This window comes from Clostridium sp. AF34-13, from assembly GCF_003477845.1.
GTDB classification, from domain to species: Bacteria; Bacillota; Clostridia; order Lachnospirales; family Lachnospiraceae; genus Butyribacter; species Butyribacter intestini.
On the sequence record NZ_QUEB01000020.1, the window covers coordinates 1 to 47832 of the forward strand.

The window sequence follows — 47832 nt, forward strand, 5'->3', positions numbered from 1 at the left end:
ATTGAAGGTGTTGAAGATAAAGTATATAATATAGAAATACAGAGATCAGATAATTGCAATCATGTAAAACGCGTGCGTTATAATGCATCAACAATAACAATTAATAAATCTGAACCGGGTGATGAATTTGAGGATGTTAAGGATGTAATAGTAATTTATATATCCGAGTTCGATATGTTTGGAGCAGGAAAAACAGTGTATCATGTAGAAAATGTTATAAGGGAAACAGGCAATCTGGTAAATGATGGTCTTATGTCAGTATATGTCAATACTGAAGTGGCAGATGATAGTCTGATAAGTGACCTCATGCAATGTTTTCTAAAAACAGATTTCAGGGATGATAAATTTCCAAATATATCAAGAAGAATGAAAGAATTAAAACATGGTGAGGAGGACGAGAAGATGTGTAAAAGTGTAGAGGAATATGCCGAGAGAAAAGCGAAAGAAGCAGCAAAAGAGGCAGCAAAAGAGGCAGCAAAAAAAGCTACAGAGGAGGCTGTAAAAAAAGCTATGGCTGAGAAGAAAAAAACGGTAGAAAAATTAAATGATATGGGAATGGATATTTCTTTAATAGCAAGTGCTGTAGATATGGATGAAGAAACTATAAAACAGTGGTTAGAGAAATAATGTTTTCACAAAACGAGCATTTCCTAACGACTTGCCCTTACTATGTCTTTCGTGGTAATATAAACAACTGTACGACAAAGCAAAAAGTACAGATTCAAAAGAAAAAATGTCTAAAACTATTAAGAAGCAGAGTGGATTGTAAATATCTGCCTGACTGGTAAAATGTTTTTGTTACACGAAAGGAGTAAAAAATGAGTAATCAACAATCTTCAGCCCCTATTCAGGAAAATAAGATGGGGATTATGCCAATAGGAAAACTGGTTTTCAATATGTCACTGCCGATGATGGTTTCGATGATGGTGCAGGCATTATACAATATTGTTGACAGTATATTTGTCGCAAAATTATCGGAGAATGCTTTGACGGCGGTTTCACTTGCATTCCCTTTGCAAACGCTTCTTATTGCGGTAGCTACGGGAACCGGTGTAGGTATGAATGCACTTTTGTCTAAGTCTCTCGGGGAGAAAGATTTTAAGAAAGCTAATAAAACGGCGACAAATGCAGCATTTATATATGCGGTAAGTTATATTATTTTTCTAATACTTGGATTTACCGTAGTGAAGCCTTTTTACAGAAGTCAGGTGGGAAGTGCCGATGCTGAGATTATGACTATGGGAGTTGATTATCTTAGCACGGTCATGATTTTTTCGTTTGGTATTTTCACGCAGGTGTTTTTTGAGAGACTTCTCACATCGACAGGACGCACGATTTTTAGTATGACTTCCCAGCTCAGCGGTGCGGTTACAAATATTATATTAGATCCGATTTTAATCTTCGGTATGTTTGGTGCTCCTAAAATGGGAGTGACAGGAGCTGCTGTTGCAACCGTTATCGGTCAGTGTGTTGCAGGGCTTGTTGCAGGAACCTGTAATCACAAATTTAATCATGAAGTTAGATTTCAATTTAAGGGATTTAAGCCTGATTTTAAGATTATCGGAACGATTTATGCAGTTGGAATACCTTCTATTATAATGCAGTCTATCGGCTCTGTTATGACATATTGCATGAACCGTATTCTTATTGAGTTTTCATCAACGGCTACGGCTGTTTTTGGTGTTTATTTTAAGCTGCAAAGCTTTTTCTTTATGCCTGTATTTGGTCTGAACAACGGAATTACACCCATTATTGCCTACAATTATGGTGCGAGACAGCGTAAGCGTATGGTAAAGACGATAAAAGTAAGTCTTGTGACGGCTTTTTGTCTTACATTTATTGGATTTGTTCTTTTTGAGAGTATTCCACAGGCATTGCTCGGATTGTTTAATGCCTCTGATGATATGCTTAAGATAGGTGTGCCTGCACTTAGAACGATAGGTGTACATTATCTGATTGCATGGTTCTGTATTATTGCAGGAACCGTATTTCAGGCACTTGGAAAAGCAGTGTTTAGTATGGTCGTATCAATCATGCGTCAGCTTGTAGTTCTCGTGCCGGCTGCGTATCTTCTTGCAAAATTTGGCGGACTTCATATGGTATGGTGGTCGTTTCCAATTGCAGAGGTTATGTCATTTATTGTGTCACTTACATTTCTTATAAAAATCTGGAATGACATTATAAAAGATATTCCTGAGGGACGGGAATAAGGCGGATAGCAGACATAAAAATAGGTGACCGGATAGGGTTGATACATGAAAAAGCTGTTTTGCTTCTTCCGAACCGTCAAGAAGCTGCTTGTTTACATCAAACATACTTTTTAGAAAGAGTGGAAAATCTACATTGTGATTCCATATATACTTTCTGACAGCAATAACAAAAGCACCATTGTCCGGATGGACATGGTGCATAAGGTAACGGTATCTTTTCTTAATCAGCGTATTTTGCTGACGGGTCAATGTTTTTTATTGACATATGTACTGCTGCGAGCGACGATGTAGAGAGTGCGTGCCAGTGGCATTATTTGTTATACATCCTCGATTGACACAGATGTATATTACAGTTTTATTCCTTTGAGCAGCTTCGCAAAAGGATTTTCATCAGCTTTTTCTTCCTTATCTGCACGAAATTCGTCAGGAATTTCGTATGTATCTTCTTCTTCGTCAGGAATATCATTCTCAAGTGCTTTCATGCTGAGTGATATCCTGTCACCATCAAGAGCGATTATTTTTGCAGATACAGTATCACCGAGTTTAACAACTTCCTTTGGAGATTTGATAAATTTATTTGTAATCTGTGATATATGACAAAGTCCTATAAGGTCTTCACCTATTTCAATAAAGACTCCATATGATTCCATGCGCACAATCTTTCCAGAAACGGTTTCGCCAACTGCGAGTTTTGAAACTTTCTGCGAATGTTCAAGCACAGCGTTTTCTCTTGCGATTTCTTTTGCTGAGAGGACAAGTCTTTTTTCGTTTGCGTCAGCGGTAATGATAATCGCATTTAAAGTCATGCCGACATAGCTTTCAGTGTCCTCAACATAGTCAAGACCGATTTTTGAAGCGGGAATAAATGCTTTAACTCCCTTGACAAAACCTGTCACACCACCTGGATTTGCTTCGGTAATCTTGACGGAAAAAACAGTGCGGTTTGCCATATCATTTTTGAGTTCATCCCATACAAGAAGATTGTGGGCAGCTTTTTTTGATAAGATGACGGCTCCGTTGTCACCCTCAGCGTCAATAACCATTGCACGGATAGTATCACCGATATTGCAGTCGTTTTTGATGGAAAAAGCAGGGTCATCACTACATTCTTCAAGAGGAACGATACCCTCTGTATAATAATTCAAATCGACAGTGAGTTCTGTTTCAGAAATTCCTATAACGGTAACATCTAAAATGTCACCCTCTTTTATTACTTTAAAAGAACTTTCAAGTTCCTTTTCAAAGTCTTTCATGCTTTCAGTATTGTTATCAGCCATATATTTGTACCCCTTTCGTTTTTGTTTTATAATTAGGTATTTATTTGTTATATCTGTGCAATTAACACAACATATAATTAGTTTCGCATTTACCTATGGTTTTATAATTTGTTAGTTGTCCGCATTAAAAAAGCGAACAATAACTGTTTTTAGTGTATAGGAAAACGCTTGTAATGTAGTGTGGATGTCAGGGCAAAACGCTGGTTTTGCCCTTTTTTAGTATAGTGTGAACAGAGAATATATGCAAGTATGTAGACTAATGTTTGCCGCGAATTTATTGGCTATTCTTTACATAAATATCATGGGATGATATTATATAAGAAAAAATCGGATAAAAATATAGAATGTTTTTGCTGGAGTGGAAGATAAATTTGATGGTAACTTATGATTATGATTTCTGGGAGGTAAAAATTGAACATACTGATTTCAATAGATTCTTTTAAGGGAAGTATGACTTCAATGCAGGCAGGCGAAGCAGCGAAAAAAGGGATTTTAAAGGCTGTTCCTGATGCGGATGTGTTGGTATGTCCTCTTGCTGATGGTGGAGAGGGGACAACAGACGCACTGACCGATGGGATGGATGGCGAAAAGATAAGCCTTACGGTGACCGGTCCTCTTGGTGAAAAAACAGATTGCTATTATGGATGGCTTGACGGGAGCAAAAAGGCAGTTATGGAGATGGCTTCGGCAGCAGGAATTACACTTGTGCATGAAAAAAATCCGTTAGCCGCCACGACTTTTGGTGTCGGTGAAATGATTTTTGATGCGATTAAAAGAGGTGCAGAAAATATCATTATCGGAATAGGCGGTAGTGCGACAAATGATGGCGGTATTGGTATGCTTAAGGCACTTGGATATGAATTTCTTGATAAAAACGGGAAAGATGTGGGACTTGGTGCATCATCACTTGGAAAAGTAGAAAAGATTGTTGATGATAAAGTGAATCCTCTGATTTCAAAAGTTAAATTTCAGGTTGCGTGTGATGTTGATAATCCGCTGTGCGGTGAAAACGGTGCGACCTATATATTTGGTACGCAGAAAGGTGTGACCGATGAGATGAAGCCTGTTATTGATAGGGCAATGAAACATTTTGCAGAAAAAACAGCGGAAAAACTTGGTGTATCATGTGAAGATATTGCGGGAGCAGGTGCGGCTGGCGGTCTTGGTTTTGCATTTCTTTCATATCTAAATGCGGAACTTAAACCGGGAGTTGAACTTATTATGCAGGCAACCGATATGGAAGAAAAGATAAAAATGGCTGATATTGTAGTGACGGGAGAGGGACGGCTCGACAGCCAGACCGTGATGGGGAAAGCACCGATAGGTGTGGCAGGACTGGCAAAGAAATACAATAAAAAAGTGATAGCGTTTGCGGGGAGTGTATCTGACGATGCGGTTTTGTGCAATGCAAACGGAATAGATGCATTTTTCCCGATAGTGCGTGGAGCGACAACATTGGAAAAAGCAATGCGAACGGAAAATGCCGTAAAAAATATGGAACTTACGGCGGAGCAGGTGTTCAGATTGGCAGCAGACTTTATGGTACATTAGAGTTGTATTTAGCGTGTGTAAGGGGCGTGGTTGTAAAGTGAAAGGCATTATTATATAATGATATTGGGGTCAAAAGGTATTTTGACCCTTGCATCATATAATAAAACCAGTAATATTGTTTTGGGCGAAGGATGGAGGAGAGTTGCTTATGATAAAAGAAAATGAACCAGATAATCCGGTTTTGGCGATATGCTATGATTTTGACAAGACACTGTCGCCTGATGATATGCAGGCACAGGGCTATATCCAGTCGATTGATTATGAGGTTGACGATTTTTGGAGAGAGTCAAACGAACTTTCAGAAAAAAATGAGATGGACAGAAATCTTGCTTATATGTATCTGATGGCAGAGAAATCGAGGGGGAAAGTTCTTTTTACAAAAGAAACTTTACATAATGACGGGGCAAAAGTTAAACTTTATCCGGGTGTGGCAACATGGTTTGATAGGATAAATGATTACGGTGAAAAAAAGGGCGTAAAGGTTGAACACTATATTATTTCATCGGGATTAAAAGAGATGATAGAAGGCACGGAAGTTGCAGACAAATTTAAAAAGATTTATGCGAGTTCGTTTTATTTTGATGAGAGCGGGGTCGCCGTGTGGCCTGCACAGGTGGTAAATTACACCAATAAAACGCAGTTTTTGTTCAGGATAGAAAAGGGAATACTTGATGTAAATGATTCAAGGGTGAATGATTACTTTAAGCCAAATGAATACAGAGTTCCGTTCCGCAATATGGTCTATATCGGCGACAGCGAGACGGATATTCCATGCATGAAGCTCGTAAATATAAACGGCGGACATTCAATAGGTGTCTATGATTCAAAAACGAAAGACAAGACAAAAGTTTTTAATATGCTCGAAGAAAACAGGATAAAATATTTTGTTCCGGCGGATTATACTAAAAAATCTAAACTTGAAACTCTGGTAAAGCAGATAATTGACAGGACAGCTTCAAATGAAATTCTCGAAAGTTTCCATTTTGATTGTGTAAAAGAAAAAAATAATGTGCATAATACACTTGATTATTACAACTTAAATGCGGATAAATTTGTCGCAAGTACATTACAGGTGGATTTTGAGGAAACTCAGAAAAAATTTATTGAGAAGCTGGATAAAGGGGCATTTATTCTTGATTTTGGATGCGGTTCAGGCAGAGACACAAAATATTTTCTCGATAACGGCTATAAGGTGGATGCGGTTGACGGTTCAAAAGAGATGTGCAGGCGGGCGAGTGAATACACGGGGATTTCCGTCAAAAATATGATGTTTACTGAACTTAATGTAAAAGAAAAATATGACGGTATATGGGCGTGCTCGTCGATACTTCATCTGACAAAGGATGAACTTGAAAATGTTATGAATAAAATGACGACAGCATTGAAACCGAACGGGATTATATATGCGTCATTTAAGTATGGAAATTTTTCGGGGGAGCGTAACGGCAGATATTTTACCGATATGACCGAAGAAACATTCAAAGAATTGATAAAAAAAACAGATGGAGCAGCTCTTGAAGAACAGTGGATAACATCGGATGTGAGAGTAGGCAGAGGAGAGGAAAAGTGGCTGAATGTGTTGGTGCGGAGAGGATAAGAACAGAGTGGAAGCGATGGATGCTGTTTGGTTGAAAAATCAGGAAGAGAAATAAAAAGGATATTCTGACATAAAAATATATAATAAAATAGTGAGCAGACTTGGATATTGCCATATATTTTTTGCGGTTAGATTGTTTTAAAAAGAAAAATAGATAATAGGTATAAATTGTAATCATATAAGTATGATGCTATAATAGCATATAGATAAATATTGTCCAATTTTAATATTTGAGGTGGTAAAATTTGGATATACAGCATTTAAAATATAAAAATGACTTGAATATAGACAGCTTCATACATATGCTTGACGATACGACAGAATGTTATAAATTCTATTGGCTTGATGCATTGTTAAAATTATTTTCGCTTGGAAAGACAGAAATTGTCTTTGATGACCTTATAAATCAGATGATAGCAGATGCGTGGTATTCTGTTGTTGAATATCATCTGCATCTCGGTCCTAAAAATGCTTCGGGAAAAATAATGAATAGTTTGGAAAGAGCGGTTATCAAATTGTCGCAGTTGACAAATATTCCAAATGATGCGGACAGAGATACGATTATATTGGCTGTTAAAGAAAATGACAGGGAGCTGCATGGTGAAAAAGACCAGTTGACGAAGAATGTGCCTTATCGTATGCTGTCTCCGTTTATGCACGAAGTTAAAGGAAATGACAGGATATGGGATCAAAAAAAGAGATTGATAGCTTATATTGAGCAGTTAAATAAGAAAGAATGTATTCCATATCAGATAACGAATGGAGCAGGCTTGAAAAAGCGTGTCGTTATCAATGAGGAATGGCAGAATTTTTTCATGGACAATTTTGTCACGATTTCAGGCTGGATAGAAGTGAAAAAAGTACGGTATTTGCAAGGGAGAAATCCTGGTGTACCGGGGATAATCTATAAACTTGTTCCTGAAAATAATAAACAGAGAAAATTAAGATATGTAAGAAATTTGTGGAATACTATAATCGAGACAAAACCCGTATATGATATATATTCTGAAAAATTGCTTGGATTAGATGATTTTGATATAGATCATTTTGTGCCGTGGTCGTTTGTGGCAAATGATGAACTGTGGAATTTACTTCCTATGGATAGTTCGCTTAATTCAAGCAAGAGTAATAATCTGCCACAGTGGAAATATTTTGAACTGTTTGCAAAAAATCAATATATGATGTATGAAAGTGCAAAAAGCAGCGAAAAGATAATGGACAAATTTAAGAAATGTCAGAGAGATAATCTTGTGATGCCGTGGTCGATGGAAGAATTATACATTGCCGAAAATGACAGAGAAGCGTTTATTAAGGTTTTGGAGGAAAAATTGCATCCGGTGTATGACTCGGCAAGAATACAGGGGTATGAGATTTGGAGAATGTGAAATGTTATGGTTGATAAAAATGGAGATGATAATATTCTGCCAAAAGAATATTGCAAAAATATGACATAAAATGGATATGAGAATTTGCTTATACAAGGTATAATAAATACATGGAGTTTAACAAATCGTAATTTGTAGATTTGCTAAAATGGTTGATGCTGTATTGGAATACAGTGGTTTAATTGTTATGAAATTTGATTTGAGATAAAAGTTATTGTATGGCAATAAAAAAGATTTTATTGCATATGGATGGAATTGTATAAAAGGAGAAGTTATGGATAAGAAAATTAAAACAGGTTCGGAAGATGAAAAAGTTAAAAGTCCTAATGAAATAAATGATGAGGAAAGACAAAGTAATTCAATGGTTGCAATAAAGGAACTTCTTCAGAATAAAAATTATATTGTTGTATTGGACGCGAATATCCTTTTGAAAATATATCGTTCATCGCCAGATTATGCTGAGTTTGCTTTAGAGTGTCTAGACAGTATAAAGGATTATGTTTGTATTCCATTTAATGTGTATTGGGAATATGAAAAACATAGAAAAGAAGAATATGGTAAAAAAGTAAAATCCATAGAGAAGTCGGCTGAAACGTGTAATCAACTTATTTCAATTATAGAAAATAAAATAAAGGGTCAATGTGACGAACTATCAAAAAATGGTTATCCAGATATAGATGGACTTGTTGATAATTTAATAGAAAAGGTTGGTGAACTTCAAGATGAATTTGATTCATATTTTGTGGAACACCAAAATCTGGATTTCTTGAATAACTGGAATGAAGATAAAGTGCTTGATTTAATGAATTCATTTCGCAAAATGCCTGAACCTTCTGCATTATTTATATATAAACTATGCAAGGAGGGCGAGCATAGATATAAGTCACAAACACCTCCGGGGTATAAAGATTCAAAAAAAGATGGCGTTAGTAAGTATGGGGATTTAATTGTTTGGGCGGAGACGTATGAATACGCAGCATCAAATAATAAAAACATTATTTTTGTTACAGATGATGTAAAAGAAGATTGGTGGGAAAAATTAGATGATGGGAGAATTCTATTTAGAAAAGAATTAGTTAAAGAATTTTCGCGTAAGACCAAGATTAGAAAAGACTTAAGTAAAAATTTAAAATTGATTCCGTTGGTTGGATATGATCTATACCAAGCAATTGCTAGGGAATTTATGATTGAGGCACCAGATGCAATATCATTGATTTTGAATGCTACAGATGAATCTTTTGTAGATGAAGTACAAATGCAAGTATTTGAATCTGTTTGGAGTGAAATTGCCTACTCTGGAACAAGTTTTCTTGATGAGAATAATTCCCATGTTGGGTCAGAGGGAGTAGATGAGTGGGAGCTGGATGATGTCGGATTTTATGGTTTTGAAAGAATAGACGTAGATTCTGGTATGGCAACATATATTATTTCCTATCATATAGTAATATCAGGTGTGTCATATGAATACTGGGGAAGAGATGACGATACAAAAGAAATAATTACTTCTCCAGGAAGAAGGCATGAGTGTTCTGGTAAAGTTGATGTGTTAGTCACAAGAGCATTGGATACAGTAATTAATTGGAATGATGATTTTGAATACCAAGATGCAGAGATCGAGACTGCATCTATTACAGAGGATTCGTATGAGGATAACGATTCTGATTTCGATATATATTGTGCGGAATGTGGAGAAAAAATAGGGTATGAATGGGAATCGTTTTATAGAGACTATAAAGGGAACCCTATATGCGATGATTGTATGACTACGAATGAAAATGGATTTGTGTGTCCAGGATGTGGGGCCAAGTATCCTGAAGAAATGAGAGGTGGTTCAGGGACATTTTGCATTAACTGTGAAGATGAATATGATGTCTGATTGAACTATTAGGGAATAGAGTATAAAAGCGACCAAACGACTGATTTCTGGCATGTCTTTGCATGGTTTGTTATCCAGTCAAATTGATATTTTATGAATGTAAAGAACTCAACAAATTCCAATTTGTCGGGCTGACGAAACATAGAAAACTATATAATAATAATCAACAGGCAGTCTTATAACGAGACTGCCTGCCATCTGATATCCCTTTACTTTATATTTGATGAATGTTATTATATCATCATCACAACAAATAAAAAAGGTGGGACGAACAATGAAGAAACTTTTAAAAACAACAATGAAGATTGTTATATCATTTATACTCCTTATTGCAATATCTATCACAGGTTCATATGTTGTAAATACATATGCTGCTGAGCGTACGGTGGTAGACGGTCATTCCATGGATGATAATTTTTATGATGGAGAGAATGTTATTGCAAACAAGATAATTTATAAATTTCAGAAGCCAAAGCGTTTTGATGTTGTCACGATATATCCGTATGGACATAAACATAAGGAAGATATTGTTGAGTTTACACAGAGACTTGCGACACAGTTATCAGAGATGGTAAAAAAAGATAATGGCGAGGACGATGTGGCGAAAGCAGCGGCGGAGGGAAAAAAAGATGAGTATTATATCAAGAGGATAATAGGGATGCCGGGTGAAACTATCCAGGTGAAAGGTGAGGATATCTATATAAACGGAGATATATTAAAGGAAAACTATCGTAAAGACAAGATGGGATATGCAGGAGTCGCTTCAAAACCGGTTAAATTGGGCAAAGATGAATACTTTGTTATGGGAGATAACAGAGTAAAAAGCAGTGACAGCCGTGAATTTGGACCCGTGAAGCTTAAGAATATTGCATCGAAGATATATAAATGATGTATATCTGCCATAAAAAGAGATAAAAAAAGTGTTGTCAAATGACAACACATCTGATAAAATACATATTTTAACAAAATTTCAAAATAATTCTTGACAAGTCAGCCCTTTAATGCTAACATGAAAAATGCACTATTGTGGCTGACTATACTTTTATGCTTTTCTTAATTATTATATCACAGTTCGTTAAAAAAGAAAAGTCCTTAATGAAAAAAATAGTCAGACTGCAAAATACTCTAAAAAATTAAGGAGTGAACATCGATGGAGAAAAACAGGATACGCCCAGTAAAAGTAGGTAACGGTGTTAGAATGAGTTATGCCAAACAGCAGGAAGTGCTGGAGATGCCAAATCTCATTGAGCTGCAGACTAATTCTTATCAGTGGTTCTTGGACGAAGGACTAAAAGAAGTTTTCCGAGATATTTCGCCTATCTCTGATTTTGGTGGTCATCTCAGTCTCGAATTTGTAGATTTTGTTTTATGCAGGGATGAGACAAAGTATGACATCGATCAGTGTAAGGAAAGGGATGCAACATACGCAGCACCTTTAAAGGTGAAAGTAAGGTTACACAATAAGGAAACAGAAGAAATTAAAGAGCATGAGATCTTTATGGGAGATCTTCCTTTGATGACTGCGACAGGTACCTTTGTAATCAATGGTGCTGAACGAGTTATAGTTAGCCAGTTAGTTCGTTCACCTGGTATTTATTATGCGATCGGACATGATAAATTCGGTAAGGAACTTTATTCATCAACTGTAATTCCAAATCGTGGTGCATGGCTGGAATACGAGACTGACTCCAATGATGTATTTTATGTTCGTGTAGATAGAAACAGAAAGGTTCCTATTACTGTATTCCTTAGAGCTATGGGTCTTGGAAGCAATGAACAGATTAAGGACCTTTTCGGTGATGAGCAAAAGATTCTTGCAAGTATTGAGAAAGATACTACCGAGAATTATCAGGACGGTCTTCTTGAATTATACAAGAAACTTCGTCCGGGCGAGCCATTGTCAGTAGACAGTGCTGAAAACTTATTAAACGGTATGTTCTTTGATCCTAAGAGATATGATCTTGCAAAGGTCGGAAGATATAAGTTTAATAAGAAACTTCATTTCAAAAACCGTATTACAGGCTGCAAGCTTGCAGAGGATGCTGTGAGCCCTGCAACTGGTGAAGTATATGAAGCAGGAACAACTATTACTGAAGAACTTGCAACTGAGCTTCAGAACGCAGCAGTTCCTTATGTAATGGTTGAAAAAGAAGAAAAAGTTACAAAGGTACTTTCTAACCTTATGGTTGACCTTAAGGCATATCTGCCTGATGTTGACCCGGCTGAGGTTGAGGTACATGAGAGTGTTTATTATCCTCTCTTAAAGCAGATTCTTGACGAGAATGACGATATTGAAGAGATTAAGGAACTTATCAGATATAATATTTCTGAACTTGTTCCTAAGCATATCACGAAGGAAGATATTTTTGCATCTATCAACTACAATATGCATCTTGAATATGGTGTTGGAACGGATGATGATATTGACCACTTAGGAAATCGTCGTATCCGTGCGGTCGGAGAGCTTTTACAGAACCAGTATCGTATTGGACTTTCAAGAATGGAGAGAGTTGTGCGTGAGAGAATGTCTACACAGGACATCAACAGCATCACTGCACAGTCACTTATAAATATCAAACCTGTAACTGCGGCAGTTAAGGAGTTCTTCGGAAGTTCACAGTTGTCACAGTTCATGGATCAGAACAATCCTCTTAGTGAGCTTACTCACAAGAGAAGATTATCGGCATTAGGACCTGGTGGTCTTTCACGAGACAGAGCCGGATTCGAGGTTCGAGATGTTCATTATACACATTATGGCCGTATGTGTCCTGTAGAAACACCTGAAGGACCAAACATCGGTCTTATCAACTCGCTTGCATCTTATGCGAGAATAAATGAGTATGGATTTATCGAGGCACCTTATCGTAAACTAGATAAAACTGACCCGGCAAATCCTGTCGTTACTGACGAGGTTGTATATCTCTCAGCAGACGAAGAAGATAAATATATCGTTGCACAGGCTAACGAGGAGCTTGATACTGACGGACATTTCGTGAGAAACAATGTTTCAGGTCGTTTCCGTGAAGAGACATCAGAGTTTGCAAAGAGCAAGATAGACCTCATGGATGTATCTCCTAAGATGGTATTCTCAGTAGCTACGGCAATGATTCCGTTCCTCCAGAACGATGATGCCAACAGAGCATTGATGGGTTCAAACATGCAGCGTCAGGCAGTTCCGCTTCTTATTACTGAGGCACCTGCTGTTGGTACGGGTATGGAGATGAAAGCAGCAGTCGATTCAGGAAACTGTGTAGTTGCAGAGGAAGACGGTATTGTTGAGCGTTCAGCATCAAATGAGATTATCATCAAGCCTGCAACAGGAAATGTTCACAGATATAAGCTTTCTAAGTTCCAGCGAAGCAACCAGGGAACAAGTATGAACCAGAAGCCTATCGTAAGAAAAGGTGATGAAATTAAGAAAGGACAGGTTATCGCAGACGGACCTTCTACCTGCGGCGGTGAGATCGCACTTGGTAAGAACCCGCTTATCGGTTTCATGACATGGGAAGGTTACAACTACGAGGATGCCGTACTTCTTAGTGAAAGACTTGTAAAAGAAGATGTTTATACATCAGTTCATATAAATGAGTATGAGGCAGAGGCAAGAGATACAAAACTTGGTGCTGAGGAAATCACACGTGATGTACCGGGCGTAGGTGATGATGCCCTTAAGAATCTTGATGAGCGTGGAATCATCCGTATCGGTGCTGAGGTTCGTGCCGGAGATATCCTTGTAGGTAAAGTTACTCCTAAGGGAGAGACAGAGCTTACAGCCGAGGAAAGACTTCTTCGTGCAATCTTCGGAGAAAAAGCACGTGAGGTAAGAGATACATCTCTTAAAGTTCCTCATGGAGAGTTTGGTATTATCGTTGATGCCAAAGTATTTACAAGAGAAAACGGTGATGAGCTTCCACCGGGAGTAAATCAGTCAGTTCGTATATATATTGCACAGAAGCGTAAGATTCAGGTCGGAGATAAAATGGCCGGTCGTCATGGTAACAAGGGTGTCGTTTCAAGAGTTCTCCCTGTTGAAGATATGCCATTCCTTCCAAACGGTCGTCCGCTTGACATCGTGCTTAACCCGTTGGGTGTGCCTTCTCGAATGAACATCGGTCAGGTCCTTGAAATTCATTTAAGTCTTGCAGCGAAAGTTCTTGGCTTTAATGTATCAACTCCTGTATTTGACGGCGCGAACGAGAAAGATATTATGGATACTCTTGAACTTGCAAATGATTATGCAAATACACCGCTCAATCAGGAAGAACTCGCCGAGCAGCTTGCAAAGGCAGAGGAAGATGGTGACGAGCAGGAAATCGCACGCTTAAAGGAAGTTGTTCCTTTTGAAGATAAATATAAAGATATTCTTGCACCTGATGTTATGGAATATCTTGTTGAAAATGAAGCTTATCGTGCTCAGTGGAAAGGCGTTCCAATCAACAGAGACGGAAAAGTTCGTCTTCGTGATGGTCGTACGGGTGAGTATTTTGACGGTGCTGTTACAATCGGTTTCATGCACTACCTCAAACTCCATCATCTTGTTGATGATAAGATCCATGCACGTTCAACAGGTCCTTACTCATTAGTAACACAGCAGCCACTCGGTGGTAAGGCTCAGTTCGGTGGACAGCGTTTCGGTGAGATGGAGGTTTGGGCACTTGAGGCATATGGTGCTGCACACACACTTCAGGAAATTCTTACCGTTAAATCCGATGATGTTATCGGTCGTGTTAAGACTTACGAAGCTATTATCAAGGGTGACAATATTTCAGAGCCTGGTATTCCTGAGTCATTTAAGGTCCTTCTTAAAGAATTACAGGCACTTGCACTTGATGTTACTGTTCTTGATGAGAATGGCAATGAAGTAAAACTTGGTGAGGATGTTGACGAATCTGAAAACGATTCAATCAAATCACTTACTGATGATGATGAGACATATGACGCATTTGACAACGGTGAGTCATATGCATCAGCAGGCTATATCGAGGGAACACCTGATGAGCTTGAAGATGCATTTGGTGCAACTATGATTGATACAGAATCAGTATTTGATGACTAAGGAGGTTACTATGTCAGAGACTAATAAAGCGGAAAAGCACATCACTTATGATGCTATTAAGATTGGTCTTGCTTCGCCTGAAAAGATCAGAGAATGGTCTAGGGGCGAGGTTAAGAAGCCTGAGACAATAAATTATAGAACCTTAAAACCGGAAAAAGATGGTCTTTTCTGTGAAAAGATTTTCGGACCAAGCAAGGACTGGGAGTGTCATTGTGGTAAGTATAAGAAAATCCGTTATAAGGGTGTAGTTTGTGATAAGTGTGGTGTAGAAGTTACAAAGTCAAGCGTTCGTCGTGAGCGTATGGGACACATTGAACTTGCAGCACCGGTATCACATATTTGGTATTTCAAGGGTATTCCAAGCCGTATGGGACTCATCCTTGATGTATCACCTAAAAACCTTGAGAGAGTATTATACTTTGCTTCTTACATCGTATTAGAGACAGCACCTGATATAGGAATCCAGCAGAAACAGATTTTATCTGAAGCTGAGTATCAGGAAGCAAAGGCAAAATATGGCAATTCATTCCGTGCAGGAATGGGTGCTGAGTCTATCATGGAACTTCTTATGAACATCGATCTTGAGGAAGAATCCGTGACACTCAAAACTGAACTTGAAAATGCATCAGGTCAGAAGCGTGCACGAATTATTAAAAGACTCGAAGTTATAGAGTCATTTAGGGAGTCAGGAAATAAGCCTGAATGGATGATACTTACAGTTATCCCTGTAATCCCTCCTGATCTTCGTCCTATGGTGCAGCTTGACGGTGGACGTTTTGCAACATCAGATATGAACGACTTATATCGTCGTATTATAAATAGAAACAACCGTCTTAAGAGACTTCTTGAACTTGGAGCACCCGACATTATCGTCAGAAACGAAAAGAGAATGCTTCAGGAAGCAGTAGATGCTCTTATTGACAACGGTCGTCGTGGCCGTCCTGTTACAGGTCCGGGAAACAGACCTCTCAAATCACTTTCAGATATGCTTAAAGGTAAGCAGGGTCGTTTCCGTCAGAACCTTCTCGGTAAGCGTGTTGACTATTCAGGACGTTCAGTTATCGTAGTAGGACCTGAACTTAAGATTTACCAGTGTGGTCTTCCAAAAGAAATGGCTATCGAGCTTTTCAAACCGTTCGTTATGAAAGAACTTGTTGCCAATGAGACAGCACACAACATCAAACAGGCTAAGAAGATGGTAGAAAAACTTCAGACAGAGGTTTGGGATGTACTTGAAGAAGTTATCCGCGAGCATCCGGTTATGCTTAACCGTGCCCCTACGCTTCATAGACTTGGTATTCAGGCATTCGAGCCTATCCTTGTAGAAGGTAAGGCTATCAAGCTTCATCCACTTGTATGTACAGCGTTCAATGCCGATTTCGATGGTGACCAGATGGCTGTCCATCTTCCGCTTTCCGTTGAAGCACAGGCAGAGTGCCGTTTCCTTTTGTTATCACCAAACAACCTGCTGAAGCCGTCAGACGGTGGAGTGGTTGCTGTTCCTTCACAGGATATGGTACTTGGTATTTACTATCTCACACAGGAGCGTCCGGAGCTTTCAAGAACAAAGCCTGACTATATTGATGACCCTGATGCAGATAAGCATCCGGAGAGATATTATAGATTTTACAAATCAATGGAGGAAGCTATCACGGCGTATGAAAACCATGAGATATGCCTCCATGAGAGAATAAATGTCCGCAGAACAGGCATCAATGCTGACGGTGAGACAGAGTCAAGGATTATCTGCTCAACACTCGGAAGATTTATTTTTAATGAAATTCTTCCACAGGATATGGGATTTGTAGACAGAACAAACCCTGACAATTTCCTTAAACTTGAGGTTGATTTCCATGTAGGAAAGAAACAGCTTAAGCAGATTCTTGAAAAATGTATCAATGCACATGGTGCAACAGGTACAGCAGAGACAATGGATGCCATTAAGGCAATCGGTTATAAATATTCAACCCGTGCAGCCATGACGGTTTCTATTTCCGACATGACAGTGCCGGCAGAGAAAAAGACAATTCTTGCAGAAGCTGAAAAGACTGTAGAGCAGATAGCAAGAAAGTATCGCCGTGGATTCCTTACAGAAGAGGAGAGATACAAGGGTGTTATCAAGGTTTGGCAGCAGGCGGATGATGAAATCACAACTGCACTTCTTACAGGACTTGATGCATACAACAACATCTTCATGATGGCGGATTCCGGAGCCCGTGGTTCTGACAAACAGATTAAACAGCTTGCCGGTATGCGTGGACTTATGGCAGATACATCAGGACGTACTATCGAGCTTCCTATCAAGTCAAACTTCCGTGAGGGACTTGATGTATTGGAATACTTCATTTCTGCACATGGTGCCAGAAAGGGTATGTCAGATACAGCTCTCCGTACAGCCGATTCAGGATACCTTACGCGTCGTCTTGTCGATGTATCACAGGATCTTATCATTCGTGAGATTGACTGCTGTGCAAACAGAAAAGAGATTTCAGGTATGGAGATTTCAGCGGTTACTGACGGAAAGGATGTAATCGAGGAACTTCAGGAGAGAATTACAGGACGTTTTGCCTGCGAAGATATATACAGTGATGATGGAGAGCTTATCGTAAAAGCAAACCACATGATTACGCCAAAGCGTGCCGCACTTGTATGCCAGCGTAAAGAGATTGCTGAAAACAGAGCAAAAGCAAAGGTTAAGATTCGTACAATACTTACCTGTAAATCCCATGTCGGTGTTTGTGCTAAGTGTTACGGTGCCAACCTTGCAACAGGTGAGCCGGTTCAGGTCGGTGAAGCAGTTGGTATCATAGCAGCACAGTCTATCGGTGAGCCTGGTACACAGCTTACTATGCGTACATTCCATAGTGGTGGTGTTGCCGGAGATGATATTACACAGGGTCTTCCTCGTGTCGAGGAGCTTTTTGAGGCTCGTAAGCCAAAAGGACTTGCAATTATCGCAGAGATTGGTGGTAGAGTTTCTATCCGTGATACAAAGAAGAAGCGTGAAGTTGTTATAACAAATGACGAACTTAAAGATGAGAGAGCATATCTTATCCCTTATGGTTCGCGTATAAAAGTAACAGAGGGCGAAGTCCTCGAAGCAGGTGACGAGCTTACAGAAGGTAGTGTAAATCCACATGACATTCTTGCAATCAAGGGTGTTCGTGCCGTTCAGGATTACATGATCCGTGAAGTTCAGAGAGTTTACCGTTTACAGGGTGTTGAGATAAACGATAAGCATATCGAAGTCATTGTTCGTCAGATGCTTAAGAAAATCCGCATCGAGACAGCAGGAGATTCAGAGTTCTTACCTGGTGTAATGGTTGATGCACTTGAATTTGAAGATGAAGTCGAGAGACTTACAGAGGAAGGAAAAGAAGCTCCTACAGGACAGCAGTGTATGCTCGGTATCACAAAGGCTTCACTTGCAACGAACTCATTCCTTTCAGCAGCATCATTCCAGGAGACAACAAAAGTTCTTACTGATGCAGCAATCAAAGGCAAGATTGACCCACTCGTTGGTCTTAAGGAAAATGTTATCCTCGGTAAACTTATACCGGCAGGTACAGGTATGAAGTGCTACCGTGAAGTTAAGCTTGACTGTGACGAGGCAGCAGAAAAGATGATTGAGGAGCGCAGAAGAGCTAAGATAGAAGCAGCAGAGAAAGAAGCTAAGGAAAAAGCAAAAGAAAAGAATGGCAAATCAGCAGAAAAAGAAGCTGAAAATTCAGCAGCAGAGCAGGAGACTCCGGCAGACGACACAGTAAAGTCTGAAGATGGAGAGCTTGTATTCTCAACAACAACTGAATTAGACGACTAATTTTTCATAAGCATATATCTGCATGGCAAAAGTTGTTATGCAGATATAATGGCTGATTGACATAATACTTTAAATATAGTAAAGTAGAAATGCACAAGGATTAAAAAACGAGCGTAAACAATCCTTGGCAGGGGCGCCGAAATGGTATATAACCGCTTTCGGTAAATCAAAAGGTGTCGCATTGGCGGCATCTTTTTGATTTTATATGGTTTTATAGGATATTATATTGAATAAAAATTAAGAGTTAAGGATTTATTATACTGAATTAAAAATTATGGAACATCAGATATTATATTGAATAGAAAATATAAGTTAAAAGTTTTATAGAGAACTAAATTCATTGTTTTATGGAGGAAAAAGAAAATGATAGTAGAACCAAAAGTAAGAGGATTTATGTGCACAACTGCACACCCTGAGGGATGTAAGGCTGCAGTTAGGGAGCAGATTGATTATATAAACAGTATGCCAAAGACTGACGGACCAAAGAAAGTTCTTGTCATCGGTGCTTCAATGGGGTATGGACTTGCGAGCAGAATAGCACTTACATATTCATGTGATGCAGATACTATCGGTGTCATATTTGACAAAGCAGGAAAAGAGAAAAGAACGGGAACAGCCGGATGGTACAATACCGTTGCATTTGAGGAGTTTGCCACAAAAGACGGTCATTATGCAAAGACGATAAACGGTGATGCGTTCTCAGATGATATAAAGAAAGAGACAATAGACCTTATAAAAAAAGATTTTGGCAAAGTTGACATGGTTATCTATAGTGTGGCTGCACCTAGAAGAAAAGCTCCTGACGGGGTGACATACCGTTCAGTGTTAAAGACAACTGACGGAGCATACACGAACAAGACGATAGACCTTTCTACAAATGAGATTTCAGAGGTAACTATTGAGCCTGCGACAGAGGACGAAATAAACGCTACCGTTAAGGTAATGGGCGGTGAGGACTGGCGTTTATGGATAGATGCCATGAAAGAAGCGGATGTGCTCTCAGACAATGCAGTGACGGTTGCATATTCATATATTGGACCTGTACTTACACATCCTATCTATTTTGATGGTTCTATCGGAAAGGCGAAAGCAGATTTATATAAGACTGCCGATGAGATAGACGAGCAGGTTGACGGAGTAAGTGCGTATGTTTCAGTAAACAAGGCTGTTGTAACACAGTCAAGTGCAGCTATTCCTATCGTGCCATTATATCTGTCAATACTTTTAAAAGTAATGAAAGAAAAAAATGTGCATGAAGAATGTATTCAGCAGATGTATAGACTTGTGCATGATAGACTTTGCAATCCTTCAGGTGTTCCGGTTGATGATAAGAGACTTATCCGTATGGATGATTATGAGATGGAATCTGAGGTTCAGCAGGAAGTTGAGAAAATCTGGAACGAGATAACTCCTGAAAATCTTACGGAAGTTGCAGATATAGACGAATATTGGAAAGAATTTTATGAGATTTTTGGATTTAAGATAGACGGTGTTGACTATGGAATGGACTGTGATATACAGGTGCAGATTCCAAGTCTTGATAGTGCAGAATAATATTTATTATTTGCTGACCACATAGTACATGAATAGATAAGTATCTGTTAAAAAATATATGTGAAACCGTTATTCAGATCAGATTATACTTTGTGTTTTTGGGAGGCTGATGGAGTGCATGAAATATTAAAAGGAATGTTGACATATACAAAAACGGATATTATATGTGTGGCAACATTGTTGCTGATTATTACAAGAATATATGGCTGGAAGAAAAAAGATATTTTCATGAAATTGTATTTCTGGATTACATTTTCAAGTTTTTGCATGGTTGCTGCATTTGCAGCAGGTAATCTTGCAGATTATGGAATAATCAGTATGTGCAGAGGACTAAGAAGTCTGGTTTGGGCTTGTGCCTTTATAGCATTTAATTATACGATATTTTTGTGGTTTATATACTCAGGAATATTTAGGGAGTCATCAATCATATCAAATCAGATGAGCTGTCTGCATTGTGCGATACCGGCTGTCATAAATATGGTTATTATAATCATCGCCTGTTTTGTTGATGGATTTTACAGTATAAATGATGCGGGTAAATTTTTGAGAGGAAAATATTATGGATTTCTTTTTATAGTACCTGCGGTTTATATTACGATTTCGACAGCCGCATTGTTAAAAGATGCATATCTTGAAAAAAAGTCCGGCAGAGGCAAAAGATATGTTGTGCTAATATCATTTATTGTGCCTGTTATGCTAGGTGCACTTATTCAAAATATGGAGCCTCAGACAAATATGCTTGTGATAGGTATCTGTATAGGTGTTATAAGTGCGTATTGCAATCTTAGTGTTGATGAGGTGGCACAGGAAGTCATTATGAAAAATATCGAGCTTGAATATTCCCAGGCAGAATTAAAGATAGCTCTTGATCATGAAAAACGCCAGTACAATACTGTCAGTTCGTTGGCAAATATTTACATATTCATGTATTACATTTATATGGATGATGACAGTTATGAGAGAATAAAAGATTATACATTGGCTAATCAAGCTGTTGGAGACATAAAGTGTGCCTCAACTGCATTGAGAAAAATATATTCAGAGCGTGCCGTGCAAAAGCATATAAACATGATGCTTGAATTTACCGACTTATCAACTCTTGATGAGCGAATGGGAAAAAATGAATATATATCTACCGAGTATAAGGGGAAAAAGGTAGGCTGGTGTCGTGCAAGATTTATAGAAGTTGACAGGGATGAAAATGGAAAGCTAAAGCATGTTATATTTGCTGTTCAGGACATCTCAAACGAAAAACAGCAGATATTAGAACTTCAGGATGCATTAAACTATGCAAATCAAAAAGCTTATGTTGATGGGCTTACGGGAGTTAAAAATGTTACTGCATATAAAGAATACATAGAGATTATTGATGATGTTATAAAAAACAGTGAGGTTGATTTTGCGGTTGCGATTTTTGATATAAACGGTCTGAAATATGTAAATGACAATTATGGTCATGAAAAAGGAAACATACTTATTATAGATTCATGCAGATGTATATGCCGTGCATTTAAGCATAGCCCGGTATTCAGGATAGGCGGTGATGAGTTTGTTGCAATAATAGAAAATGCAGACGTGGAACAGCTAAACAACTGCCGCAGAAATCTTGAACAGCAGTTTGAACAGATAAATGAAATGTACCCTGATTATTATTTTGCTTCAGTAGCTATGGGAATCGTGCATTATGACAGTAAAAAACATAGTTGTTATGACGATGTTTTCAAGAAAGCAGATGCTGCAATGTATGAAAATAAACAGGAAATAAAAAGAAAACCTGAAAATTCATGGATGCTTAGATATTAGGTCACAAGCAGTTCAGCCATAAAAAGAGAATAAAATCATTGTGCAAATAGCAAAAAAAGTGTATAATGAATATATAATAATTTATGGAAAATAGCCAATTATATTGGAAATCAGAACAGGGGGGCATGACCTATGAATAAGATTATTACGATAAGCAGACAGTATGGAAGCGGCGGACGCGAGATAGGACAAAAGCTTGCTAAACATTACGATATTCCTTTTTATGATAATGAAATCATTACGAGAGCGGCAAAGGAGAGCGGATTTGCTGAGGAAACATTTGCAAGAGCTGAGGATAAGGCTACAAACAGTTTGCTTTATTCACTTGCTATGGGTATAAATGTCTATGGAAACCAGGATTTTGGTTTCAGTGGTTTGTCGCTTGATGACAGGATTTTCCTTGCACAGTCTGATGTTATCAGAAAGGTTGCGGAGGAGGGACCGTGCATTATAGTGGGAAGATGTGCTGATTATGTATTAAAAGAGAGAGAGGATGTAGTAAATCTTTTCATAAAGGCAGCAATGTCATTTAGGATTGAGCGTGCCGTGAGTGAGTATGATATCGAGGAAAATAAGGCGGCAGATGTCATCTTGAAAAATGATAAGAGAAGAGGCAATTATTACAATTATCATGTAGGTGAAAAGTGGACAGATTTAAACAACTATGACCTTGTTGTCAGAAGTGATCTTTCAGGCATTGATAACGCTGTAAAGTGTATATGCACATATCTTGGAGAGTGATTTTAGGTATCATGAAAGGAGAAAGTGTGAAGATAGGTTTTTCGCACCGAAGATTTGTGTCTGTGCACACTTGACACAGATTTTGTATTTCACACTATGCACAAAAATGTGTGCAGAAATGAGGGTTCTATGGAGCAGGTTCTTGAAAAAATGAGAGACATTATACGCGAGGGCGGAAATATCGTAGTGCTTGCGGGTATGAACATTACATATGACATGGGACTTAACGGTGTAAATGCTGAGCATCTCGCATATGATGTTGAGCAAAAATATGGTTACCCAAACGATGAGATAGTATCTTCATCATTTTACACGAGACGTGCGGCTCTGTTTTACAAGTATTATAAGGAAGTTATTTTAAATATTGATGATCCGCAGCCTTCGCCCATTCATTATGGTATATATAAATTGCAGCAGTGCAGTAAGCTCAGTGCAGTGGTTACGCGTTCGGTTTATTCTATATATGATAAAGTAGGATGCAGCAATGTCATAAAGCTTCACGGTTCTGTAGATGAGAATGTATGTCCAAGGTGTAAAAGATTATATGACTCACATTATATAAAGCACGCAAAAGGCATACCGGTATGTGAAAAGTGCGGTATCCCACTCAGACCGGGATTTACACTTGTTGGAGAGATGCTTGACAATGGAAAAATAAGTAAGGCGAGCACCATAGTTGAGAATGCGGATATACTATTAGTATTAGGTGCAGGGATAAACTCAACACTCTGTCGTTATATGGTGAAGTATTATCAGGGGGATAAGCTTCTTCTTTTAAATGACATTGAAAAAGTTGGTGATGATCGTGCAGACTACAGGGCATATGGAAATCTAAGGGATATGTTTGCACAGGTTATGGATTTTTAGATACAGATGAGTTTAAATCTATCAGGCAGATTAGGAATATCTGTCTGGTACAGGTTTATGGAAAAGATATGGAAAAGCAAAATAAAAAGGCAGGGTTTCGTATGTTTTGAAATCCTGCCTAAATCATTTAGTTAGGAGTAGCAGTTTTGAATTTGAATGAACAGCAGAAAAAAGCAATAGAACATTTTAAGGGACCATGTCTTGTTATAGGGACACCGGGCTCAGGAAAGACGAGGGTTATAACAGAACGAGTCAGGTATCTTGTTGAGGAAAAAGGAGTAAAAAATACCAACATACTTGTTATCACATTCACAAAAGCGGCGGCAGTCCAGATGAAAAAAAGATATGAGAGCATGATGGGTGATGCTTCTAAAAGAGTATATTTTGGAACATTTCATGCTATATTTTTTACAATATTAAAATATGCGTATCATTATACTGCAGATAATATTATCCGTGATGATACTAAAAGACAGATATTAAAAGAACTTATAAATAAAGAAGATATAGAGATACAGGATGAAAATGACTTTTTAAATGATATTGAGGGGGAGATAAGCAGAGTCAAGGGCGAGATGATAGAATTACAACACTATTATTCGCCAAACTGTCCGGGAGAGTCTTTCAGAAGAATATTTACAGGCTATCAGAAAGCTTTACAGGGCAGGAAACTTATAGATTTTGACGATATGCTGGTCTATTGTTATGAACTTCTTAAGGCGAGAGAGGACATAAGGCAGATGTGGCATAAACAGTATCCTTATATTCTCATAGATGAGTTTCAGGACATAAATAAGGTTCAATATGATATAGTAAAAATGCTTGCCGCACCTGAAAACAATCTTTTTATCGTAGGTGATGATGACCAGTCAATTTATGGTTTCAGAGGTGCAAAGCCTGACATAATGAAACAGTTTTTAAAGGACTATAAAGATTCAAAAAGATATGTACTCGGTATAAATTACAGGTGCAGCGGTGCTATTGTAGAACGGGCCGCAAAACTTATTGAAAAGAATAAAAACAGACTATCCAAAAAACTTACGGCTGAAAATGAGTATGGGGAAGAAATAGAGATAAAAGAATTTAACAAAATATCTGAAGAATGTGAAAATATCAGGGCAAAGATACTTGAATATAAAGACAGCGGGATACCGTACAGTCAGATGGCGGTGCTTTTTAGAACAAATACACAGGCAAGGACTATGAGTTCAAAGCTGATGGAATTTAATATACCGTTTGTTATGAAAGAACGCATACCCAATATGTATGATCACTGGATAGCCAGAGATATTATTACATATATAAAAATTGCACAGGGAAGCAGGGAGAGGGCTGATTTCCTCCGTATTATAAACAGACCAAAAAGATATGTGCACCGGTCAGCATTTACTGAAAGCATTGTCGATATAGAGGAACTCAAAAAATATTATGAAGATAAGGAGTGGATGATTGAGCGTTTTGAGCAGTTTCAGTATGACCTTAAAATGCTATCAAATCTGAAACCGTATCCGGCGATAAATTTTATAAGAAACGGGATAGGATATGACGATTATATAAAAGACTATGCGGAGTACAAAGGTGTCAGAGCTGATGAGATGATGGATTTTTTAGATGAGCTTCAGGAGGAGGCAAAAGGCTATGATAACTTTGAAGAGTGGTTTGAGTATATAAGGTCATACTCGGAAGAACTTAAAGAACAGGCAGTCAAGAGCAGGATGCTTTCTAACGGGCAGGAACAGTCGGATGCCGTACTTCTTATGACAATGCATGGAGTAAAGGGACTTGAATATGAATGTGTATTCATACCTGATGCAAACGAGGGGGTGACACCGCACTCAAAAGCGGTTCTTGATGCCGACATGGAAGAAGAGAGAAGAATGTTTTATGTGGCTATGACAAGGGCGAAAAAACATCTTCATATATATTATGTTAAAGAGAGATTTAACAAAGATGCAGATGTTTCAAGGTTTGTTTATGAGATACAAAATAAAGATTTTGAAAAGGTACAAATGGAGAAAGAGGAGTTGAGGGCAAAGAGGACACTTATAGCAGAGAGAGAAAAGCGTGATTTTAAGTATAGCAAGGCACAAAAACAGGTAAGTTCAAAACAGTATGTATTTGGGCAGACCAATATAAGATATAAAAAGCAAGGATGAATTGTTACTATAAAAAGAGGTAACACAAAGAAATAGCGTGACAATGGGTGGTTGCTGTGATATTATGTTTTCTGAGAGTAAAAATAAATGGGATAGGAAAGAATTATGAATTTTAAATTTACTAAAGAGTGGACAAAAAGTTTTTTTATGATGATAATAGCTGTTATCCTTATGGGAATGTGCGTGGCAATGCTTGTTTTAAGTGATATGGGGACGGACCCGTATTCCGCTATGAATTATGGCATTTCAGCCAGACTCGGCATGACATTTGGAAACTATCAGCTTATATCAAATTTGGTACTTCTTGTACTTGTTGTCATATTTGAGAGAAAACTTATAGGAACAGGAACTCTGGGAAATATGATACTTGTCGGATATTCAGCAGATTTTTTCTCATGGGTGTTTAAGGATATTTTTCATGTACCGTCACATCTTTCACTTGGTATGCGAGTCGGCTTTCTGATACCGGGACTTATAATATTTGTTGTTGCGGCAGCAGTATATATGCAGAGTGGACACGGTACAGCTCCTTATGATGCGGTATCATTTCTTATAAGTGATAAGATAGAAAAATATACGGGAAAAAATACATTCAGGGTTGTAAGGATTATCTATGACCTGGTGGCAACATGTATAGGATTTGCGGCAGGTGGGGAAGTTGGTATTATGACTGTATGTATGGTCATAATGATGGGACCTACCGTGGACTATGTTGGAAAAATCTTTGATAGGAAAAAAAATAAGGTGGAAAATGCAAATGGCTGATACTTTTGAAAATAAAAAAGATAAAGCAACTCTAAAAGCTGAAAAAAGGGCGGCTATAAAGGCTGCAAGGGATGCGGCAAAAAAAGCGGCAGGAAAAGAAGTAAGAGTTCTGTCTGCAGAAGAAAAAATATACAATTCAGCGGTTTCAGTGATGGAAGCTGCAGACTGCGTTGAGAGATTTGAAAGAGTTTATATTTCTATGAACAATGCTGCCGCTAAGTTTGGAAAAATCCCAGGATATCTTGATTCCGATGAGAGAAGGGCAAAGTGTCTTGAGATTGCTGATAAAGCGGTAAAGAACGGAACTGCTGAGGTGTTTGATTTATCGTGCCAAAGACAGAAAAAGTCAAAGACTAAAAGCGATTTTGTAGATGCCATAGAGAATTTTGAAAGATGTAAAAAGTTCAAGTACAAGGTCGAAGAATGTGACAGGCATATAGAAGAATGTCAGAAAGGAATATTAAAACTTGAAACTAAGGCAGCATATAAAAGAAGAGGAATTGTGCTGGCTGTTTTTGCTGCACTGATAGTATTCCTTTGGCAAACTCCGGTGTATCCGATGTGCAAGGGGATATATCACCAGTCACAAAAAAAATACAAACTTGCCATAGCCAACTATAAAGAAGCAAATGGCTTTTTGGTTGCAAATGGTAATATGAAAAAGTGCTATTATTATATAGGATTGAAAAAGGAGAAAAAAGGAAAGGACAAATCGGCTTTGATAAATTTCAAAAAGGCTGAGAAAAAGTTTGACGCACAGGAGAGAGCTGCAAAACTTGAAAAGAAATTTATACAGGCAGCGAATGTCGGTGATGTGGTTATATTTGGAACTGCAAACTGGGTCATTCTTGAAAAAACATCTGATGGCAAAGTGCTTATGATGAAAGAAAAAGCAGGTAAGAAAAAGAGATTTTCGATGGAGGAAACGGAAAGTAACGACTGGTATGAGTCAAAAGCCCGCCGCTGGCTCAACACAAAGCAGTTGAAAAAATATTCCGACAACGAACTTGGACTTGTCGTGGTTCAAAATTATGTGAAATCGGCTGACGACAGTGAATTTCCTGAATACTTCTTTGAACTTTCAAAGGATGATTTTGAAAAATACAAGAATGTGATTCCACAGGCAGATACGGCATATTGGCTTAAAGAAGCAGGCGAAAAGTCAAATGAGATATTGTGCGTACAGACTGACGGAAATATAAAAGGAGAGGATGTATCAAACAGTGAAATAGCCTTAAGGCAGGCTTGCTGGCTTGATATAAATAAAAGTGTTGAGACTGCACCGACAGCAACTCCGGCAGGATAGATAAATGATATTAAATATCAGAAGCAGATAATAGTATTAAAAGAAAGCAGCAGAGCGGATTATGAATATCCGCCTGAAAATGAGGATAATAGAATCGAGGAGAATTTATGAGATTTGCAGCAGATGAGAACAATACTAAGATAACGGGACGAACCATATACAGGGACGGAGTGCGTTATCTCGGTTATACCGGTTCAAGTGTATCGTTCAGATTTAAGGGAAAGACAGCAAAGGTGGAATTGGTATCGGATGCCTCAACCCATGAAAAGAGAGATTACGCATGGGTTGCCGTGTTTGTTAAGGAAGAAAAGGATAATGAAATATCGTATGGTGCGGCTGCCGATGAGGAGCCATATAAAAGATTTTGTCTTGACAAAGACGAAGCTGAGTATGTACTTTATGAGTCAGATGAAGAAAAAACGGTAACAGTCACTCTTATAAAATATTCAGAAGCAGAGTATGCAGCTTGCGGCATCAAATGGATAGAGACGGACAGTGAGGAGATTTTGACACCTCCTGCGGCTAAAAAGCTTAAGATAGAAATGGTAGGTGATTCGATTACCTGCGGATATGGCAATGAGGGTGGAGTTGAAGAGACACAGCATGATACTTCAAAAGAAAATCCGATGGGAGCATATTCACTTCTTACGGCAACACATCTTGATGCGGATGTAAATGTTGTTGCATGGAACGGTAAAGGTGTGATTACGGCATACATAGGAGAAGATGCACCAAAGGTTAAAGATGCGGACTGGCTTGTGCCGATGCTTTACGAATATACGGACGCAGGCTGCGAGAGGGATTATCTTCACACACCTGAGGACAAATGGGAAAAGTGGGATAACAGTAATTTTATTCCGGACATTATCACGGTGTATCTTGGAACAAATGATGCAAGTTACACGGATAATGATGCAGCACGAAACGAAGAATTTGTAAACGGTTATACAAAATTCCTCGGTACGATAAGGAGTAAAAATCCTGAAATACCGATTTTATGTATGCTCGGTACGATGGATAAAAGACTGTGTGGTTCAGTAGAAAGAGCGGTTGAACTTTTTAACAGTAAGAATAATACGGATAATGTATATTATCTTGAACTTCCGTTTCAGGATGAAGCTGACGGACTCAGCATAAACTGGCATCCTACGGTTAAGACTCATAGAAAAACGGCTGAAATTGTTGAGAAAAAGATAATTGAAATATTAAAAAAATAATAAAATACTTACAGCTAAGGTTTTATGGGAAAGGTCTGATTAAAAATGCGGGATATATTGGTTAAATTAAAATATATATGTATGATATGCTTATTGCTGTCAGCAGTCAGCATTTTTGATTCCGATACTGCGTCAGCAGACGAATTGTCGACAGTAAAACTTAAAGTAGGTTTTTGCCGGCTTGACGGATTTTTTGAGTACGATTCAAATGGAGATGAATGTGGATATGGTGTAGATTATCTGAACGAAATATCCAAATTTTCAAGTATTCATTTTGATTATAGTTATATAAAAGTAAAATCGTGGGAAGAATTGCCGGGGCTTCTTAAAAGTGACAGCATTGATATTATGATGCCGGTATCGGAGTCGGTTAAGGCTTTAAGTGAACTGAGTTTTACTACTGAAGATATAATGACTACTTACCATGCCATAATGACGAAGAAAAACCGTGGTGACCTGTATTATGATGACTATAACAGCATAGGCAGGATGAAGATTGCAATAACAAAACAGCTCCTTGATTATGTTGGGATGAAGTCATATTTAAAATCCATAAATGTATATAAAAATTTAGTATATTATGATGATTACAATGAATGTAAACAGGCTTTAGACGATGAGAAAGTGGACGGTGTCATAAGCAATGTTATGGATCTTACTGATGATATGAAGATATTAAATAAATTCAGTGTATCCCATAATTATATTGTTATGAAAAACACTAATCCATATTATAAAAATGTCAATAAAGCACTTACGGAGCTTAAGCTTGCCGAGCCGACATTTGAAAATGCTCTTAATGTAAAATATTATCCGGACAGAATAAACACACCTCTTGGAAAGTACGAAGAAAATTATCTCAGAAAAAACAATACATTAAATGTTGCAGTATATGATGACTATAAGCCTATAAGTTATTATGACAAAAAGAGTCATAAATATAAAGGGATAGCAGTAGACCTTATGGATAAGCTGGGCGAAAAGCTCGGAATAAAGTTTAGGTATTTTGCGATAAATACGAAAGATCCCTATGATATGTTCAATAGTACGAAAACTGATATTGTACTGCCAGTCTATGTTGATGACCTGATGTATTATAAAACAAAGAGTCTGTTTGACTCAGATATAAATTATATAACAAAGAGCAGTTATGGAACACTTAATGATAATGCGCGAATTGCGGTTGTAAAAAAATATAAATATATATCAGATTGTCTGAAAAACAAAACAAAATACAATATTGTTGAGTATGACACGATAGAAGATGCCTGTAATGGGGTAAATGACGGTGAGGTGGATGCATTTGCGACCAGTACATACAATGCGAAGTTTATCATTCAAAATCCGAGATACAGGAAGCTTGATATAAGAGAATTTGATAATATATCATTGCCGTTTGGTCTTGCGATAAACAACAATTCCATATTAGAATCAGCTTTAAACAAGGGAATACAGTACATAACATCAGAAGAAAGAAAAAATATTATAGATAAAGATACAGCATATAAATGGTCTGACCTTTCGTGGTATGATAAGCTGTACTCTTATATAGATATACTTTCATTTGTTTCATTTATACTTGTATTTGCAGTTATCGGAACATTAATCTACATAAACAGCAAAAAGAAGTTTATTGAGCAGATACAGCAAAAGAGTGATGAGGCAATAAAAGCAAGCCGTGCAAAAACCGACTTTTTATCGAGAATGAGTCATGAGATAAGAACACCTATGAATGCTATACTCGGCATGGCGGCTATAGGACGGTCGAGCACGGAGATAAAGAAAAAAGATGAGTGCATAGACCAGATAATTGATTCCGGCAATTTTCTGCTGCAGATAATAAACGACATTCTGGATATGAACAAGATTGAGCAGAATAAGATTGAATTAAAAGAAGAATATGTCGAGAGCATGGATTTTGTTGGTTCAATAAAGAAAATGTTAGAGGCAAATGCAAAAAAATACAATGTTGAACTTAGGGCAGATTTCAGTAAATACAGATCTTTTCTTATCAAGATAGATCCGCTTAGGACAAAGCAGATATATGTAAACATCATAAATAATGCGTTGAAGTTTTCAAACAGCGGTTCCTATGTCGATTGGATAATGGAGGTAGAGGACATAGATGAAAAACTTGTTCATATTCATTGTGTAATAAGAGATTATGGTTGTGGGATGAGCAAAGAATTTCAGAAAAAGATGTTTATGCCGTTTGAACAGGAATATAATGAATTTACAAATAAAGTTGAGGGAACCGGACTTGGACTTACGATTGTAAAAAATCTTGTTGAGATAATGGGTGGAACTATAGAATGTGAGAGTGAACCCATGAAAGGCACAACATTTACGATAGACTTTGACAGGGAAGTTCATAGTATTGATGAAGCAAAAAGAAATTCAGCAGTAAAGCCGGACGAAAGTATTTTAAAGGATAAAAATGTATTATTGGCAGAGGATAATGATATAAATGCTGCCGTTGCAATGGAAATATTGAAAGCACATGGAATGAATGTAGAGCGTGCAAAAGACGGTCAGGAAGTAGTAGATATGTATTTAAAGTCAGCCCAGGGCAGATATGATGTTATACTTATGGATGTCAGAATGCCTAAAATTGATGGGATGCAGGCGACAAAGATAATCAGAAATTCATCGCATGAGAGAGCAAAAAGCATCCCTATAATAGCGATGACGGCAGATGCATTTGATGAGGACATGAAAAGAACAATGCAGGCTGGAATGAATGCACATTTGACAAAGCCGATAGATATAAAGATGCTTATAAAAACGCTTGTGTCACTTATCCATAAAGAAAATTAAAAATATAATCAGCAATACAATGAGCAAGCCTAAATATTACCGATTATATTTTTAGGGTTGAACTGTTACTAAAAGTCAGATAAGAATCAAATCTACACTTGACATTCACACTAGAAATGGGTTAATATATACGGCAGAGTGAGATTTAAGTTGCAATTCACATTAGTGTGGATGGCATTATATTTAAGTCACATGAAGGGGTACACCACCGCGGGTGTATTTCTTTGTGTGGCTTTTTTTATTATATATGACAAAGTCATATATAATAAAAAAAGCTCCGCGGATGTGCACAGATGCGTAAAGTAATTAGTTGCAAAAAACGTGCAACACGCATCTGGCACGCAAAGTGTTGCAAAACCATCAAAGATTTAGAAAAAATGAAATATAAGCAGGTTTGCCCACTTTGTTCTCTAGTTATTAAATTCGCAAGGCAAGATAACTTGTCCTCAGACAATACTAATTTTAAAGGAGAGCGATATATGGTACATATTAATGGAAAAGACGAAAATGCGGCAGGTATGACTATTCAGAAATACCTTGATGACAATGATTATAAGGTTACGCACATTGCGGTTGAGTGTAACGAAAAGATAATTGATAAAAGTGACTATTCAAATTATATTTTAAAAGATAATGATGTTGTAGAAATAGTAAGTTTTGTTGGAGGTGGCAGTGGTATGTCAAAAGATACATTTACATTAGGTGGAAAAGAGTTTTCATCAAGATTTATTTTAGGTTCAGGAAAATATTCAATGGAGCTTATCAAAGCGGCTGTTGAAAATGCAGGTGCACAGATAATCACACTTGCGGTAAGAAGAACAAATACAAAGAAAAGTGAAAATATTCTCGATTATATCCCGGAGGGTGTAACACTTCTTCCTAATACATCAGGTGCAAGGGATGCAAAAGAAGCAGTCAGAATAGCAAGAATGTCAAGAGAACTCGGCTGCGGTGATTTCGTAAAGATTGAGATAATGAAAGACAGCAAATATCTTCTTCCTGACAATGCCGAGACGGTAAAGGCTACGGAAATTCTTGCAAAAGAGGGATTTACGGTGCTTCCTTATATGTACCCTGACCTTTATACAGCGAGAGATCTTGCAAATGCGGGAGCCGCCGCTATCATGCCGCTTGCATCACCAATAGGTTCAAACAAAGGTCTTGCGACAAAAGAATTTATCCAGATAATAATTGACGAGTCAGATCTTCCGGTAATCGTTGATGCAGGTATCGGAAAACCTTCACAGGCTTGTGAAGCTATGGAGATGGGAGCCGCCGCTATCATGGCAAACACGGCTATTGCGACAGCCGGTGATATTCCGGCGATGGCAGGTGCATTTAAGTCAGCTATCGAAGCAGGAAGAAATGCATATCTTGCGGGACTTGGACGAGTGCTTGAGAGAGGTGCACAGGCCTCTGATCCGCTTACGGGATTTTTGAGGGATTGATCGGATGAAATCTTGTAAGATATTGAACGCAGATTGCAAAACGACTGCATTCATGAGCAATCCGCTTTACGGATTTTATCGGCTTATATTATATGTTACGGCATAGTAAAATATAGTTAAGATAGTTTTGTCAATTTAGGTTGAATATGAGAATAAGTTGAATTTACATCATATAGGAAAAGAGGAAGAAAAATGGCTGAAAATCAATTTTTTGTAGATTCTGATAAATTGTCAGAAAAGGCTTTAGAGCATAAGCATAAGTTAGAGACTGACCCATCCTGCCGTACTAATCACATGGAGTATATGGAGGGGATGGAGCAGATAAATTCTGATGTTATGGATAAGGTTCTCTCTCAGATGAATTCATATGATTATGATAAATATACTGCTGTTGATGTGCGAAGGGCACTTAACAGTGAGACTTGCAATATTGAGGATTTCAAGGCTCTTTTGTCACCTGCCGCCGCTCCGTTCCTTGAAGAGATGGCACAGAGAGCAAAGATTGAGACGAGCAAACATTTTGGAAATACGGTCTATTTGTTTACACCGCTCTATATTGCTAATTATTGTGAGAATTATTGTGTTTACTGTGGTTTTAACTGCTACAATGACATTAACAGAAAGAAACTCAATGCTGATGAGATAGAGCATGAGATGAAAGTCATCGCCGACTCAGGCATCGAGGAAATACTTATGCTCACGGGTGAGAGCAGAAGTGCAAGTGATGTTAAATACATAGGTGAAGCGTGTAAACTTGCCGCAAAGTATTTTAGAAATGTAGGTCTTGAGATTTACCCGGTAAACAGTGATGAGTACAAGTATCTTCACGAGTGCGGTGCCGATTATATAACGGTGTTCCAGGAGACATACAATTCAGATAAATACGAGACACTTCATCTTATGGGACATAAAAGAGTATTTCCTTACAGGTTTGAAGCACAGGAGCGTGCCATCATGGGAGGCATGAGAGGTGTAGGTTTCTCAGCACTTTTAGGTCTTTCAGATTTTAGAAAGGATGCACTTGCAAGTGCACTTCATGTTTATTATCTTCAGAGAAAATATCCTCATGTTGAGTATTCACTTTCATGTCCGAGACTTCGTCCTATCATCAATAATGATAAGATAAATCCACTTGATGTGCACGAAAAAGAGCTTTGTCAGGTGCTTTGTGCATACAGGATATTCCTGCCGTATATTGGAATAACGGTTTCATCAAGAGAGCAGAAGCATTTTAGGGACGGAATAGTAAAAATTGCCGCAACAAAGGTTTCGGCGGGAGTATCAACCGGCATAGGCGACCATGAGAGCAAATATGCAGGCGAGGACGATGCAGATGCAGGCGATGAGCAGTTTGAAATTTCTGACGCAAGAAGTTTTGATGAGATGTATGGAGATATGGAGGATGAGGGATTGCAGCCAGTCCTCAATGATTATGTGTATGTTGGATAGAAAGAACATTGTTTATAACACAAACATTGTTTATAACACAAACGTTGTTTATAACACAAACGTTGTTTGTGTGACAAACCGCAGGCTCGTGAAAGCATATGCAGAAACTGCAGGCGAATTAGACACAAATACAAAATTTGCAAAAGCATATGCAGAAACCACAGACAAGATGAACTTCATAAAAAAAAGGGAAGAAATGTCCTCATTTACTCCGTTTCTTGAAAAGATAGAGGAGGCTGCAAAAAAGCAGCCTGCCTTTATCATACTTCGTGAAAAGGATCTTCCACCCGTTACATACAGGGAGCTTGCCGTTAAAGTCCTTGAGATATGCGAAAATGCAGGAGTGTCATGTGTGCTTCATTATTTTTATAAGGAAGCAATCGAACTCGGGGTGAAAAAGATACATCTTCCGCTTCATATTCTTGAGAAAATGACAGAAAGAGAGAAAAACTGTTTTGAGGTGATAGGTGTCTCGACACATTCAGTAGAACAGGCGAAGATGGCTGAGGAACTTGGAGCATCCTACATAACAGCAGGTCATGTATTTGTCACAGACTGCAAGAAAGGGCTTGCACCGAGAGGGCTTGGTTTTCTTAAGGAAGTATGCGAAAGCGTTGACATAGATGTCTATGCCATAGGTGGAATATCTAAGGAAAATATGAGCAGCTGTATAGCTGCCGGGGCAAAAGGTGTCTGTATGATGTCGGGTTTTATGAAGTGAAATGCTTGGCATATACAAAAATGTGTAAAATATTATAATATGCGTATATTATATAGGTAAAAACTCTGTTTAATTAAAAATATAAAATTAAGGTAACAGTTCAGCTCAAAAAAACAAGCCAATAATACATCGAGCAAGCTCGTGTATTATTGACTTATCTTTTTTTGGCTGAACTGTTATTATTTACTGTAAAAATTGTCATATTTTGTTGATATGAGAAAAAAAATAGGGTAAAATACATATATAAGATTTAAGCAAAGAAGGTGGATAGGTGTGAGTTTTATAAATACAAATGAATTATGTACAGGGTGCAACAAATGTATTAGAAATTGCCCGGTTTTTCCATCAAACAGTGCGGTAGAGAATGACAAGGTAAATGTTGTTTTGGATGCCTGCATAGATTGTGGAGAGTGCATAGATGTATGTACTCATAATGCAAGGGAATATACGGATGATACAAAAGAATTTTTTGATGCTGTTAAAAATGGTCAAAAGATAACTGTTGTTATCGCTCCTGCATTTATAGCAAATTATCCGGCACAGTATAAAAGGATACTCGGTTATCTAAAGGAACTCGGTGTGTCACACATTTACAGTGTAAGTTTTGGTGCTGACATTTGCACATGGGGGTATCTTAAATATTTTGAAAAAACAGGAAAGAAAGGTATGATTTCAAGTCCATGTCCGGCAGTTGTAAATTATATAGAAAAGTATAGAAAAGAACTTATAGAATATATGATGCCTGTTTACAGTCCGGTCATGTGCATGGCAAAGTATTTGAAAAAATATGAACACATCACGGAAAAGATAGCATTTTTATCACCTTGTATTGCTAAAAAATCAGAGATAAACGATAAAAATTGTGAGCAGCTCATTTCATACAATGTGACATTTAACAATTTTATGGATTATATAGGTGATGCATACAAAACAGCGAGGGAATACAATGACGAACTTGCATATGGTCTTGGAAGTATGTATCCTATGCCGGGCGGCTTAAAGGAAAATGTAAAATGGTTCCTTGGTGAGGATGTGTCTGTCAGACAGGTTGAAGGTGAACATGAAGCATATAGATTTTTGGATGAGTATAAACCGTCATCGGATAGTCCTATAATGATAGATATACTCAACTGTGCAAACGGCTGTCTGTTTGGAACAGGTACGCAGTCAGGGATTGATGGGCAGAAAGTGTATGCTGAAATGTCAAGACAGAGAAAAATTGCAAAGAAAGAGGCGAAGAAATCTCGATTTAAAGTTCAAAAAATATCGTCATGGACTGAAAATGCGAGCCCACAGGAAAGATACAAGGCATTATGCAGGCAGTTTGAAAATCTTAGCCTCAATGACTTTGTCAGAAATTATACAGACAGAAAGATAGATGTTAATACACCGTCGGCAGCACAGCAGAACGAAATCTTTAGAGATATGAATAAAATTACGAGCGAGCAGCAATGTATTGACTGCGGATGCTGTGGTTATGACAGTTGTAAAGAGATGGTTAAGGCTATTTACAATGGCATCAATCGAAAAGAAAATTGTATTTATTACATAAAGAGTGTTGTAGAGAATGAGAGGGATGAGACTTCAAAGCTTCGTGAAACTGAAAAAGAAAATCAGATAAAAAAGGACGAAATGATAGCAGAAATCGTAAAGCAATTTGAAAGTTTAGGCAGTGGAATTGCTGAATTATCAAAGGCAAACGATACATCTGCGGGCGAAGCGACAGATATTTCAAAGATGGTTTCTGAAATATCTGAAAGATGTAACGAGCTTACTGATTCACTCAGTGTAATATCAGAATTTATCGATGTGTTTAAGTCTACATCTGAGAATATTACGGGAATAGCCGGTCAGACAAATATGTTATCGTTAAATGCTTCAATAGAAGCGGCGAGGGCAGGCGAATCGGGCAGAGGATTTGCGGTTGTTGCGGGGCAGATTGGCAAACTTGCAGATGAGACTAAAACACTTATCATTCAGAATAATAATAAGGCAGATGAGACATTGCCGAAGATGCAGCTTTGTATTGAACTTATTAAAAATCTCGTAAATGACATTGAAAGTATAAACGAGAAAGTAGCGGCTATAGCAGCAACAACAGAAGAAATTTCTGCACAGAGCCAGAGTTTGCAAATGATGTCGGGTGATATTGAGGAAAGTGTCAAGCTTATATAGCAGGCAGAAGTGTGAGTCAAAATTTAGTATGTTTTAGGATAAAATTACTATATAATTAACATTGTGGTCTATATAAGATTGCTTATACGATAGGTGGCATGAATTTTATAAAATAAAAACGGAGAAAATGGAGGAAAAATATGGATATTCAAAGGAATGTGAAAAATAAAAGTGAAACGGCAGATACAGAAAGGATAGGCTTTTTGCACTCTTTAAAAGCAAAGATATTGCTGCTTGTAGCGGCAGCGGTAGTGCTTACCGTGGTACTTAATCTATGGACGGTTATACCTAAATCATCATCAAACATATCAGAACTTACATCAAACTATATGCTAGATGTAGCGATGGTTGCAGGTGAGGGTATTGACAATCAGATAAGAATGTCATCTTATGATTCGGTTATGTCAGGCGGAAATCTTTCAAGGGTTATTGGAAATATAGAAATAAAAGGTGTAAAAGACAGTTATACATATATTGTAGACGGTGACGGAACTATGCTGTATCATCCTACTGCCGACAAAATAGGAAAACCTGTTGAAAATTCAGTTGTAAAAGGGGTTATTTCAAAATTAAAGTCAGAAAACAGACCGCAGCCGGAAGTGGTTCAATATAATTTTAATGGTGAAACAAAATATGCAGGAATTTATGTAGGTAAAAGCAAGGACTTTATTCTTGTTGTAAATGCAAATAAAAAACAGGCATTATCAGGGACAACTTCTATTGCAACATCGACTGTAAAAGGAAGTATTTTTGCAATGGTTTTGTGCCTTATAGCTGCAATATTTGTCACGAGAAAGATAGTTGCACCGATTATAAGTGCAACGGACACCGTTGAGAAACTTGGAAACCTCGATTTCAGTGGAGATGTTTCTTCGGATAAAAAAATGCTTAAAAGAAAAGATGAAGTCGGTGTGATGTTGAGGTCGATTACCGAATTGAAGAATATTATAGTAAAAGTTATGGCGGAAATCCGTGCATATAGTGAAAGTTTAGGTGAGGCTGCCGAGGCATTGAAGAATAGTGCAAATGAGTCATCAACAGCTGCCGGACAGGTGGAGACAGCTATCACCGGTATAGCAGACGGAGCGTCATCACAGGCACAGGAAACCCAGTCCGCTACGGAAAATGTTATTGTTATGGGAAAAATGATAGAGCAGGCGTCAACTGAAGTCGAGCAGCTTGGAGATAATGCGGCAGATATGCATAAGGCAAGCGAAAATGCAATGAGTATTCTTGCTGAACTTGAAAAAATCAATCAAAAGACAATGGAAGCTATTCATATTATAGGGGAGCAGACACAGAAAACAAATGAATCGGCTGCAAAGATTAAAGTTGCGACGGATATGATTTCGGAAATAGCAGAAGAAACTACACTTCTCTCACTTAACGCAAGCATTGAGGCAGCAAGAGCAGGCGAGCAGGGCAGAGGATTTGCAGTTGTCGCAAATCAGATACAAAAACTTGCAGAGCAGTCGGCAGATGCCACAACGCAGATTACGGAAGTTATTAGTGAACTTGTAAATGATGCTCAAGAGAGTGTACAGACTATGGATGAAGTAAAAGAGGTAATGAATCAGCAGAGTGAAAATGTGTCTCAGACTGAGAAAGCATTTAAAAATGTTGAAAAAGGAATTGCAGAGTCTATAGAAAGTGTTGAAAAAATTACAGACAAGACAAGAAAACTTGATGAGGCAAGAGCCGGAGTTGTTGATGTTGTGCAGAGTCTTTCAGCAATAGCAGAAGAAAATGCAGCAAGTGCAGAAGAAACATCTGCTTCAGCAAGCGAGGTAGGTTCAATAATGGAAGATGTATCACAGAATGCAAATATGCTTGATGAGATAGCGGTTAAACTGAATGAAAATGTTAAGAGGTTTAAAATCTAATGAAATATCAAGGAAGTCCCCGGCTTATTGCGTAGAGCAATAAGCCGGGGACTTTTTTGATGTATAGGAAAATGTTTGTACTGCAGCGTGATGCCAGAGCAAAACGCTGTTAGGGATATAAGCTTTTTCTGATATGTTGCAGCAGCAATTAATCGTGTTATGAGCAGTATCGGAGTGGGTTACGATTTTTATTTTAATGTTGATTTTGTATGGTTTACTGTCTGTAATGAGAAAGAAAATCCTTGAGTCCCTCCATAGACTTTTCAAGAACTGAAAGCTGTGGAAGATAAACAACACGGAAGTGGTTAGGACTTTCCCAGTTAAATCCGCTTCCGGGAACGATAAGGACTTTCTTTTCACGGAGAAAATCAATAGCAAATTTCTCATCATTTAAAATATTGAACTTTTTAATGTCGAGTTTAGGGAAAATATAAAATGCTGCTTTAGGTTTCACGGCAGATACTCCCGGAATATCGTTTAAAGCCTTGTAGATAAAATCTCTCTGTTCAAAAATTCTTCCGCCCGGCTGGATATAAGTTTCAACGCTCTGGTATCCGCCAAGTGCAGTCTGAACAATTGACTGTGCAGGAACATTTGAGCAGAGTCGCATATTAGAAAGCATATTCAATCCCTCGATATAGTCTTTTGCAATATCTTTTCGACCGCTTAATATCATCCAGCCGATTCTAAAGCCTGCAATCATATGTGATTTTGAAAGACCGCTGAAAGTTATGCAGAAAAGGTCAGGGGCAAGTGATGCTATTGAAATATGTTTTTCACCGTCCATGACAAGTCTGTCATAGATTTCGTCTGAGAAAATCATAAGCTGATGTTCTCTTGCAAGTTCAACAATCTGTTCAAGAATTTCTTTAGGATATAGGGCACCTGTAGGATTGTTAGGGTTGATGATAACGATAGCTTTTGTCTTATCTGTAATCTTGTTTCGCATATCTTCAATATCAGGATACCATTCAGATTGTTCATCACATATATAGTGAACAGCTTTACCGCCGGCAAGTGTTGCGGTAGCTGTCCAGAGAGGGTAATCAGGTGACGGAATAAGAATTTCATCTCCGTTGTTGAGGAGTGCCTGCATACAGAGATTGATAAGTTCACTTACACCGTTTCCGGTATATATGTCATTTATAGTCACATTAGGAATATTTTTAAGCTGTGCATATTGCATAATCGCTTTTCTTGCCGTATAAATACCCTTTGAATCAGAATATCCCTGTGAATATTCAAGTTCGTGACGCATATCTATAAGAACTTCTTCCGGGGCTTCAAATCCAAAAGGAGCAGGGTTTCCGATATTAAGTTTAAGGATTTTTGAACCCTCGGCTTCCATTCGGTTAGCCTCATCAAGAACGGGACCTCTTACATCATAAAGTACATTATCAAGTTTTGAAGATTTTTTTAAAGTTTTCATTTTTGCATATCCTTTCTCAGAATTGTCTGACGGGTTATCACTGTTAAAATTATTTCGTGAGTTGTTATTTGTATTATTATCTGATGTTTTATTGTTTTTACAAATATCCGCTGAGTTATTATTTTTAAAATCTGTCGCAGATGCCTGAGTGGTATCTGTTTTTTTGCCGGAGTTATCATCTCCGGTACGATTGTAGCGATTTTTTGAAATATCCTCTTTTATGCTGCTTTCTGCACCTGAAAACTCCTGTGGAACATCAAATCCCTGCAGCCATGCCGGATTAACATCAAGGGCAAGACTTAACACATTTAATATATCTTTTCCGGGCTCATTTTTTCCGCTGCAATATTGGCTTAAATAATTTTTGGCAAGCTTGACATTATATTTTTCACAATATGGTCTGGCGAGGTTGAGGACATCAACCTGTTTTAAACCACGCTGATTCATAATATATTTAAGGCGTGCCGCGACGCTTTCTGTTTTATTCATAAAAAACCTCATTTCTGCAAACACTTTTTATCTTATAGTAGGTGTCTGACTTTGAACTTTATATCATAATATCACTGGTTCAAAAAAAGTTCAAGAGAAATAAGACAATAAAAGAAATTAAAGGAGAAAATAATTGCAAATGTTGAAATAAAAGTTCAAAATAATTGAACCTAGTTCTGAGCATATGTAATCGGAGGCTATGTAAATATGTTTTTCGTAACAGTTCAGCCTTCCATTTATTACAATCATAAACCTGCCAGCAAACTGTCAGTCGCTGCTACGCAGCTTATGTTTACTCATTTCAGAAATGAAAGGCTATTTTACCATAAAAATATAATCAGCAATACAATGAGCAAGCTCAGATATTACCGATTATATTTTTATGACCGGACTGTTACTGTTTTTCACATATTGATGTGTTAATGTTTGATTTTAACCTTTGCATCATGATATATACCTGTTATAATGTAAAAAACAATTATTAAGTTTTAAGGAATATAGTGTGAAAAATAAAATTTTTCACATATAAGATTTGTGTCTGCGTACACCTGGCACAAACTTGCTATACAAAAAATGTGTGCAGAAATGAGGATTTTTATGGCAAAAAACAGTAATTATGATTATGAGGAAACGATGGTGACACTTACGGATGAAGATGGAGTTGACAGAGATTTTTATATAGATGAAATTTATGAAGTTGACGGAAAGACATATTGTGCCGCAATCCCAGGGGATGTGGAAAATGTCACGGAATATTATGTGTTTAGACTAAAAGACCTCGGAAATGATGATTTTGAGATGGAAGACATAGATGACGAAGAAGAATATGATGCGGCAGCAGATGCTTACGAGGAAAAACTTGATGCGAGAGCGTGGAGCAGAATGATGGAGCAGAAGTAAAATTATGTCATTCAAACAATCGAATTTTTAGTGCAACAATAATTAAATTTAATGTGGTTTTTTTGACATAACTAAATGTTATAATAGATGAAACTAAAGGCACAGTGCCTAAAAGTAATGTACTCTCGGAATCTTCTGAACGAAGAATTTCGAGATGGATTATTGATATACAATGACATTTTCGCAGTGCGTACACGGTGTGTACGACGAGAAAATGGAAACAGTATATCGGAAATCCAGCCGAAATGACTCGTTTTGAGAAGATACCGAGAGTACATAAGTATAGAAAGGTAGGAAATTATTATGAGAAAACAGATTAAAGGTATTTTAGCGGCAGCTCTATCTGCAGCTATGGTAGTTTCATTTGGCTCAGCAGCAGGTGTAAACAAAGCTTCAGCAGAAGACACAACAACAGACACAACAACAGAAGCAAAGCATACATACAATGCTATACTTGGATTTGAGTCAGCAGGAGACCCGGATTGGGCATATAGAAAATTTGTTGAGAATGAGGATCAGGGAATAAAAAGTAAAGATTATGACTGCCTCACTCAGTATATGGCAACAAATACGGGTAAACATGATGCAAGTATGACAAATGCAAAAATCGACAAAGATGGTACTTATACGGTTACTGTAGACAATCTTGATTTTTCAAAGCAGACAAGTATAAACATGGCTTATGTTATAACAGACATTCCGGCAGCAATGAAAGGTGTAGAGTTTACAAATGTAAAATATTCTGTTGACGGTGAAGTTGTAGCAACTCAGGATAAAGCAGTGCAGAAATATGATCAGAAAGATTATTATATGCTGATGAGCGTATGCACATACAACAATCCATCTAACAAAGTAAATGAAGCTCTCTCTACAAAATTACCTTCAAAGAGCCTTTCAATCACATTTGATGTAAAGGGTGTTGACTTTGATAAGTCTTACAAAGCAGAAACAGTAGGACTTGCAAAAGGCAAGACAATAAAAAAGAGCGGTGTTACATATAAGGTGACAACAGCAGCTACATATACAGAAGGAACAGACAAGAAAACGACAGGAAAAGTTCAGGTAACAGGATTTGACAAAAAAGCAAAAACATTAAAAGTTGCAGATACTATCAAAGTCGGAACAGAGTCATACGCTGTTACAAGCATCAAAGCAGGTGCGTTTAAAGGGGCATCAAAGGTTACGGCAGTAACGCTTGGAAAGAAAGTAAAATCTATCGGAAAGGATACATTTGTAAATTGCAAAAAGCTTAAGACTTTAACAATCGGTGTTAAGCTCAGCTCAGTAACAAAGAACTCTTTCAAGGGATGCAAGACAGTTAAAGTTAAGGGAACTGCTGCAGCAGCAAACAAGAAATTACTTGCAAAACAGAACAAGACAGTTAAATTTAAGTAATACTGAAGGCAGATGACTATTACACCACGCTTCTAGTGTGTAGGGCAATAAGTGGTAGGTAAAGATGTAAGCTTGACCCTAACATCATATTATAAGAATATAATGAAAAGGACATTGTACAATGGAAACACCGTTCTGGAAATATGATTTCAGAGGTGTGCCAAAGTGTGCGTGTCCTTTTTTATTGTATAGGAAAATGTTCGTAAAGTAGTGTGATGCCAGGAGCAAAACGCTGTTTTTGCTCTTTTATGGAAACGAATATTGTTAAATATTCGTTTCCGTTTTTTGTTTATACTCTTTTTACATATTATAAATAATTTTTGCCTTTACATCGTCAGCAGTTTCTTTATCTTTCAGGCGTGTGATAATAGCTCCTGCAAATTCAATGCAGGTACCCATGCCACGGCTTGTCGTGAACTGTCCGTCAATAACAACAGGTTCGGTGAGATATTCGGCACAATTAAGATTAACTTCCTGGCCTGGATAGCAGGTAGCTTTATGGTCTTTTAAAATGCCAAGCTGACCATAAACTGTAGGTGCGGCACAAACAGCGGAAAGCAGCTTACCGTTTTCTTTAAACTCCAGGATTTTGTCGGTAAGTGGTTTATAAGCTAAAAGATTAGGTGTTCCCGGAATACCGCCCGGAAGAATAATCATTTTAGCACTGTCAAAATCAGCTTCTTTAAAAAGTTTGTCTGCCTTGATAGTAACATTGTGTGAACTTGTAACCTCGAGTGTGTCAGTGATAGAAACCATATCTATCACAAGTCCGGCACGGCGCACCATATCAACAACTGTAAGCATTTCTACTTCTTCGTATCCCGGTGCCAAAAAAATAAGAGCATCTGTCATAATAAACCTCATTTCTGCACACATAAATTATTTTGTATTAATATATCATTAACATCACACTAAGCTGTGTCAGGTGTGCACAGACACAAAGCTTGTGGATTAAAATCCTGCATTAGCAGTGATTTTGCACTATACTATATTTGTCAATGAAATTAGTATCCGAATAAACTGCTTGTATTTTGCAACAATTCTACAATAAAAATAGAAGCAATAATACAATAAACAAGTCTATTATATCGAAAATTATCCTTTTATAGCTGAACCGTTCTTAAAATTTGATTAAAATTGCAAATCGGTACTGTTAAAATTGTGATAATTTGTTATTATTATAATACAAAGTTTAAAAACAATAAAGAGTGGTATAATTTATATATAATCATAGATTATATGTAATCATAGATTATATGTAATCAATGACAATATAAATAAAGACATTCGGGAATGGTGGAAATTATGGAAAACAAAGAAACGCGGCAGAAAAAAGATGGTGAGGATATGAAAAAAGGACGGTATGCAGATGGTCAGAGCAAACCTGTTGATGCAAATAGTGAAAATATCATAGAAGAAAAAGATATTATTAAGGAAGAAAAGATTTTGACTTTCACTGGAAAAAAAGTCAGGGAAACAGTCGGATGGTTTAATTTTGATAAAAAGTATCTTAAAGTCTGTCTATATGCATTGTTTGTTATATTCTGGGGAGCGATAATATTTATTATGATGCAAAACTGGGGTGCAACAAAGGCATTTATCATGAACTTTTTAGGAGTGTTGTCACCGTTTTTTGTAGCAGTTATCATTGCATATTTTGTTTCGCCTATATATGAAAAGATATATGGTTTGTTTGAAAAGTCAGTGAGAGGAAAGAAAACTGCAAAACCGGTCAGAATGTTATCATTATTGTTATCATATTTACTTCTGGTAGGATTTGTTACAGTAGCATTTGTATTTGTAATTCCTCAAATTGGTGAAAGTATTACTGAGCTGACAAACAACATACCGGTGGTATATAATAATATTATAGATATGCTTGCAAATCTTCATGAGAAATATCCGGAAATTGACACGGATTTTGTAAGTGAAAAGCTTAATGAAATGGTTCCAAATCTTATAAAATATGGAACGAATATTGTGGGAAATGTAATACCGATGGTGTTTTCTATTTCTGTATCTATCGTGAAAGTCATGATAAATATATTACTTGCACTTATAATATCGGTTTATATGATAGTGGGGAGAGAAACATTTAAACATCAGGGAAAGAGACTGGTTTATTCGGTCTTTAGTGAAACAAAAGGTGATACGATATGTAAGACACTAGGAGAATGTAATGATATATTCAGTGCATTTCTTATAAGTAAAGCGATAGACTCGCTCATAATAGGCTGTCTTTGCTGTGTCATAATGAATATAATTCATTTGCCATACACAGTGCTTATAAGCGTTATTGTCGGAATAACAAACATGATACCATACTTTGGACCATTTATAGGAGCGGTACCGGGAGTGTTGATATATCTTTGCATAAGTCCTAAAGATGCACTTATATTTGTAATAATGATATTTATATTACAGCAGTTTGATGGACTTATATTAGGACCAAGACTTCTAGGCCAGTCAACAGGGTTGAGTCCGATATGGGTAATATTCGGAATAACTGTCGGAGGAGCATATTTTGGTGTTGTTGGTATGTTTATTGGAGTTCCTGTGGTAGCAGTATTTGCATTTTTGCTTAATAAAATTATATCATACAGGCTCAGTGGCAAAGAGATAAAGGCATTAAAAGTGGAAGATGAAGAGTCGATTGAATAAAATGTGTTACTTCCGGGTAGCTTGCTGCTCGGAAGTAGAGATTAGTTTGCTAAGTTTATGCCTAGTGTACTGTATCAATGACATTTCGCCAAATAACTTGCATAAATTTCCATCTGCTGTGTTGTTGTCAATCGCCGTAGCCCGCTACGGCTCATTCCTCCACCTTGCAGAATGAAAATTTACCCTGCGTTATTTAGCTGAAAATCAATGATACACTATACTAGTATTTGATTTTTATCTGTGACATATGAGTTTGCAAATAGGTTTGCCCTGATTGAAGAATTTTTCTTCGTATTCGGTCATAATATTATCCTTTGCAGGACCATTTTTATGGAGATTAAAATCATACATATCAATAGTCCAGCCGGCATCCTTTATTTCTTCAAGAGAAAAATCGAAAAGAGGGCGGTTATCGGTTTTAAACTGGATATGTCCGTCTTTAGCCAAAATCTTATCGTATCGTGCAAGAAACTGTGAAGATGTAAGTCTCCGTTTGGCATGGCGGTCTTTCGGCCACGGATCAGAAAAATTAAGATATATGCGGGACACTTCGCCCGGAGCAAAATATTCTGCAATATCCTCGGCATCCATGCGTAAAAACATAAGATTATCGGTTTCTAGTGATTCCCTCTTATCAAGTGCACGGACAAGAACGCTCGAATATTTTTCAATACCAATATAATTTATATCAGGATTTTCAGCAGCAAGTCCCATGATAAACTGTCCCTTACCCATACCTATTTCAATATGAATTGGATTATCGTTTTTAAATATGTTTTTGTTCCAAAGACTTTTGTAATCTTCACCGTTTGTTCCATCAGTCTGTATAGTATAGGGGTTTTCAAGAATTTTTTCCTGAGAACCTTTGACATTTCTAAGTCGCATATAAATCCTCCAGTAAATATTTATTTAACATTATCAGGGAAATCCACATTGCTATTGCATAGAGCATAATAAGTAGTGGGTTGGAAATTTCCTCTAGCAGAGCAGATTGTAAATATCCGCATTAAATGTTGTAAAGGGTTAAAATATCATTTGCACCAAACACTCTTGGTGTCAGCGTGTATTCTACACAATAGTACAAAAAAAGAGAGGATAATGCAAGCTGTATTATAAATATTACGGTCGGAAATATTTTCATCTTTTTCAGTCCTCTTATCGTATGTTTTTCAAATTGAAAATGAGAAGATAATCAATAATAAAAAGCACAAGATTTATCATCAAAAAAATCTCTTTGTATAAAATAGACAAAAGAAAAAGGATAAATATGTGAAAAATGCAAAT

At 37.5% G+C, this 47832-nt stretch carries 30 protein-coding genes and 1 pseudogene; 27 read left to right on the top strand and 4 right to left on the bottom strand.

The window, feature by feature from the left end; all coding sequences use genetic code 11:
- Positions 1–627, top strand: a 627-nt coding sequence (locus tag DWZ63_RS14120) for an Rpn family recombination-promoting nuclease/putative transposase (protein ID WP_182431540.1), incomplete at its 5' end; no start/stop codon positions are given.
- Between the two features lie 191 nt (positions 628–818).
- Positions 819–2210, top strand: a complete 1392-nt coding sequence (locus tag DWZ63_RS14125) for an MATE family efflux transporter (RefSeq protein WP_118500218.1) — start codon at positions 819–821, stop codon at positions 2208–2210.
- 347 nt (positions 2211–2557) lie between these two features.
- On the opposite strand, the gene DWZ63_RS14130 is transcribed toward DWZ63_RS14125, so the two are convergent.
- Positions 2558–3487, bottom strand: a complete 930-nt coding sequence (locus tag DWZ63_RS14130) for a S1 RNA-binding domain-containing protein (RefSeq protein ID WP_118500219.1) — start codon at positions 3485–3487, stop codon at positions 2558–2560.
- 411 nt (positions 3488–3898) lie between these two features.
- Here DWZ63_RS14130 and DWZ63_RS14135 point away from each other — a divergent pair, with 411 nt between their 5' ends.
- The 22 genes and pseudogenes from DWZ63_RS14135 to DWZ63_RS14235 all read left to right on the top strand — a co-directional run bounded on the left by DWZ63_RS14135 (position 3899) and on the right by DWZ63_RS14235 (position 39674).
- Positions 3899–5038, top strand: a complete 1140-nt coding sequence (locus DWZ63_RS14135; RefSeq protein WP_118500220.1) for a glycerate kinase — start codon at positions 3899–3901, stop codon at positions 5036–5038.
- Positions 5039–5186: 148 nt separating this feature from the next.
- Positions 5187–6635, top strand: a complete 1449-nt coding sequence (locus DWZ63_RS16245) for a methyltransferase domain-containing protein (protein WP_182431541.1) — start codon at positions 5187–5189, stop codon at positions 6633–6635.
- 245 nt (positions 6636–6880) lie between these two features.
- The gene (locus DWZ63_RS14145; RefSeq protein WP_055945424.1) at positions 6881–8020 is read left to right on the top strand and encodes an HNH endonuclease domain-containing protein; all 1140 of its coding nucleotides are present in this window, start codon (positions 6881–6883) and stop codon (positions 8018–8020) included.
- A gap of 274 nt (positions 8021–8294) precedes the next feature.
- Positions 8295–9896, top strand: a complete 1602-nt coding sequence (locus DWZ63_RS14150) for a PIN-like domain-containing protein (protein WP_147353243.1) — start codon at positions 8295–8297, stop codon at positions 9894–9896.
- A gap of 274 nt (positions 9897–10170) precedes the next feature.
- Positions 10171–10785: a signal peptidase I gene (lepB, locus tag DWZ63_RS14155; RefSeq protein ID WP_182431542.1), complete on the top strand. Its 615-nt coding sequence runs from the start codon at positions 10171–10173 to the stop codon at positions 10783–10785.
- 261 nt (positions 10786–11046) lie between these two features.
- A complete protein-coding gene (locus DWZ63_RS14160) occupies positions 11047–14952 on the top strand; it encodes a DNA-directed RNA polymerase subunit beta (RefSeq protein ID WP_118500223.1) in 3906 nt (1301 codons plus the stop codon).
- Between the two features lie 10 nt (positions 14953–14962).
- Complete coding sequence (rpoC, locus tag DWZ63_RS14165; protein WP_022015322.1) at positions 14963–18772, top strand: DNA-directed RNA polymerase subunit beta'; 3810 nt, start codon at positions 14963–14965, stop codon at positions 18770–18772.
- A gap of 363 nt (positions 18773–19135) precedes the next feature.
- A complete protein-coding gene (gene fabV, locus DWZ63_RS14170; RefSeq protein WP_118500224.1) occupies positions 19136–20326 on the top strand; it encodes an enoyl-ACP reductase FabV in 1191 nt (396 codons plus the stop codon).
- Between the two features lie 114 nt (positions 20327–20440).
- Entirely contained in the window at positions 20441–22129 is a 1689-nt protein-coding gene (locus DWZ63_RS14175) for a diguanylate cyclase (RefSeq protein WP_118500225.1), read from the top strand.
- A 132-nt stretch (positions 22130–22261) separates the two neighbouring features.
- A complete protein-coding gene (locus tag DWZ63_RS14180) occupies positions 22262–22870 on the top strand; it encodes a cytidylate kinase-like family protein (RefSeq protein ID WP_055945412.1) in 609 nt (202 codons plus the stop codon).
- A 129-nt stretch (positions 22871–22999) separates the two neighbouring features.
- Positions 23000–23737: a Sir2 family NAD-dependent protein deacetylase gene (locus DWZ63_RS14185; RefSeq protein WP_182431543.1), complete on the top strand. Its 738-nt coding sequence runs from the start codon at positions 23000–23002 to the stop codon at positions 23735–23737.
- A gap of 146 nt (positions 23738–23883) precedes the next feature.
- Positions 23884–25893, top strand: coding sequence for an ATP-dependent helicase (locus tag DWZ63_RS14190; RefSeq protein ID WP_118500227.1), 2010 nt, complete (start codon positions 23884–23886; stop codon positions 25891–25893).
- Between the two features lie 105 nt (positions 25894–25998).
- Positions 25999–26658, top strand: coding sequence for a hypothetical protein (locus tag DWZ63_RS14195; protein ID WP_055945407.1), 660 nt, complete (start codon positions 25999–26001; stop codon positions 26656–26658).
- A complete protein-coding gene (locus DWZ63_RS14200; protein WP_118500228.1) occupies positions 26651–27964 on the top strand; it encodes a hypothetical protein in 1314 nt (437 codons plus the stop codon). The genes DWZ63_RS14195 and DWZ63_RS14200 overlap by 8 nt, the downstream gene beginning before the upstream one ends.
- Positions 27965–28071: 107 nt before the next feature.
- Positions 28072–29181, top strand: a complete 1110-nt coding sequence (locus DWZ63_RS14205; RefSeq protein WP_055945404.1) for an SGNH/GDSL hydrolase family protein — start codon at positions 28072–28074, stop codon at positions 29179–29181.
- A gap of 57 nt (positions 29182–29238) precedes the next feature.
- Positions 29239–31998 (top strand): transporter substrate-binding domain-containing protein, encoded by a 2760-nt coding sequence (locus DWZ63_RS14210; RefSeq protein WP_182431544.1) that lies wholly within the window; start codon positions 29239–29241, stop codon positions 31996–31998.
- 479 nt (positions 31999–32477) lie between these two features.
- Positions 32478–32657, top strand: a pseudogene (thiS, locus tag DWZ63_RS16250) (sulfur carrier protein ThiS); the annotation flags it as partial.
- 18 nt (positions 32658–32675) lie between these two features.
- Positions 32676–33446 carry a thiazole synthase gene (locus DWZ63_RS14215; RefSeq protein ID WP_055945674.1) on the top strand — a complete coding sequence of 257 codons (771 nt, stop codon included), beginning with the start codon at positions 32676–32678 and terminating at the stop codon, positions 33444–33446.
- Positions 33447–33638: 192 nt separating this feature from the next.
- Entirely contained in the window at positions 33639–34895 is a 1257-nt protein-coding gene (thiH, locus tag DWZ63_RS14220) for a 2-iminoacetate synthase ThiH (RefSeq protein ID WP_118500230.1), read from the top strand.
- An 88-nt stretch (positions 34896–34983) separates the two neighbouring features.
- Entirely contained in the window at positions 34984–35616 is a 633-nt protein-coding gene (locus DWZ63_RS14225) for a thiamine phosphate synthase (protein ID WP_243020648.1), read from the top strand.
- Positions 35617–35889: 273 nt separating this feature from the next.
- Positions 35890–37791: a [Fe-Fe] hydrogenase large subunit C-terminal domain-containing protein gene (locus tag DWZ63_RS16170; RefSeq protein WP_055945399.1), complete on the top strand. Its 1902-nt coding sequence runs from the start codon at positions 35890–35892 to the stop codon at positions 37789–37791.
- 140 nt (positions 37792–37931) lie between these two features.
- Complete coding sequence (locus tag DWZ63_RS14235) at positions 37932–39674, top strand: methyl-accepting chemotaxis protein (RefSeq protein ID WP_055945397.1); 1743 nt, start codon at positions 37932–37934, stop codon at positions 39672–39674.
- A gap of 214 nt (positions 39675–39888) precedes the next feature.
- On the opposite strand, the gene DWZ63_RS14240 is transcribed toward DWZ63_RS14235, so the two are convergent.
- A complete protein-coding gene (locus tag DWZ63_RS14240) occupies positions 39889–41103 on the bottom strand; it encodes an aminotransferase class I/II-fold pyridoxal phosphate-dependent enzyme (protein ID WP_055945671.1) in 1215 nt (404 codons plus the stop codon).
- 1086 nt (positions 41104–42189) lie between these two features.
- Between DWZ63_RS14240 and DWZ63_RS14245 the strand changes: the two genes are divergently transcribed.
- Together DWZ63_RS14245 and DWZ63_RS14250 are read left to right on the top strand one after the other, a co-directional pair.
- A complete protein-coding gene (locus DWZ63_RS14245) occupies positions 42190–42492 on the top strand; it encodes a DUF1292 domain-containing protein (protein ID WP_022015306.1) in 303 nt (100 codons plus the stop codon).
- A gap of 303 nt (positions 42493–42795) precedes the next feature.
- A complete protein-coding gene (locus DWZ63_RS14250; protein WP_055945395.1) occupies positions 42796–43887 on the top strand; it encodes a leucine-rich repeat protein in 1092 nt (363 codons plus the stop codon).
- Between the two features lie 300 nt (positions 43888–44187).
- Here DWZ63_RS14250 and DWZ63_RS14255 read toward each other — a convergent pair whose 3' ends face one another.
- Positions 44188–44739, bottom strand: a complete 552-nt coding sequence (locus DWZ63_RS14255) for a DJ-1 family glyoxalase III (RefSeq protein ID WP_055945393.1) — start codon at positions 44737–44739, stop codon at positions 44188–44190.
- 453 nt (positions 44740–45192) lie between these two features.
- Here DWZ63_RS14255 and DWZ63_RS14260 point away from each other — a divergent pair, with 453 nt between their 5' ends.
- Entirely contained in the window at positions 45193–46548 is a 1356-nt protein-coding gene (locus tag DWZ63_RS14260; protein ID WP_055945391.1) for an AI-2E family transporter, read from the top strand.
- A 234-nt stretch (positions 46549–46782) separates the two neighbouring features.
- Here DWZ63_RS14260 and trmB read toward each other — a convergent pair whose 3' ends face one another.
- A complete protein-coding gene (gene trmB, locus DWZ63_RS14265; RefSeq protein WP_055945389.1) occupies positions 46783–47433 on the bottom strand; it encodes a tRNA (guanosine(46)-N7)-methyltransferase TrmB in 651 nt (216 codons plus the stop codon).
- Positions 47434–47832: the final 399 nt, after the last annotated feature.

What these genes read in the sequence shown, in the direction of transcription:
- DWZ63_RS14250 (WP_055945395.1), top strand. Translation starts at nt 42,796, where the DNA reads ATGAGAAAACAGATTAAAGGTATTTTAGCGGCAGCTCTATCTGCAGCT.
- DWZ63_RS14240 (WP_055945671.1), bottom strand. Translation starts at nt 41,103, where the DNA reads ATGAAAACTTTAAAAAAATCTTCAAAACTTGATAATGTACTTTATGAT.
- DWZ63_RS14160 (WP_118500223.1), top strand. Translation starts at nt 11,047, where the DNA reads ATGGAGAAAAACAGGATACGCCCAGTAAAAGTAGGTAACGGTGTTAGA.
- DWZ63_RS14130 (WP_118500219.1), bottom strand. Translation starts at nt 3,487, where the DNA reads ATGGCTGATAACAATACTGAAAGCATGAAAGACTTTGAAAAGGAACTT.
- lepB (WP_182431542.1), top strand. Translation starts at nt 10,171, where the DNA reads ATGAAGAAACTTTTAAAAACAACAATGAAGATTGTTATATCATTTATA.
- fabV (WP_118500224.1), top strand. Translation starts at nt 19,136, where the DNA reads ATGATAGTAGAACCAAAAGTAAGAGGATTTATGTGCACAACTGCACAC.
- DWZ63_RS14180 (WP_055945412.1), top strand. Translation starts at nt 22,262, where the DNA reads ATGAATAAGATTATTACGATAAGCAGACAGTATGGAAGCGGCGGACGC.
- rpoC (WP_022015322.1), top strand. Translation starts at nt 14,963, where the DNA reads ATGTCAGAGACTAATAAAGCGGAAAAGCACATCACTTATGATGCTATT.
- DWZ63_RS14150 (WP_147353243.1), top strand. Translation starts at nt 8,295, where the DNA reads ATGGATAAGAAAATTAAAACAGGTTCGGAAGATGAAAAAGTTAAAAGT.
- DWZ63_RS14260 (WP_055945391.1), top strand. Translation starts at nt 45,193, where the DNA reads ATGGAAAACAAAGAAACGCGGCAGAAAAAAGATGGTGAGGATATGAAA.
- DWZ63_RS14245 (WP_022015306.1), top strand. Translation starts at nt 42,190, where the DNA reads ATGGCAAAAAACAGTAATTATGATTATGAGGAAACGATGGTGACACTT.
- DWZ63_RS14200 (WP_118500228.1), top strand. Translation starts at nt 26,651, where the DNA reads ATGGCTGATACTTTTGAAAATAAAAAAGATAAAGCAACTCTAAAAGCT.
- DWZ63_RS14205 (WP_055945404.1), top strand. Translation starts at nt 28,072, where the DNA reads ATGAGATTTGCAGCAGATGAGAACAATACTAAGATAACGGGACGAACC.
- DWZ63_RS14235 (WP_055945397.1), top strand. Translation starts at nt 37,932, where the DNA reads ATGGATATTCAAAGGAATGTGAAAAATAAAAGTGAAACGGCAGATACA.
- DWZ63_RS16245 (WP_182431541.1), top strand. Translation starts at nt 5,187, where the DNA reads ATGATAAAAGAAAATGAACCAGATAATCCGGTTTTGGCGATATGCTAT.
- DWZ63_RS14215 (WP_055945674.1), top strand. Translation starts at nt 32,676, where the DNA reads ATGTCAAAAGATACATTTACATTAGGTGGAAAAGAGTTTTCATCAAGA.
- DWZ63_RS14185 (WP_182431543.1), top strand. Translation starts at nt 23,000, where the DNA reads ATGGAGCAGGTTCTTGAAAAAATGAGAGACATTATACGCGAGGGCGGA.
- trmB (WP_055945389.1), bottom strand. Translation starts at nt 47,433, where the DNA reads ATGCGACTTAGAAATGTCAAAGGTTCTCAGGAAAAAATTCTTGAAAAC.
- DWZ63_RS14255 (WP_055945393.1), bottom strand. Translation starts at nt 44,739, where the DNA reads ATGACAGATGCTCTTATTTTTTTGGCACCGGGATACGAAGAAGTAGAA.
- thiH (WP_118500230.1), top strand. Translation starts at nt 33,639, where the DNA reads ATGGCTGAAAATCAATTTTTTGTAGATTCTGATAAATTGTCAGAAAAG.
- DWZ63_RS14195 (WP_055945407.1), top strand. Translation starts at nt 25,999, where the DNA reads ATGAATTTTAAATTTACTAAAGAGTGGACAAAAAGTTTTTTTATGATG.
- DWZ63_RS14125 (WP_118500218.1), top strand. Translation starts at nt 819, where the DNA reads ATGAGTAATCAACAATCTTCAGCCCCTATTCAGGAAAATAAGATGGGG.